This window comes from Pseudomonas sp. AC532 (genome assembly GCF_979258965.1).
This window is the reverse complement of the sequence record NZ_OZ409888.1, coordinates 3,206,047-3,262,456: the sequence shown is the minus strand read 5'-3', so window position 1 is coordinate 3,262,456 and position 56,410 is coordinate 3,206,047. Positions and strand designations below refer to the sequence as shown.

Below are 56,410 nucleotides of genomic sequence, written 5' to 3'. Positions count from 1 at the left end.
CTGCTGATTCTCCTTGAGAGCAGCGGCCGATAACTCATCCGCCAGTCCAAACCCCTTGGCCAAGCGTTGGTATTGCTCGGCTTTCAGGCGCCGCTTATCGCACTCCCGGCCCCAATCAGCGATGCGCCCGCGTAATTGATCTATCCCTGCGCCACCTACTCGCAGGTAGCTCTGACGATGCTGATCGGCCACGCCCTTCTGGATCTCAAGCTGACTCCTGCATTGCTCCTGATCCAGTTCGGCCTGTTTATGCTCTGTCTCAAGCCTGTTGGTTTCAGCCAACCACAGGCGATACCCCTGCTCGGCGAACCAGACTGGGAGGATACTTTCGAGAGCTTGTTTATCCTGCAGCTGTTCTTGCAAGGCCCTATAACGCTCCCAGCCATCGGCGACCGGCTGCAATGAGCGCTGCTGCTTTCTAGCGGTTTCCAGCTCTCGGTGAATGTCAGTTAGATCATCGAAGCTGGTGGCGACCTCCGCAGCCCGCTCGAAGGCGGAGCGGTCATCGAGCACCAACTCTCGAAAGATCTCATCAATACTGTTGAGCTGCTTCAGGCCGGCAGCGCGGTTGAGCAAAGTGAAGGCGTTTTCACCGACCTCGAAGTAATCCCTGAGCCTGGCCAAGAAAGCTTTCTTGCTCGGATAAGGCCAGATACCCGTCCCATCCTTCTCCATCTGACGCAGAGCCCGCATGCCGCCTGAGTGATGCTGACTGAGCCAATACTCGAGCGTCTGCTCGGGGGACTCGCTTAACAGCCACAGCTTTTTCAGATCGGACGCCGAGGAGCTGGTGCCCTCGAACCAGAGCACAGCGCCCAGTCGAACCTGCGCACCGTCACGCTCGAGCGTGGCGGCAATGGCGGTGACAGTCTTACCCTGGCGCGCGATATGCGATTGCTCTACGCCGCCGTCCCCGGGGCCGGTGACGCCGCGCACATAGGACACCAGATCGCGGTCGCTTTCATGCCCGCCCGTGGATGCCAGATTGTAGCGCGGATTGGCGCACAGCAAGGTCATCAGTGCATCCACCAGCGTCGTTTTACCGCTCCCCGTCGGGCCGATCACGGCGGTGCCGGAAGGATCGATCTCAGCACGGTGATAGCCCTGAAAGCCGCCCCAGTTATAGAGTTCGATGCTGCTGAGAATGAACGTCTCGCTGTCACGCCAGAGTAGTGCCTGCTTCACGCCTTGTCCTCCTCATCACCAGCAGCCGACGTAGCCGCACCCTCCACCTGCTCGCGCAGCCAAGCCACGAGTGCCTGCAGGTTCTCCGGGTTGGCCAAGTGAGTAATGATGGGGCGAATGATGACGCGATCATGTGCGTCCAGAGCTGACACCAGGCCATGCCCCTTGAGCTGATCCAGCAGCGTGATGATGCGATTGCGCTCCTTCGCCTCACTGCCCAGTTCGCCCAGGTAAACCTGCAATTGGGGAATCAGCTCATCAACAGCTACCAGCGCTTGACTAGCACCCGTACCGCTTTCCTGTTCGTACGCGATGAAATGCTGTCGCAGAATGGCTATAAGCAGGGACTGCTCCAGATTCAGCCTTTGCCGACGCACGAGGGGATGCGACCAGTCATCCTGCTCGGCCACCTCCCCCTGGCGAACGGTGACGAACACCAGCCCCCGAACCTCGTCGAGCCCCATGGCCAGGTCGAGTGGCTCCAGGATTCTGTCGACCGCCTCGATATTGGCAAGCGCTGAGCGATACAGGTTGGGCTTGTGACTCTCTTCCAGCAGCCCGTACTTGAGCATTTCCTGTACGGCCTCACGTACCCGTTGCGGCGTCCGGCGCTCATCAACCTGTACAGCAGCGCTCATGACAGGCTGTTCATCGTCCACGCCGTCATCCAACGCCATGGGCTCCGTTTCGTCGGCGCCAGAGGCGCCTGCCATTCGATCGAAGATCCCTGCCATGCTCACAACTCCCAGTCGATGTTCTTGAGTGCCTCGTGGTCGAGTCCGGCATAAGGCAGATTGAAGCGCCAGCGTTGCTCATCCTCATCAACCAGCTCCACGAGCTGACGCTCCTCCGTCAGCACCTCGATACCTGCCTCGCGCGCCATCGCCAGCCAGAGCGCAAAGGTTTCCAGGTCGTGAGCAGGTGGAAGCAAAGACGCAAGCTCCCCGAGACTCACAGGGCGACCCTGCTCCACCAGCACAGCCAGGGTGTCATCAATCAGCGCTTGACGATCCAGCCCATCGAAGGCATCCCAGAAGTCATCCTCAATCTGCTCCAACCCCGCAGGCTTCAAACTCAGATCCAGCTCGCCCGTATCATCGTCATCCAGGGTCTTGAAGCGCAGACGCTCGATTGCCGAGACACCAGTAATGGCTACGCCAATTGGTGGTAAACATGCAGGCTTACGGCGTTCTGACTGGCGTTGCCAGTCGACGCTGAGCGCTAGATTGAAGAAGTCGTTGAGTAACTGTCCGACGCGATGATGCTCGGCGGCCAGCCCCGTCTTCATGAAGCCGCGAACATCGCGCTCGCTTCGGGCGCGCGCTTGGAGCACAGCTTGCGACTCCCGAACCAGGCGTAACGCCAGCCAACGCAGTTCACGTTGCTGGGGACGATTCAGCGCCTTTGGCACCGCCGGATGACGAAGGATGGTGCGCAAGCGCTCACGCATGGTTTCCAGCTCAGCGGACTGTCTCAGTTGCTGCTGGAAGCTTTCGAAGACACGCCCTTCCGGTGTGTTGAGTAGGGCGTCTTGCCCATCCAATAACCGATCGACGATCTCTCCACGGTGAGACTGCTCGCTGATGATGGAGTGTCGAAGGGCGCGATCCGCCTCGCGCCAAGAGTCTTCAACTCGTCGAAAGTCCGCGCGCAGACTGGTGGCCAGGTTATACACCTCGCGTACGCCCTCTATCGCCTGCGCTTCATCCAGCACGATGACGTGGCCAGCTTCTACCTGTGCTAGCTCGTGCTGCAAATCCTGGATTCGGCGGCGCAGGCTGGCAATGCGCCCAGTCGGGCTGGGGTTCAAGCCCGTTTCCAGGTTTTCGATCTCGCGCTGGACCACCGAAAGGCGAGATGCTGTGGAAGTCATGATCCGGCTATCCAGCGAGTCGACGAACTGGATGGCGGACTCCAGCGCGTCGGTTGCGTAGATACGACCCTCTCGCTCCACGACAAGGCGCCGCTTGATCCATTCACGCAGTTCACGACCTGCCTGGAGATGCGTTGCATCCGGGTCGATCTCGTAGAGCTCCTGGCTGGCATAAGCAGCCAGCATTTCGGACAGCGCATGTAGCGCATCCTCCATGGGGATCCCATCGTGCGCCCGCTCGAAAAGCGTGCGCAGGCAACCCAATACGAGCGGAGCACGGCGCGAGGCGAGCAAAAGCCACGCGGGGTGCTGGCTGCGGGCGGATACATAGCGTTCTGAACGCTGTTGCGCGCTTTCTTCCATGACGGCCACATCGACAAAAGTTGTCTGAGAGCGAGCTTACCAAGCGAACCCGCTGCCTCATGATACGTATTTGTCCTGATAGATGGGCTCCGTTTAATAGCCCGATAGGTCTGCGGCATTTGAGTAGGGTGAGTGAAAGACAAGCTTGGGGGGATAGTAGACCACTACAGTCAGAGGTTTCGGAGGTAAAACCTCTAGGAGCCTCGGGCTCGCCCCTTCCCAAAAGCCTGCGATCAATCAATCGAAACCGCGATACACCGGTGGGTGTCAACTGCAGCATCGTCTGCATTCCCACTCAGGAGCCTCACTGTGTATAACCCAGCCAGCCACGCAAAAGGCGAACTCTCTCACGGCATCGTCTGGCTCGCTCGGACTGGCTACGCAGCACGCGGGGTGGTGTATCTGATCATCGGCACCTTCGCACTACTTGCGGCCAGGGGTAGCGGCGAAACGGTCGGTACCAAAGGCGCGATCTCGCAACTGCTGGGGCAACCTTTCGGCGAAGCGTTGCTCTGGATCATGGTCGCAGGGCTTATCGCTTACGCCGCATGGCGGATAACCCAGGCCATTACCGACCCGGAAGATCATGGCGCCGATGCCAAGGGGCTCGCAGCGCGCGCAGGCCTTGTTGGTGGTGCCATCAGTTATAGCCTGCTGACCCTGTTTACGCTGGGTCTGCTGGGAAGCTCGCTCGGCGAGTCCTCCAGTGGCGGCGGTGGCAACGGCGATTTTCTATCGGGGATGTTGGGCTGGAAGTATTCGAACTACCTGGTCTACCTGGTCGCATTGGTGCCGCTGGGCGTCGGCATCGCGCACATCATCAAGGGGTGGAAAGCCAAGTTCGAAAAGTACTTTTCTGCGCCGGACCACATCATGCGCTGGGTAACGCCCGTCTCGAAGGTGGGGCTGATCGCCCGAGGTGTCTCGTTTCTGGTGGTATCCGGCATGCTCTTCAGTGGTGGTGCGCGCTACAAGCCCACCGAGCCACCAGGCCTTGAGGACGCGTTGAATGCACTGCAGTCGTTGCCGTATGGCACCTTCTGGCTGGCGCTGATCGGCGCCGGACTGATCGCGTTTGCGCTCTATAGCTTTTCCGAAGCGATCTGGCGGCGCATAGATACCGCGGCGGTCTTTAATTGATGCCCCGTTGCGATGAAAGCCTCGGTTAACAACGGGACATTTTTAATACCTGTGATGATAGAGAATTACTTGGTCAGTTAGAGACAGTGCGATGCAAGCCCACTCCTTTCAATACCATCAACTTTCGACATCTTGAGCATTCACGTCTAGATCCTCCGCCCCTACCAGAAACTTCTGCCGCAATAACGTCTCGCGAGTAATAGCGACCAGCGCATCGATCTGCATATCGGGCATTTCCGTCATGTAGGAGAGGCAGAAACGCGCCGGCGGGATCGGTGGGTCGCAGGGCAGGGTTTTCAACAAGTTGAGGGCGAGCATTTCGCGGATCAGCGGCACGGGCAGGATGCCGATGGCGTGGCCAGCGGAGACCAGTTTGGCCATGAAGGCCAGCGAGTTGCTGGAGTGGAAGGCTTCCGACGGGGCGTTACCGTCCTTGAGCCAGCTCTCGACCACCGAGTACAAGGTCGAGGGCGCGGAGTGGCTGACGATGGGGTGGCCGGCGGCGTGTTCCGGCAGGAAGGGGTCGGCGTCGATGCCCAGTTGCGGGGCGGCTACCCACTGGAAGGTCATCCAGCCAATGAAGATGTCGGTGACGTCCTCGCGGGTGGCGGGGTTGGTGAGCAGCGCCAGGTCGAGCTCGTGGTCGTTGAGCTTGCGGTTGAGCACCGCGCCGACGTCGATGGTGATTTCCAGGGTGATCTCGGGAAAGTGCGCCTTGATCTCGGCGATCACGGCGGTCAGGCCAACCATGGCCGAGCATTCGTCGGCACCCAGGCGCAGCCGGCGGTGCTGCTTCTGCTTGGCGGCGAACTGCTCCAGTTTCACGCTGTTGTTGAGCGCCAGCTCGGCGTGGCGCAGGGCGATATGGCCATCGGCGGTGAGGGTCATGCGCTGCTTGCTGCGGTCGAACAGCTTGACGCTGAGCAGCGACTCCATCTCGCGAATGCGCGAGGAAATGGCCGGCTGGGTGAGGTGGAGATGGCGTGAGGCGGCATGTACACCGCCCAATCGGGCAGTCCAGTAGAAGGCCTCGATCTGCATCAGGGTAATTCGCATGATAAAAATCGTCCCCTCTTTTGTTCGCTGATTTTTATTATCGCCACAAAAACAGGCTTGTTAGGATCGGGCCAACTCTTGCCAAAAACGAATAATTAAACAGCGCATGTATATTATCGAAGCACTTCCCGACGCGATTAATCCAGAAGAACTTTCCGTTCTTGTGCGAGCCGAGCCCGCCACGATTGGGCATTTCATCACCACCGGCATAGTGAGCCCGCAGATCAAGGCGCATTTCGAAAACCTGCGCACCGTCGGCACGGCGGTGACGGTGAAAATGCCCGGCGCCGACGGCGGCATCCTACATTACGCGATGGGTTGCGCGAGGCCGGGTGACTTTCTGGTGGTCGACCGCTGTGGCGAAAGCGTGACCGCTGCCATGGGCGGCGCCATGGCGTATGCCGCCAAGCAGGCAGGCATCGCCGGAATCGTCATCGATGGTTATGTCACCGACCTGGGCGAGATTCGCCAGCACGGGGTGCCGGTCTGGTCGTGGGGCGCCAGCGCCATCACCACGCGGGTCAAGGGCGAGGAAGGCGAGTTCTGTACGGTGGTGCAATGCGGTGGCGTGGTGGTTCGACCGGGAGATGCGGTGATCGCCGACGAGAACGGCATCGTCATCCTGCCACCCGCCCAGGCACTGGCCCTGGCCCGCCGTGCCATCGAGTTCCAGGAGAACGAGAAGCACACCCTGGCGCGCCTGGCCCAGGGTGAGAAGTTTCCCGATGTGGTGGGCTCACGCTCGGTGATCGATGCAGCCATCGGCAAGGCGCGATAACGCCGGCACCAACGCGCCCGGTCAGGCGACAACAATTTCAATACCGACCCGCTGCACCTTTCAGGTTTCTGCCCCGTAGCTCCCCCAAAAGAACAACAGGACTACCATGAAACTGTACTCGCTCCCCAGGGTGATCCTGGCTGCGCTGGGCTGCTCGTTTGGCGCCAGTGCACTTGCGGACGATGCGTCGTCCGTCCATTTCAACGTGGTCGGTGGCGGTAGCCACAACTACACCTTTCGCGCGGTCGAGCGCCCGTTCTGGAGCGAAACCCTGCCCGCCAGCTCGGGCGGCAAGGTCACTGCCCGCCTGATGGGCCTCTCGGAGAGCGGCCTCAAGGGGCCGGAGATGGTTCGCGTACTGCGCGCCGGCGCGGTCGAGATCGGCATGGGCGTGTTCGCCTTCGTGGCGGGCGACGATGCGGCCTTCGAGGGCATCGACCTGCCCGGCATGGCGGCCGACATCGACACCTCACGCAAGATCGCCAATGCCTACAAGCCGGTGCTGGCGGCGCGTATGGCAGAGCGCCACGGCGTCAAGCTGCTGGCCACCGTGCCCTATACCGCGCAGGTGTTTTTCTGCCGCGATGCCGTGAACAACCTGGACGACCTCAAGGGCCGCAAGGTGCGCGTACGTGGCCGCAACATGGCCGACATGGTCGGCGCACTCGGCGCCTCCCCCGTTACCTTGCCGTTCGCCGAAGTGGTCACCGCCATGCAGACCGGCGTCATCGACTGTGCGGTGACCGGCATGGGCTCGGGCAATGCGGCCAAGTGGTACGACGTGGCGGGCCATGTGTACGACCTGCCGGTGGACTGGTCGATCGGCTTCTACGCCATGGGCCTGCAGCGCTGGCAACAGCTTTCCCCTGATGTGCAGCAACTGCTGCAGGCCCAGGCTCAGGTACTGGAGGATGCCCTGTGGACGGAAACCGCCCGAGAGAACCGCTATGCGCTGGCCTGTAACACGGGCGCAACCGACTGCCAGATTCACCGCCCCGCCCACATGCACGCCAACGCCCCCACGCGTGAGGAGCAGACCAGGCTGCGCGCCATGGTGCTGCGTATCGCCAATGACTGGGGCCAGCGTTGCGGCGCCGACTGCGTGCAGCAGTGGAACGCCACGGCGGGCAAGGCGATTGGCGTCAACCTGAAAGACCCCTGAGTACCGCGAAGACCTCGCCCCACAAGGCGCTTGCCGCGCTGATCGCCAACCGTTCGCGGAGAACCTGCTCATGCAACGTACCGACACACCAAGCCTTCGGCTCATCGATCGCATCGCCAGGGTCAGTGCCTGGGCGGGCGGTATCGCGCTGATGGGCTCGGCCTTGATGATCAGCATCGACCTGCTGTTGCGGCGCCTGTTTGGCTTTTCCATGGGCGGCGCCGACGAGATTGCCGGTTATGTGCTGGCCATCGTCAGCGCCTGGGCCTTCCCCATCGCACTGCTCAAACGCTCCCACCTGCGCGTGGACATCCTCTATTCGCGCCTGTCGCTCAAGCCCAAGGTCGGCCTCGACCTGCTGGCACTGGTCGGCATGGCGCTGTTCGTCGGTACGCTGCTGTTCCATGTGGGCGGCGTGCTGTGGGATTCCATCGTCTACCGCTCAATTTCCACCACGCCGCTGCAGGTGCCGCAGTGGATACCCCAATCCCTGTGGTTCGCCGGCTACCTGTTCTTCGCTACCACCATTCTTGTGCTCGGCTACAACAGCCTGATGCAGTTACGCCAGCAGCGCTGGGCCGCGGCCAACGCGCTGATCGGCATCAACTCCGTCGAGGAAGAGATCGAGGAAGAATCGCGCTCCAGTATCAGTGCCCGTTCAACAACGAAGGAGGGTCGCTAGATGCTGGTGTTTACCCTTATCGTGCTGCTCGGTTTACTCGGCCTGAGCGTCGCTGCGGCCGTCAGCGTGGGCCTGCTGGGCATGTCGCTGGCGGAGCTGTTTTCGGCGTTGCCGCTGAGCAATGCCATGGGCGAAATAGCCTGGAGTACTGGCGCCGAATTTCTGCTGGTGGCCATTCCGCTGTACATCCTGATGGGCGAGCTGCTGGTCTGCTCCGGCGTGGCCGGGCGCATGTACGGCGCGGCGGACAAGTGGCTGTCGTGGCTACCCGGCGGGCTGATGAACTCGAACATCGGCGCCTCGGCACTGTTCTCCGCCACCAGCGGTTCCAGCGTGGCCACGGCGGCGACCATCTCGACCATCGCCCTGCCGGAGCAGGAGCGCAAAGGCTACCCGGCGCCGCTGTTCCTCGGTTCGATCGCGGCTGGCGGCACCCTGGGCATTCTGATTCCGCCCTCGATCAACATGATCCTGTTCGCGTTGATCGCCAATCTGTCGGTACCCAAACTCTACCTGGCGGCGACCATTCCCGGCCTGCTGCTGTGCGTGATGTTCGTGGCGATGATCGTGATCACCTGCATGATCTGGCCGAAGCTCGGCGGTACTCGCCAGCACGCCACCTGGGCCGAGCGCCTGGCGAGCATCCCCGACCTGCTACCGCCCCTGGCGATCTTCGTGCTGGTGGTCGGTGCCATCTACAGCGGTTTCGCCACCGCCAGTGAGTCGGCGGCATTGGGCGTGCTGGCCGCGTTCGGTCTCGGCCTGTTCAGGCGCACCTTCACCTGGCAGAACCTCGGCCAGGCATTCGAGTCGACCATGCGCACCAGCGGGATGATCATCTTCATCACCCTGTCGGCGTTCTTCCTCAACTTCGTGCTGTCGGCCATCGGCCTGACGCCCACGCTGGTCAGCTTCATCACCGGCCTGGAGCTGTCGCCGATGGCCACGCTGCTGGCGATCATCCTGTTCTACATCATCCTTGGCTGCTTCATGGACACCCTGGCGATGTTGATTACCACCGCGCCGCTGGTGGTGCCGGTGATAGTTGCACTGGGCTTCGACCCCTTATGGTTTGGCGTGATTCTGATCATCCTTTGCGAGTTGGGTCAGATAACGCCGCCCTTCGGCATGAACTTGTTCGTGGTGCAGAGCATTCGCAACAAAGGCAACTTCATGGACGTAATAATCGGCGTATTGCCCTTCTGCCTTGTGCTGCTGTTATTGATTGCCCTGCTGATTATATTTCCGCAACTTGCTCTTTGGTTACCGACATTTGCGTAGGCAATGTTCGCGCAGATACGCCCGTATTTCACGCCGCAACTACCAGGACGTCTGCAAAAGGATGTGCACCACACCTTAATGGGTTGGACCATCCTCATCGTCGCCAGCGGAGGCCGCGCCGCTGGCGGCTCGCGGCTGGCTGACCATTAGCAACGCCGCGACAGCAGCGCGTTGAATAGTCGCGTTTACCGCCTCCCCGTGGGTGATAAAAAGTGCACACCCGCTCATATCTGCCGTTTTTATCAGGCTAATAAAAACATTGAATCCGACTCTTCGGGTAGTTGCATTGACACCCATAGGCAATGAGAAAAGAATCAAATCACCGCGTATGACTGCATACGACCAATAATAAAAAGGTGATACATGCCCGCCTATTCCTCCACGGCCAACGCTGCCGTATCGGCAACCTACACGAGTGCCGACAATAATTATCAAGCCACTTCCTTACTTCGCTCATCTGCCCACTTGCTGGAGAGCGCACCGTGAAAAATGTTCTGACTATCTACTTCGCTGCACTGAAAGTGCTGATCGTTTCAAGCCTGGTCTGTATCACCCTGCTGATATTCCTCAACGTCGTGCTGCGCTACGGCTTCAATTCGGGGCTGTTCTTCAGCGAGGAAATCTCGCGGCTGGCTTTCGTCTGGCTGGTGTTCGCTGGCGCGCAATTGATGCTCCACGAGAACGGCCATATCGGCGTCGACATGCTCACCAGCCGCGTCTCACCCATGGTCGCCAAATACATGCTGGTGATCACTCAGTTGCTCATGCTCTACGTCACCTGGCTGTTCCTGCTCGGTAGCTGGAAACAGACGCTGATCAACCTGCATGTCGGCGCACCTTCCACAGGCGTGTCCATGGCGCTGTTCTACGGCGCGGGCCTCGTGTTCTCGGTGCTCAGCGCCTTGCTGATCGCCACCCAACTGATCGACAACCTGAGAAAGCCGGCTGGCAGCTACCGCCCGCAACGCAGCGATGAAGAAGCGCACGTGCTGTCCTCCACCGAAACCGGGGTACTCAAGTAATGGCCCTCACCGTATTCGTCGGCGTGCTGATGGCCGCCATCCTGATTGGCGCGCCTATCGCCTATGCCCTGATTCTCTGCGGCGTCGCTCTGATGTGGCTGCTGGGGCTGTTCGATGGCCAGATCATCGCGCAGAACATCATCAACTCCGCCGGCAGCTTTCCCCTGCTGGCGATTCCACTGTTCATCATCGCCGGTGAGGTGATGAACAGCGGCGGGCTGTCCAAGCGCATCATCAACCTGGCCATTGCCATGGTCGGTCACCTGCGCGGTGGCCTGGGCTACGTCGCCATCTTCGCTGGCGTGCTGCTGTCGAGCCTGTCCGGCTCGGCACTCGCCGACGCCGCCTCGCTGACCGCCTTGCTGCTGCCGATGATGGTCATCGCCGGCTACAACAAGAACCGTTCAGGCGGGCTGATCGCTTCGGTCTCGGTGCTCGGTTCGATCATCCCGCCGAGCATCGGCTTCGTGGTGCTCGGCGTGGCGTCCGGGCTGTCGATCACCAAACTGTTCCTTGCCGGCATCTTCCCGGGCCTGCTGATCGCGTCGGCCCTGTGCGTGGCCTGGTGGCTGGTATCGCGCCGCGACACCGATGTACAACTGAGCCCCAAGGCGAGCGGCAAGCAGCGCGCCAAGGCGTTCGTCGACAGCATCTGGGCACTGCTGCTGCCGGTGATCATCGTCGTCGGTCTGCGCTTCGGCGTGGTCACGCCCACCGAAGCCGGTGCCGTGGCCAGCGTGTATGCCCTGCTGGTCTCCGCGCTGGTGTACCGCGAGCTCAACCTGAAGGACCTCAACGCCCTGCTGCTGCGCGCCGGCAAGACCACCGCGGCAGTGATGTTTCTGGTCGCGGCCGCCTCGATCCCGGCGTGGATGATCACCATTGCCGATATCCCCGGGCAAATCATCGACCTCATTCAGCCGGTGATGGACAACCCGAAACTGCTGATCCTGGTGCTGATGGCGCTGATCCTGCTGATCTCCATGGTCATGGACCTGACTCCGACCATCCTGCTGCTGGCACCGATTCTGGTGCCGGTGGTGACGGCGGCCGACATCGACCCGATCTATTTCGGCGTGCTGTTCATGATCAATTGCTCCATCGGCCTGATCACCCCGCCGGTGGGCACGGTGCTCAACGTGGTCTGCGGCATCGGGCGAATGCGCTACGAAGCGCTGCTCAAAGGCACCTTCCCCTTCCTGATCGCCGAAGTGCTGGTGCTTTTCCTTCTCGTGGCCTTTCCGGATCTGGTCATCGTTCCAGCCGGCTGGTTCGCCAAATAACAACAACCAACATCAGGACTCCACCATGAAAAAGCAACTGACCGCACTCGCTGCCCTGCTGCTGGCCAGCAGCCTGAGCTTCGCCGCCGAGTACAACTCGCACACCATCAAATTCGCCGCCACCAGCCCGAAAGGCACTCCGCCTGCCATCGGCATGGAGCTGTTCGCCAAAAAGGTCAGCGAGCGCAGTGGCGGCAAGATCAAGGTACGCACCTTTCCCAATGGCGTGCTGGGCGGTGACGTGCAGGTGCTGTCGTCGCTGCAGGGCGGGGTGATCGAGATGATGACCTGGAACGCCGGGCTGATGCTCAACCACGTTACCGACTTCGGCATCCTCGACTTCCCGTTCCTGTACACCGACACCGCCAAGGTCGATGCAATGCTCGACGGCGAAGTCGGCAAGATGCTCACCGATCAGCTACCCGAGCAAAAATTGGTCGGCCTGGCATTCTGGGAACTGGGGGTGCGCAACCTCACCAACAACAAGCGCCCGGTAGAGAAGCTGGAAGACATCGCCGGCCTGAAGATCCGCGCCCAGCAGTCCCCGCTGTTCCTTGACGTATGGCGAGCGCTCGGCGCCAACCCGACCCCGCTGCCGTTTACCGAAGTGCACACGGCACTGGAAACCGGCACGGTCGACGGCCAGGAAAATCCGGCTGCGCTGATTCTCGCCTCGAAGTTCAACGAGGTGCAGAAGTACATGAGCCTCACCCGCCACAACTACAACCCGCAGATCGTCCTGATCGGCAAGACCTTCTGGGACAGGCTCAACGATGACGAGAAAAAGCTGCTCACCGACGTGGCCATGGAAGTGCGCCTCGAGCAGCGGAAGATTTCTCGCGAAGCGGACAGCAAGGCCATCGCCGAGCTGGAGGCGTCAGGCATGCAGGTCAATAAAGTGTCGGATGCGGAGATCGCCCGCATTCAGGAAACCGTCCGCCCCGTCGTCGACAAATACGCCGCGAAGATCAATCCAGAACTCGTGAAGAAGGTTTACGAGGCCATGGACGTCGCCCAACCCTGAACACCGCAGCATCGCTGCACGAACACGTGCGCCCAATCGCTTGGGCGCACTCTGCCTGTCATAGAGGAAAATCATGAAAATTTCGGTCGCGCAGATCCACCCCGTTCCCGGCAACCCGACCCAGACCATCGCGAAAGTCGCAGAGCTATCACGCCAGACAGCACTCGAAGGTTCGCGCCTGATCGCCTTCCCGGAATGCCTGCTCACCGGCGGCTCCTTCGACAGCCGTGAAGACCTGGAGCGCGGCGCCATCGAGATAGACGCGCTGGCCCCATTGCTGGCCGTCAGCGCCGAGACCGGTATCTACATCATCGCCGGATTCTACGAACGCCGCCCGGATGCCATCTTCAACACCGCCGCGCTGATCGGCCCTGAAGGCATCGTCGGCCTGCACCGCAAACGTCACCTGCCGTTCATGATCGGCGACCGCTTCACCGATACGCCGGAAGAGTGGACGCCACCGGTCTTCGATACCGCGATCGGGCGGATCGGCATGGCCATCTGTTATGAAATCCGCTTCCCGGAAGTGGTGCGCACCCTGGCTCTCGAAGGCGCCGATATCGTCGTGCTGCCGGCCGCCTGGCCAGAGCAGGCGCGCATGTTGCCGGACATCTTCAGCACAGTGCGCGCCGCCGAGAACATCGTCTACTTCGTCGCGCCGAACCGCAACGACATGGACGGCGGCATGCAGTTCATCGGCATGAGCCACATCATCGAACCGTCCGGCAAAACGCTGGTACGGGCTGGCGCAGAGGATGGCGTGTTCACCGTCGAGATCGACATCGAGAAGGCGCGCAACAAATCGCTGATCCGCGAGCCCGGTGTGTTCGAAGTGCACCCGTTCCGTGATCGCCTGCCCGATACCTACCGCATCTGAGGTGACGTGATGACCAGTACACTGAAACAGTTGATGGCCCGCTCGCACACCTACGGCATGAACATCTACAGCACGTCGTCCATGCCCATCGAAGTAGCGGGAAACTGGGGCCTGGATTTCGTGTTCATCGATGCCGAGCACACCTCATTGGGTGTCGACCGCGATATGGAAAAGCTGATCCTCGCGGCCAAGTGCTCCGGCATTCATAGCCTGGTACGCGTGCGCGGCACCCTTGAATGGGATATTCGCAAGGCGCTGGAAATGGGCGCCTCTGGGGTGATCATCCCGCAGGTGCACAATGCCGAGCAGATGCGCACCATCATCCGCTACAGCAAGTTCCCGCCCATGGGCCGCCGTGGCGGTGACAGCTCGGTACGCTCGGCCAACTACGCAGGGCCGAACTTCGACTGGGGCAGTTATACCCAGGCTGAGAACGAGCGTAGCGTGATCGTGCCGATGGCGGAGAGCTACGAGTTCTTCGACAACATCGACGAGATCCTCGACGTCGAAGGCATCGACGCCGTGCACTTCGGCCCGGCCGACTATTCGCTGTCGCGCCAATTGCCAGTCGACTATCGGCTGGGCAATCCCGAAGTGCTACAACGCCTGGAACTGCTGATCGAGAAGTGCCATGCCCGCTCGATCCAGGTCATGGTGCCCTGCTTCCCCGCCGACGGCGAAACCGCCAAGCGCCTGCTCGACATGGGCTGCGACATGCTGCTGATGGGCAGCGACCTGTCCTGGCTCAACCAGGCTGGACGCAGCGTTGCGGCAGTGAAAGAACAATTGCTGTAGTTGAGCACCACGCCAAACAACGAAGCCCGCTATATGCGGGCTTCTTCGTTTTTGTGGGGCGGGGCTTTTTGCAGCCGGCTTGTTGGCAAGCCGGGCTTGAGGGCATCGCCGGCAAGCCGGATCCTAAGCGCGACCTGCAGCCTGTTCGCTACATTCGGTGTACATAGCCGGGAGGTATCTGACTGCCCCAGCAAACTCCAATCCTTGCCCCGGGTTACGCCTCCGGCTAACCCAGACTATAAAGCCTCCACGCTCGCGTAGGGTGGAAGACGCTCCACCCTTCCACCACAAGATCGCCACTGCCCTCACCTGCGCGTGCTGCGTAGCCTGGGTCGAGCGAAGCGACACCCGGTGGTGCCACCAAAGCGTCGCACTTTAGGCTACGAGTCTGTTGCCTGCCCTTCACCCTGGCCGCTGACCTACTTTTTCGCCGCCAAAAAGACGAAACCCCAGATCTCTGTCGAGATCTGGGGTTTCTAGTAGAAGCTTGACGATGACCTACTCTCACATGGGGAGACCCCACACTACCATCGGCGATGCATCGTTTCACTACTGAGTTCGGGATGGGATCAGGTGGTTCCAACGCTCTATGGTCGTCAAGCAATCCGGTTGGGGAGTCGGTTTTTAGGTCGCTTCCCCGAATTGGGTATGTGATATCAGTTGGTGTTGCGTGTTCGTTTTACAAATTTTCGGCATTACTGTCGACTTCTACCGTCTAACAGCCAAATTGTTTGGGTGTTATATGGTCAAGCCTCACGGGCAATTAGTACTGGTTAGCTCAACGCCTCACAACGCTTACACACCCAGCCTATCAACGTCGTAGTCTTCGACGGCCCTTTAGGGAACTCAAGGTTCCAGTGAGATCTCATCTTGAGGCAAGTTTCCCGCTTAGATGCTTTCAGCGGTTATCTTTCCCGAACATAGCTACCCGGCAATGCCACTGGCGTGACAACCGGAACACCAGAGGTTCGTCCACTCCGGTCCTCTCGTACTAGGAGCAGCCCCTCTCAAATCTCAAACGTCCACGGCAGATAGGGACCGAACTGTCTCACGACGTTCTAAACCCAGCTCGCGTACCACTTTAAATGGCGAACAGCCATACCCTTGGGACCGGCTTCAGCCCCAGGATGTGATGAGCCGACATCGAGGTGCCAAACACCGCCGTCGATATGAACTCTTGGGCGGTATCAGCCTGTTATCCCCGGAGTACCTTTTATCCGTTGAGCGATGGCCCTTCCATACAGAACCACCGGATCACTAAGACCTACTTTCGTACCTGCTCGACGTGTCTGTCTCGCAGTCAAGCGCGCTTTTGCCTTTATACTCTACGACCGATTTCCGACCGGTCTGAGCGCACCTTCGTACTCCTCCGTTACTCTTTAGGAGGAGACCGCCCCAGTCAAACTACCCACCATACACTGTCCTCGATCCGGATAACGGACCAGAGTTAGAACCTCAAGGTTGCCAGGGTGGTATTTCAAGGTTGGCTCCATGAGAACTGGCGTCCCCACTTCAAAGCCTCCCACCTATCCTACACAAGCAAGCTCAAAGTCCAGTGCAAAGCTATAGTAAAGGTTCACGGGGTCTTTCCGTCTAGCCGCGGATACACTGCATCTTCACAGCGATTTCAATTTCACTGAGTCTCGGGTGGAGACAGCGCCGCCATCGTTACGCCATTCGTGCAGGTCGGAACTTACCCGACAAGGAATTTCGCTACCTTAGGACCGTTATAGTTACGGCCGCCGTTTACCGGGGCTTCGATCAAGAGCTTCGCGTTAGCTAACCCCATCAATTAACCTTCCGGCACCGGGCAGGCGTCACACCCTATACGTCCACTTTCGTGTTTGCAGAGTGCTGTGTTTTTAATAAACAGTCGCAGCGGCCTGGTATCTTCGACCGGCATGTGCTTACGGGGTAAACCCTTCACACTCACCGGCGCACCTTCTCCCGAAGTTACGGTGCCATTTTGCCTAGTTCCTTCACCCGAGTTCTCTCAAGCGCCTTGGTATTCTCTACCTAACCACCTGTGTCGGTTTGGGGTACGGTTCCTAATTACCTGAAGCTTAGAAGCTTTTCCTGGAAGCATGGCATCAACCACTTCATCGTCCCAAAGGACAACTCGTCATCAGCTCTCGGCCTTAAGATCCCGGATTTACCTAAGATCTCAGCCTACCACCTTAAACACGGACAACCAACGCCGTGCTGGCCTAGCCTTCTCCGTCCCTCCATCGCAGTAATTAGAAGTACGGGAATATTAACCCGTTTCCCATCGACTACGCATTTCTGCCTCGCCTTAGGGGCCGACTCACCCTGCGTCGATTAACGTTGCGCAGGAAACCTTGGTCTTTCGGCGTGGGAGTTTTTCACTCCCATTGTCGTTACTCATGTCAGCATTCGCACTTCTGATACCTCCAGCAAGCTTCTCAACTCACCTTCACAGGCTTACAGAACGCTCCTCTACCGCTCATCCTAAGATGAACCCGTAGCTTCGGTGTATGGTTTGAGCCCCGTTACATCTTCCGCGCAGGCCGACTCGACTAGTGAGCTATTACGCTTTCTTTAAAGGGTGGCTGCTTCTAAGCCAACCTCCTAGCTGTCTAAGCCTTCCCACATCGTTTCCCACTTAACCATAACTTTGGGACCTTAGCTGACGGTCTGGGTTGTTTCCCTTTTCACGACGGACGTTAGCACCCGCCGTGTGTCTCCCGCGCTGACACTTGCTGGTATTCGGAGTTTGCATCGGTTTGGTAAGTCGGGATGACCCCCTAGCCGAAACAGTGCTCTACCCCCAGCAGTGATACACGAGGCGCTACCTAAATAGCTTTCGAGGAGAACCAGCTATCTCCGAGCTTGATTAGCCTTTCACTCCGATCCACAGGTCATCCGCTAACTTTTCAACGGTAGTCGGTTCGGTCCTCCAGTCAGTGTTACCTAACCTTCAACCTGCCCATGGATAGATCGCCCGGTTTCGGGTCTATACCCAGCGACTAAACGCCCTATTAAGACTCGCTTTCGCTACGCCTCCCCTATTCGGTTAAGCTCGCCACTGAATATAAGTCGCTGACCCATTATACAAAAGGTACGCAGTCACAGAACAAGTCTGCTCCCACTGCTTGTACGCATACGGTTTCAGGATCTATTTCACTCCCCTCTCCGGGGTTCTTTTCGCCTTTCCCTCACGGTACTAGTTCACTATCGGTCAGTCAGTAGTATTTAGCCTTGGAGGATGGTCCCCCCATATTCAGACAAAGTTTCTCGTGCTCCGTCCTACTCGATTTCATTGATAAGAGATTTTCGTGTACGGGGCTATCACCCACTACGGCGGCACTTTCCAGAGCCTTCCACTAATCTCAAATCAACTTAAGGGCTAGTCCCCGTTCGCTCGCCACTACTAAGGGAATCTCGGTTGATTTCTTTTCCTCAGGGTACTTAGATGTTTCAGTTCCCCTGGTTCGCCTCATGCACCTATGTATTCAGTGCATGATACCCAGCTTATGCTAGGTGGGTTCCCCCATTCAGAGATCTCTGGATCACAGTCTGTTTGCCGACTCCCCAAAGCTTATCGCAGGCTACAACGTCTTTCATCGCCTCTGACTGCCAAGGCATCCACCGTATGCGCTTCTTCACTTGACCATATAACCCCAAGCAATCTGGTTACTGTCTATAACGTGAAGACGACATTCGCCGAAAATTTGCACTTGAGAACAACGCAAATTTTACCTTGACCAAATTAATTACCAGTGAAAGTAATCAATCAGTCACTTCTATCACATACCCAAATTTTTAAAGAACGATTTTTCGACTGGTCAAAGACCAGAAATCAACACTCATCTGCCTAAACAGGAATGCTCATTTCTGAACTCTATACGCATCAACATCTGTAAGTGGTGGAGCCAAGCGGGATCGAACCGCTGACCTCCTGCGTGCAAGGCAGGCGCTCTCCCAGCTGAGCTATGGCCCCAAATACTTTCAAGGCCTGCACCCTCAACAATTGGTGGGTCTGGGCAGATTCGAACTGCCGACCTCACCCTTATCAGGGGTGCGCTCTAACCAACTGAGCTACAGACCCAATCGTCTTTCGCAATGAATCAAGCAATTCGTGTGGGTGCTTATGAATAAGCTGGGATCTTTCGATTAAGGAGGTGATCCAGCCGCAGGTTCCCCTACGGCTACCTTGTTACGACTTCACCCCAGTCATGAATCACACCGTGGTAACCGTCCTCCCGAAGGTTAGACTAGCTACTTCTGGTGCAACCCACTCCCATGGTGTGACGGGCGGTGTGTACAAGGCCCGGGAACGTATTCACCGTGACGTTCTGATTCACGATTACTAGCGATTCCGACTTCACGCAGTCGAGTTGCAGACTGCGATCCGGACTACGATCGGTTTTATGGGATTAGCTCCACCTCGCGGCTTGGCGACCCTTTGTACCGACCATTGTAGCACGTGTGTAGCCCTGGCCGTAAGGGCCATGATGACTTGACGTCATCCCCACCTTCCTCCGGTTTGTCACCGGCAGTCTCCTTAGAGTTCCCACCATAACGTGCTGGTAACTAAGGACAAGGGTTGCGCTCGTTACGGGACTTAACCCAACATCTCACGACACGAGCTGACGACAGCCATGCAGCACCTGTGTCTGAGTTCCCGAAGGCACCAATCCATCTCTGGAAAGTTCTCAGCATGTCAAGGCCAGGTAAGGTTCTTCGCGTTGCTTCGAATTAAACCACATGCTCCACCGCTTGTGCGGGCCCCCGTCAATTCATTTGAGTTTTAACCTTGCGGCCGTACTCCCCAGGCGGTCAACTTAATGCGTTAGCTGCGCCACTAAGTTCTCAAGGAACCCAACGGCTAGTTGACATCGTTTACGGCGTGGACTACCAGGGTATCTAATCCTGTTTGCTCCCCACGCTTTCGCACCTCAGTGTCAGTATCAGTCCAGGTGGTCGCCTTCGCCACTGGTGTTCCTTCCTATATCTACGCATTTCACCGCTACACAGGAAATTCCACCACCCTCTACCGTACTCTAGCTTGCCAGTTTTGGATGCAGTTCCCAGGTTGAGCCCGGGGCTTTCACATCCAACTTAACAAACCACCTACGCGCGCTTTACGCCCAGTAATTCCGATTAACGCTTGCACCCTCTGTATTACCGCGGCTGCTGGCACAGAGTTAGCCGGTGCTTATTCTGTCGGTAACGTCAAAATTGCAGAGTATTAATCTACAACCCTTCCTCCCAACTTAAAGTGCTTTACAATCCGAAGACCTTCTTCACACACGCGGCATGGCTGGATCAGGCTTTCGCCCATTGTCCAATATTCCCCACTGCTGCCTCCCGTAGGAGTCTGGACCGTGTCTCAGTTCCAGTGTGACTGATCATCCTCTCAGACCAGTTACGGATCGTCGCCTTGGTGAGCCATTACCTCACCAACTAGCTAATCCGACCTAGGCTCATCTATTAGCGCAAGGCCCGAAGGTCCCCTGCTTTCTCCCGTAGGACGTATGCGGTATTAGCGTTCCTTTCGAAACGTTGTCCCCCACTAATAGGCAGATTCCTAGGCATTACTCACCCGTCCGCCGCTGAATCAGGGAGCAAGCTCCCGTCATCCGCTCGACTTGCATGTGTTAGGCCTGCCGCCAGCGTTCAATCTGAGCCATGATCAAACTCTTCAGTTCAATACTGCATGGGTTTTGAGAAAACCCTAAACTTGGCTCAGCAATCGCAAACCTCTTTATTGCTAAAGAGTTAACTCTCGAATTAACGAGTGTTTACTTGTGATGCTGATAATCTTGCGATCCTCAGTCTTAACCCACAAGCACCCACACGAATTGCTTGATTCAGTTGTTAAAGAACGTTTGGTTAAGTCTTTCGTCTCAACCGAGGCGCGCATCTTACAGCAGCCTCATTTCCTGTCAAGCTGTTTTTGAAGAACTTTTTCTTTCTTCTCAACACCTTGCAGCACCCTACCAGATCATCTTCTCTCCAGCGGGAGGCGCATTCTACAGCGTTACAAACCGCTGTCAACCACCTCTTCAACCGCTTTCGATCCAACCTGATCGAGCCACCAACAGAGCACTCCAACCACCCTGTCGATGCCGGCGCATTCTACTCGAATTCGCCGTCCGTGCAACCCTTATTTTCCTCTAACTTCTTGTTTTGCAAGGAGTTTTCAGATCAGGCCGCGCCGGAAGTGGTGCGCATTATAGGCCGCCACAATTTCAGGTCAACCGTTAATTTCACCTAAGTGTAATAAAGCGGCTTTTTGGGTACCGTCTATATATAAGCAGCCTCTGCTGACAGCTATTTCAGCCCCAGGCGTTTCGCCAAGCGCTGCAGATTGGCGCGGTCCACATCCAACTCACGGGCTACCTCGGCCCAGCGGCCGGAATGGCGAGTCAATGCTGTCTCTATAAGGCGCCGCTGGTAATCATCCACCGCATCGCGCAGGCCCCTGCCTGCCGATGGCAGTTCGGCACCTGAGGCCAACGCACAGTTTTCTTCTTTATACGTAGCCGGAGAAGGCTGCAGATCCAGCGCGCCGCTATCGATGGTCAGAATCTGCGGACGCTCAGCGCTGGCTGACAGAGCCTTGATCGCTGCGCGGCCAATCAAGTGTTCCAGCTCTCGGACATTACCCGGCCAATCATGCTGCAACAGGGCTTGCTGAGCATCGGCAGCAAGACGCAGGCTGCGTAGCCCCAACCGCGCCCGATTGTCTTCGAGGAAGTAGCCGGCGAGCAGCAGCACATCGCGACCGCGCTCGCGCAGCGCCGGGACTTTCAGTGGATAGACGCTAAGGCGGTGATACAAATCCGCCCGGAAGCGCCCGGCACGCACTTCCTCGGCAAGGTCACGGTTGGTGGCAGCCAATACGCGCACATCGACACGATGCTCGCGGTCCGAGCCCACGCGCTGCAGCTGCCCACTCTGTAGCACACGCAGGAGCTTGGACTGGACTGCCAGCGGCAACTCGCCCACCTCGTCGAGAAACAGGGTGGCGCCATCGGCCACCTCGAACTTGCCGCGCCGCTCGCTTACAGCCCCCGAGAAGGCGCCGCGTACGTGACCGAACAGCTCGCTCTCCACCAGCGTGTCCGGCAGCGCCGCGCAGTTGATGCTGACCATTGGCCGCGTGGCCCGTGATGACGCCGCGTGCAGCGCTTCCGCAACCAGCTCCTTGCCTACGCCGGTCTCACCACTGATGAGCACGGTCAGATCACTGCCGCCGACCAGCTCGATCTCCTGCAGCAGCGCCTTGTGCCTCGGGCTCTGGCCGATCATCTCCCGCGGGCGCACGGCGTCCGCCGCTTGTTTATAGAGCTCGGCTCGTCGCTGTTCGTCTTCCACACGCCCCATCAGCAGGCTGATTCGCTCGCTGGCCGCGACCGTCGCAGCAGCAAGGCTGGCGAAAGCTTCCAGCATGCCAAGGTCAACCCGGCCGAAGCTGCTCGACTGCAGCGAGTCCAGGGTCAACAGCCCCCAGAGTTGCTCCTTTATATACAGCGGGCAACCCAGGCAGTCGTGCACCTCTAAATGACCGTGTTGCCCTTCGAGCAAACCGTCATAGGGATCAGGCAGCTCGCAGTCGGCGGCAAAGCGGGTAGGCCCACGATGTTGCAGCAGCTCATGTAGGCGCGGGTGCTCATTCACCTTGAAGCGTCGCCCCATGGTGTCGGGGCTAAGCCCTTCTACAGACAACGGCACCAGTACATCACCATCGAGCCTGAGCAGCGCGACGGCATCACAGGGGAACAGCTGGCGCAGCGCGGCCAGCAGTCGTCGATAGCGCTCGCCCTCCGGCAGGTCACGAGACAGGTCATCGACCAGCGGGAGCAAAGCGGCCAGCAGGGGATTCGAAGTCATTAAGACACCAAGAGAGTCATATCGACACAGCCAAGCAGAGGTCAAAACGACTCATAGCATAGGCAAGCCCAGTGTTCCAGCGGCCTGCAGAGTTGGCACGGTATCTGTAATGAGCAAAGCAGAAACATTTCATGCCTCGCGACAGGAACCCTGACCATGCTGACCAGCCAACAACGCACCATCATCAAAGCCACTGTCCCTTTACTGGAAACCGGCGGCGAAACCCTGACCCGACACTTCTACGCCATGATGCTCGAGGAATACCCGGAGGTACGCGTGTTGTTCAACCAGGCTCACCAGGCCAGCGGCGAACAGCAACGTGCACTCGCCAATGGCGTATTGATGTATGCGCGACACATCGATCAGCTCGAAGCCTTGGGCCCGCTGGTGGGGCGCATCGTCAACAAGCACGTGTCGCTGCAGATTCTGCCGGAGCACTACCCCATCGTTGGCAGCTGCCTGCTACGCGCCATCCGCGAAGTGCTCGGCGCAGAGATCGCCACCGACGAAGTGATCGAAGCCTGGGGCGCCGCGTATGGGCAGCTGGCAGAGATCCTTATTGGTGCCGAGGAAAGCGCTTACCGTGAACACGAACAGGCGCAGGGCGGCTGGCGGGGTTCGCGAGATTTCAAGGTGACCGCGAAAACGGTTGAGAGCGAGGAAATCACCTCGTTCCACCTGGCGCCTGTCGATGGCGGTGCGGTACTGATTCAGCAACCCGGTCAGTACATTGGCCTGCGCATGCTCATCGATGGTCAGGAGCAGCGCCGCAATTACTCGCTTTCCGCGCTCGGCAATGGCCGTGAGTACCGCATCAGCGTCAAGCGTGAGGCGGGCGGCAAGGTTTCCAACTACCTGCACGACCATGTCCTGATCGGCGACACCCTGGAGCTGTTCCCGCCGGCCGGCGACTTCGTGCTGCGTCAGTCGGATAAACCCCTGGCCTTGATCACCGCAGGCGTGGGCATCACTCCAGCCCTGACGATGGTCGAAGCCGCCCGCGAAAGTGGTCGGCCAATCCACTTCATTCACTACGCCCGCCATGGCGGCGTGCACGCTTTCAAGCAGTGGATCGAAGCGCAGTGCCGCGATTATCCGCAGATCAGCTACCGGGTTTGCTACAGCGCGCCGCGCGAGGGCGATCAGCCAAATGCCCAAGGAATGATCAGCCGCGAGCAGCTGGCCGAGTGGCTACCCGAGCAGCGCGATCTGGATGCCTATTTTCTGGGTCCCAAGCCGTTCATGGCTCAGGTGAAGCGCCACTTGCAGGAACTGGGGGTGCCGAGCGACCAGTGCCACTACGAGTTCTTCGGCCCGGCTGCCGAACTGGATGCCTGAAGCGTTCCGTGAACGCCCCGACCATGGTCGGGGCAAACCTGAAGAATCAAATCACGCCCTGGCTGCGCAGCATCGCGATCTGGCTGGTATCCAACCCCAGCACGTCGCTCAGTACTCGCTCGGTGTGCTCGCCTAACAGCGGCGGTGCCTGGCGGTATTCGACGGGGCTGGCCGAGAGCCGCAGCGGACTGGCGACCTGTGGCGTACTGCCAGCGAGTGGGTGCGGCAGGTCGATCCGCAAGCCGCGGGCGATGACCTGCGGGTCGGCGAATACCTGTTCAAGATCGTTGACCGGCCCACACGGCACGCCAGCGGCTTCCAGCACGCTGACCCATTCTGCAGTGGTACGGAACACGGTGACCTGACGGATCAGCGGAATCAGCTCGGCGCGGTGGGCGACGCGCTGACCATTGCTGGAGAAGCGCGGGTCGCTGCCCCACTCCACGTGCCCGGCCACTTCGCAGAACTTGCGAAACTGGCTGTCGTTGCCAACCGTGAGGATCAGGTCGCCATCGGCAGTCGGAAATGCCTGATACGGCACGATATTGGGGTGCGCATTGCCCAGGCGCTGCGGCGACACGCCGGTGGTGAGGTAATTCATCGCCTGGTTCGCCAGGCACGCCACCTGTACATCGAGCAGCGCCATGTCGATGTGCTGGCCTTCGCCGGACTTTTCACGGTGGGCCAGCGCCGCCAGTACGGCAACCGTGGCGTACAGGCCGGTAAGGATATCGGTCAGGGCGACGCCGACCTTGACCGGGCCGCCGCCCTCTCCACTTTCAGGATGCCCGGTGAGGCTCATCAGGCCGCCGAGCCCCTGGATCATGAAGTCGTAGCCGGCCCGTTTGGCGTACGGGCCGCTCTGACCGAAACCGGTGATGGAGCAATAGATCAGCCGCGGGTTGATCGCCTTGAGGCTGGCGTAATCCAGCCCGTAGGCAGCCAGCCCACCCACCTTGAAGTTCTCGATGAGGATGTCCGACTTGCTCGCCAATTCGCGCACCAGGCGCTGACCTTCCGCCTGGGTGAAGTCGAGGGTCAGCGATTGCTTGTTGCGGTTGGCCGAGAGGAAATAGGCGGCCTCGCTGGTATCGCGTCCCTCGTCGTCACGCAGGTAGGGCGGGCCCCAGTGGCGGGTATCGTCGCCAACCCGCGGGCGTTCGACCTTGATCACCTCCGCGCCGAGGTCGGCCAGGTTCTGCCCGCACCAGGGGCCAGCGAGTACGCGGGACAAGTCGAGCACGCGGAGATGGGACAGGGCACCGGACATATGCAAAGCAGCCTCGTGAGACGGTGACGCGAGGCGTCACGGGCGGCGTTCCCATGCCAAGCATGGGAACGATCAACAGTCAGAAGAACGCTTGAATGCCAGTCTGCGCGCGCCCGAGAATCAGCGCGTGCACGTCATGGGTGCCTTCGTAGGTGTTGACCACCTCCAGGTTGACCAGGTGGCGCGCCACGCCGAACTCGTCGCTGATGCCGTTACCGCCGAGCATGTCGCGTGCCATGCGCGCGACATCCAGCGCCTTGCCGCAGCTGTTGCGCTTCATGATCGAGGTGATTTCCACCGCCGCCGTGCCCTCGTCTTTCATTCTTCCCAGGCGCAGGCAGCCTTGCAGCGCCAGGGTGATCTCGGTCTGCATGTCGGCCAGCTTCTTCTGGATCAACTGGTTGGCGGCAAGCGGGCGGCCGAACTGCTGACGGTCCAGGGTGTACTGGCGTGCGGTGTGCCAGCAGGCTTCCGCTGCACCCAGCGCACCCCAGCTGATGCCGTAGCGAGCCGAATTCAGGCAGGTGAACGGGCCGCGCAGACCGCGTACGTCCGGGAAGGCGTTCTCTTCGGGGCAGAACACGTTGTCCATGACGATTTCACCGGTGATCGAGGCACGCAGGCCGACCTTGCCGTGAATCGCCGGGGCAGACAGGCCTTCCCAGCCTTTTTCCAGCACGAAGCCGCGAATCTCGCCAGCGTCATCCTTGGCCCAGACCACGAAGACATCCGCGATGGGCGAGTTGGTGATCCACATCTTGCTGCCACTCAGGCGATAGCCGCCGTCGACCTTCTTCGCCCGGGTGATCATCGCGCCGGGATCCGAGCCATGGTTGGGCTCGGTAAGGCCGAAGCAGCCGACGTATTCACCGGAGGCCAGCTTGGGCAGGTATTTCTGTTTGGTGGCTTCATTGCCGAACTCGAAGATCGGCACCATCACCAGCGACGACTGCACGCTCATCATCGAGCGGTAGCCGGAATCGATACGCTCCACTTCACGGGCAATCAGTCCGTAGCACACATAGTTGAGGCCGCTGCCACCGTAGGCTTCGGGGATGGTCGCGCCGAGCAGGCCGGTGTCGCCCATCTCGCGGAAGATCGCTGGATCGGTCTGTTCATGGCGGAAGGCTTCGAGCACCCGCGGCGCCAGCTTGTCGGCGGCGAACTGCTCGGCGCTGTCGCGCACCATGCGTTCTTCCTCGGTGAGCTGCTGATCAAGCAGCAGCGGGTCGATCCAGTTGAAGCTTGCCTTGGCGGCCATCGCGAAATCCTCGGGAAGTAACTCGTTGGGCTCAGCCTAAGAGCCTAGCGCGCTCCCGGCAAACGACTAATCCGCATGCTGTTGTGCGAAATACTCACTCCAAGGTAGCCTGAACTACCAATAAGCGCGTTAATCAGTGAGGCCTTCGCACATATGCGTCGCAAGATCCCCAGCACTGCGGCGCTGATCGCCTTCGAAGCCTCGGCCCGCCACCAAAGCTTTACCCGCGCAGCAGAAGAGTTGGCACTGACCCAGGGCGCGGTCTGTCGGCAGATCGCCGGGCTGGAGGAATTCCTGGGTGTAGCCCTGTTTCGCCGTTCCCGTCGCGGTGTGCTGCTCACCGAAGCGGGCACCGCCTATGCGGCCAGGGTCGCGGTCCAGCTCGATGCGGTTGAGCGCGACACCCTGGCACTGATGGGCGCCCAGGGTGCCATGAGCCTGGAGTTGGCCGTAGTGCCGACCTTCGCCACCCAATGGCTGCTGCCGCGGCTGAAGGATTTCCAGCGCTTGCGCCCGGAGGTCACCGTACACCTGACCAATCGCACCCGGCCGTTCCTGTTCGCCGACACCGGCTTCGACGCGGCGATCTACTTTGGCGACGGTGACTGGTCGGGTACCGATGTGCACTTCCTGATGCACGAGCACTTGATGCCCGTGTGCAGCCCTGCCCTGCTCGGCGGCCAGCCCGCCAGTGCCGAACGCATCGCCGAACTGCCGCTGCTGCAGCAGAGCACCCGCCCTTATGCCTGGCGCCAGTGGTTCGCGGCACAGGGCCTGAGCATTGGCCGCGACATGACCGGCCCGCGCCTGGAGCTGTTCTCCATGCTCGCCCAGGCGGCACGGCACGAGATGGGCGTGGCGTTGATCCCGCCGTTCCTGATCCAGCGCGAGCTGGCCGACGGCAGCCTGGTGATCGCCCTCGACAAGCCGGTGCCCGATGGCGGCCGGGCCTATTACCTGACCGTACCGGAGCGCAAGGTCGAGTCGGCGGCGCTCAAAGCCTTCCGCGACTGGCTGTTGGTTGAAGCCCGGCACTATGCGGCTTTGGTCTGAGCTGCGGTGGTGGCTGCGCAAGGCGGTAGCGTCGTTCGATCAGGTGGGTTCATGCCCGCCGACTGCTCACCTGATCGCCCGCGACGGGTGCATCTGTCACGCCTGATCGGTGGAGGCCTCATGCCTGAGCAAATGCAGTATCCTGCCCATCGTTCCAGACGACTTTCAGAGCTGCCTTGTCTCTAATCACCTCCAGCAAGAACCTCCTGCTCCGGATCATCGCGCTGATGCAGCGCCACCCGGGCGTCATCGCCATTTTCGGCTTTGCCTCCGGGGTCGCCAGTTTCGTGCTGGTCGACCGCCAGGCCGGGCTGGCCAAGGTGCTGGCCCTGGTATTGCTGGTCAGCTGGCTGTGGCTGATTCTGGAAAACGTGCTGCGCGAACGCATTGCCACGCGCTTCGGGTTCGAGCTGCCGCGGCCGTTGCTGCGGTATGCCACCCAGATGATCCACCAGGAAAGCCTATTCTTCGTCCTGCCGTTTTTCTTCATCACCACCACCTGGAACAGTAGCCAGGCCCTGTTCAGCGGGTTGCTGGCGGCCGCCGCACTGGTGTCGATCACGGATCCGCTGTACTACAAATGGCTGGCACCGCGGCGCTGGATCTTCCTCGCTTATCACACCCTGGCACTGTTCGCGGTGATGCTCACGGCGCTGCCGATCATCTTCAAGCTCAACACCACCCAGAGCTACCAGTATTCGCTGGCGGCCGCGGTGCTGCTGTCGTTCCCCAGCCTGTTCAGCATCATCACCGTGCGCAAATGGTGGCGCGGCCTGTTGCTGGTTGGCCTGACCCTGGCCATCGGCGCCTTTGGCTGGGTGACCCGCACCTGGGTGCCGCCGGCCACCCTATGGCTGACCGAAGTGGCGATCACCACCGAGTTCGACAACGAGAATCGCTCGCCCGGCGAAGGCATCGACCAACTGAGCGCCAGCCAGCTGCGCAGCACCGGCCTCTACGCCTACACGGCGATCAATGCACCGCGCGGCCTCGATGAACGCATCTATCACGTCTGGGAACACAACGGCCAGGAGCTGGAGCGCATCGCGCTGGATATCCACGGCGGGCGTGAAAAAGGCTACCGCGCCTGGACGCACAAGAAGAATTTCCCACAGGACGTGGAAGGTAACTGGCAGATCCAGGTGCTTACCGACGCAGGGCAGATGATCGGCGTACTGCGCTTCGAGGTCACCGCGGATGCCGGCGCGCCCGCAACCCCGTCAGCCAGCCAGGAAGAGGCCCCGGAGGATACGAAAGAAGAGGCCGCCGAGCCTTCTGCCGCCCCCCAAGAAAAGCCGCAGCAGCCGGCCGGCTCGCCGCCTGAACCGGCCGAGCAGGCCACGCCGAGCACCGAGCCTGATGCGGGGCCAGCGCAGCAGCCCGCCAGCCCGGCGGGCAGCTAACCACGTCGCTCAGCCAAAGAACCAGTAGCAGACCGAAATGGCGGCGATTACACCGGCCAGCTCAGCCAGTAGTGCGCAACCCACGGCATGCCGCGCACGCTGGATACCTACCGCACCGAAATATACTGCCAGCACGTAGAAAGTGGTCTCAGTGCTACCTTGAATGACCGCTGCCGCCAGCGCCGGGAAGCTGTCGACACCGTGGGTCTCCATGGTCTCGATCAGCATCGCGCGCGCCGCGCTGCCGGAGAATGGCTTGACCATGGCGGTGGGCAGCGCGTCGACGAAGCGGGTGTCCCAGCCGCCCCAGGCAACCACCCAGCGAATGCCGTCGAGTGCCAGCTCCAGCGCCCCGGATGCACGCAGCACACCCACCGCGCAGAGCATCGCCACCAGGTACGGCAGCAAGCTCTTGGCGACGTCGAAGCCTTCTTTAGCGCCCTCGATGAACTGTTCGTACACCTGCACCTTGCGCAGCGCACCGATGACCACGAAGGCCGTGATGATCCCGAACAGGGTGAGATTGCCGAGCAACGAGGACAGCGCCGCCAGCGCCGTGGCCGACATGCCGGCGAGCAGCGCCATGAAACCGCCGAGCAGCAACGCACCGGGGATCATGTAGGCCAGCACCACCGGGTCCCAGAGGCGCAGGCGCTGCATGATGGCCACGGAGAGCAGGCCGACCAGCGTGGAGGCGCTGGTGGCCAGCAGGATCGGCAGGAACACCAGCGTCGGGTCAGGCGCACCTTGCTGGGCGCGGTACATGAAGATGGTCACCGGCAGCAGGGTCAGCGACGAGGCATTGAGGACCAGAAAGAGGATCTGCGCGTTGCTTGCCGTGGTGCTGCTGGGGTTGAGATCCTGCAGGGCACGCATGGCCTTGAGCCCGATGGGCGTGGCGGCATTGTCCAGGCCCAGGCCATTGGCGGCGAAGTTCATGGTGATCAACCCAAGCGCGGGATGCCCACGTGGCACCTCCGGCATCAGGCGGGCAAACAGGGGGCCGAGCAGGCGCGCCATTGCATCCACAAGACCGGCTTTTTCCGCGATGCGCAGCAGCCCGAGCCACAGGGTCAGCGTGCCGAACAGCAGTACCATCACTTCGACTGACAGCTTCGCCATGGCGAACAGGCTTTCTACCATCGCGCCGAACACCGCCGGATCATCGGCCAGCAGCCAGCGACTGAGCCCCGCTACCGCCGCTACCACGAAAAAGCTCAGCCACAAGCCATTGAGCATAAGTCACCCCCTAAGTACAGAGCGGCTGATGATAGCGCGGCTGAACCGGGAAAGTGGAAGCGAGGGGAGTTTGAAAACAACAGGTGGCTGGCCGGGAGCCAGACAGAACAACGGCGCCAGAAGGCGCCGTCAGCAGCATCAGTACCAGTTGGGATCTTTCTTCAACTGTTCCTGAAGCAGTTGCTTGATCCCGTCGTCCGGCTCGCCGAGCCAGCGTAGATCAGCATGCTTGCTGGGGGTCTTGTCCTCGGGTAGCCCTTCGGGCAACTGCACCCAGAGTGCATAGGCATCGTCCTTGTCCCAACTGAAGGCGACATACAGGCGCTGATTGAAACAATTGGATGTTTCACACAAGCGCCCGACGAGATATTGGTCGCCATCTTCTTCCAGGGTCTTCATGGGCGTGGCCACACCGCTGAGGTTGATCACCCATTCGGGCAACCGCTCCTCGTCATGGATCAGCTCCTGCCACGCTTCACGGTAATCGGGATTGCTCCCGAGCAGCTCGTTCAGGCGGAATTCACCATCCATGTCGGCGGCCAAGGCCGCCGCGCTACCACCCAACATCAGGGCGGCAACGAGCGTCTTGAATCGATTCATCTTCATGATTCGCCTAGCCCCGAGGGCGACGGCCCATGATGAACGAAACGATGAACATGACCAGGAACACGACGAAAAGGATTTTCGCGATACCTGTGGCAGTGCCTGCGATACCACCGAAGCCCAGAACAGCAGCGACAATGGCGATGATCAGAAAGGTAATGGCCCAACTCAGCATGGCGTTTCTCCTTGGTTTTTTTGAGGTGTTGCGGATGAATCACTTGGAAATCAGTAGAAGATTCAGAATACCCAACGGGTCTGCTTGACCGGTGCCTCGACGGCCTCGGCACGGACCCAGTCGCCGGTGCTGTCAGCGCTGACCGTCTGCAGGGAAGCAGCCGCGCCGCCAGTCGCTGCGTGCTGCGAGTGAAGCTGCTGGACTTGACTGACGCCGTGCGCAGCGGTCACTTTCGCCTCGGGTGCCTTCAGCGACACGCCCAACAACAGGATCAGCACAGCGGCGACTGCCAGGGCCAGTATCTCGATGTGGGCGCGGTGAAGGTTCATCTGAATCTCCTCAAGTCTGGTGTCGAACGCCGTAGCGATCTTTCATGGTGGGGAGAATTGCAGCCTGCGTGCCAGTTTTCAGTAAAATTAAAGTCATTAAAAATCAGTGACTTACAAAACAAAAACAAGTGCCATCATTGGCAACCTGCACGATCCGGTTACAACTCTCGGGCGTTCTGCACGACACCAAAGGGCGGCACTTCCCTGTGCCCTCGGCCTCACATCGCGTTCTTGAGGTCGCGCATGCGCTCGTGGCACGCGCGCACCTTGGGCATTTCCACAGCCAGCAGCGCGCGTACATCCGGCTCAGCGCTTTCCAGAGCATCCTCGAAGGACTCGAGAATGCGGTCTTCGGCATCTTCCAGCTGCGCCACATAGGTGGCCTCTTCATCGCTCGAGAGCGTGGCCCGAGCATCGGCATACGCCTGGCGCAACTTGCCCGTCACCGTACCGCTCGACGTGGGTTCATCGTGGTTCGCCGCAATTTTCACGGCCAGCGCCTGGATGATCTGGTTCTTGGCCTGCGCCATGTCGCGGAACAAGGCCTGTAACCGCACATCCTTGACCTCGTCGTGGGCGTGCTCGTAAAAACGCTGGCCGTCACGCAGGATGGCGATGAGTTCATTCAGTTGCTCGGTCTTGCTGGTCATGGCGGTACTCCATTTCTATGAAGCAGCGCCCGAGTGGCGCTGCAGAACCGGCGGCCAAGGCGGCCGCCTTCCTTACTGCTGATCAGCTGGCGATGCGCAGCGCGTCGGCATCGACCCCGCGCACGCCGCGGATATTGCGTGCCGTTTCCACGGCCAGACGTTTCTCGGCATTGCTCAGCACGGTACCGCTGAGGCTCACGAAACCGTCGCGGGTATCGACCTTGATATTCAGGCTGTCGAGGTTGCGGCTATAGAGGAAGCTGGACGTCACCTTGCGGGTGATCCACGAATCGCTTATCGAGGCGGCGGCATCACTGGCGGCATTCTGAGCCTCCACCGCGGCACTGTCGGCGGTATTGATGCTGAGGTGGTTGTGCACCTCGCGCACCCCTTCGGTATGGGTTACGAGGTTACCGGCCAGCTCCTTGGCGACGGGCGTACCGGCATTGCCGCTGAGACTGACCACGCCGTTTTCGGCACGCACCTGGATATCGAGCCCCTCGGTGTTGCTGTTCCACAGCAGTTTGGACTTAACCGTGGCAGCCAGGGTGGCGTCGTCGAAGCGTTGTGCCAGGGTCTTGTCGGTGGGAATTCGCGGCTGCTCCTCGGCTAGCGGGACCTGCAGATGCGGATCGACTTCGATGAGGTTGTTCACCTCACCCACGCCGTCGATGATTTTCGCCAGCTCGGCGGCCAGTTCGCGCTCGGCGACATTTTCCACGGCGCCTGTCAGCGTTACCTTGCCAGCGTCTACCGCCACCTCGATCTCGAACGGATTGAGGTGGCGGTTGAGGGCAAAGGCGGTGTCGATCGCGCCTTGCTGCCGGGCATCGCTCAATTGCCGGGTAATATCGTCTTCTGCCGCCTGGGCAATGGGTGCCAGGCTGACGAGGGTGGCGATGGCCACGGCCAATGCGGATTGTCTCAACAACATGTAGCGACTCCTCCTGTGGCTCTAAAACTCCGCCTCACAGCGGAAAGAGCCCTGTCGCAAGCGTTGTGCCAGCACCAAAAAAAATAAAAACCAACTAAAATCAGCCGTTTAACTCCAACGCATGGCAGCCAGCCGCTTGCACGATGCAAGATGGAGTCATACTGGCCGTGCAACTTGCACGAAGATTTCTGGACTAATCTCTGCCATTCACCCCCACGGAGCACGAAATGGAAGCAACGGGTCAGAGCGGGCGCATTCTATTGGTCGACGACGAAGCGGCTATCTTGCGTACCTTCCGCTATTGCCTGGAGGACGAGGGCTACCAGGTCACCACCGCCAACAGCGCCGCGCAAACCGAGTCGCTGCTGCAACGGCAGGTGTTCGACATGTGCTTTCTCGACCTGCGCCTGGGGGACGAAAACGGCCTCGACGTGCTTGCGCAAATGCGCATCCTGGCGCCCTGGATGCGCGTGGTGATCGTCACCGCGCATTCGGCCATCGACAGCGCCGTGGATGCGATGCAGGCCGGCGCCGCCGACTACCTGGTCAAACCGTGCAGCCCGGATCAACTGCGCCTGGCAGCAGCCAAACAACTGGAGGTGCGCCAACTTTCCGCCCGCCTGGAAGCGCTGGAAGGGGAAGTGCGCAAGCCGAGCGACGGCATCGATTCGCACAGCCCGGCGATGATGGCGATTCTGGAAACCGCGCGGCAAGTCGCGGCTACCGACGCCAACATCCTGATCCTCGGCGAGTCGGGCACCGGCAAGGGTGAGCTGGCAAGGGCCATCCATGGCTGGAGCCGTCGGGCCAAGAAATCCTGCGTGACCATCAACTGCCCGTCGCTGACTGCCGAGCTGATGGAAAGCGAGTTGTTCGGCCACAGCCGCGGCGCCTTCACGGGCGCTAGCGAAAGTACCCTTGGCCGGGTCAACCAGGCCGATGGCGGCACTCTTTTTCTCGACGAGATCGGCGATTTTCCCCTGACACTGCAGCCAAAATTGCTGCGTTTCATCCAGGACAAGGAATACGAGCGGGTCGGTGATCCGGTGACCCGTCACGCTGATGTACGCATCCTCGCGGCCACCAACCGCGACCTGGCCGAAATGGTCAAGGAAGGGCATTTCCGTGAGGATCTGCTGTACCGTCTGAACGTCATCACCCTCAATCTGCCGCCCCTGCGTGAGCGCGCAGACGACATCCTGACCCTGGCGGACCGCTTCCTGGCGCGATTCGTCAAAGACTACGCGCGCCCGGCTAGGGGCTTCAGTGAAGAGGCGCTCAAGGCCCTGCTCGATTACCAGTGGCCCGGCAATATCCGCGAGCTGCGCAACGTCATCGAACGCGCCAGCATCATCTGCCCCGGCGAGTGGGTGGATGTCGCACACCTGGGCATGAGCGCGCCAACCACCAGCAGCGCCCCGCGTGTAGGGGCCGACCTCAGCCTGGAAGAGCTGGAGAAGGCACATATTTCGGCAGTCCTGGCCAACAGCGACACCCTCGACCAAGCGGCCAAGACGCTGGGCATCGACGCCTCGACGCTGTACCGCAAGCGTAAGCAGCTCGGCTTGTGAAACTGCGCAGCAAGCTGTTTCTCAGCACCAGCGCCCTGCTCACGGTCGCCCTCCTTGGGTTGATCCTGGGCATTTTCAGCGTGCTGCAGTTGACCCAGTCGCAAAGCCGTACGCTGGCGCACAACCTTGACGTCATCAGTGACAGCCTCGACCTGCGCCAGGAGCTGGGCAAGCAGTTGTTCCTGATGCTCGGCGAGGACTTCAACGAGGATACGGTGCAGAGCCTGAAGGTGTCCGATCAGCGTATCCGTGAATGGATCCGTGATGGTCTGCACAACAGCGTGACCGAGACTGATCGCCAGGCAATCCTCGAGATCCAGGCGGCATACCAGAAATTCGGCAGCCTGCTCGACGACCCCATGACCGTACGCCACCAGCTGCTGACCAACGATGATTTCGCCAAGACCATCGAGACCGTGCGCGACCGCCTCAATGCCCTGCAAGTGAGCTATGTGAAGGCCGTGCAGGAGTCCGAGGTTCACGCCCGCGAGCGTGCCTGGCTGATCGCCGGGCTACTGGGGCTGGTAGGCCTCGCCGTACTGGTGATCGGCTTCATCACTGCACACACCATCGCCAAGCGAGTGGGCCAGCCCATCGACGCGCTGGCTCGCGCCGCCGACCAGATCGGCCGGGGCGATTTCCAGGTCACGCTGCCCATTACCCCGGTAGCCGAATTGTCCGCCCTAAGCCGTCGTTTCGGGCTCATGGCCGAGAGCCTGCGCCAGCTCAAGAGCAGCAATATCGAAGCGTTGATGGCTGAGCAGCATCGCCTCCAGGCGGTACTGGACAGCATCGACGATGGCTTGCTGATTTTCGGCCGGGACGGCCTGCTTGAGCATTTCAATCCGGTTGCCCAGCGTCAGCTAGGCTGGCACGACCAACCATTGGGCCAGAGCCCCAGCGAGGCCCTGGCGCGGCCTGAGCTCGATGATCAGCTGCAGCATGTATTGCAGGGCCATAGCCTTGAGCAGCGGCTGGCGGATCTACAGGTCGAGGCGAACGGAGAGACCCGTCTGCTCAACTACAGCCTTACGCCGGTCAGCCAGAGCCAGGGGCACATCCTCGGTGCGGTCATGGTCCTGCACGACGTCACCGAACAACGTGCCTTCGAACGTGCTCGCAACGAGTTCGTACTACGCGCCTCCCACGAACTGCGCACGCCGGTCACCGGGATGCACATGGCGTTCGGGCTGCTACGTGAGCGCAGCACGTTTGCCGAGCAATCGCGCGAAGCCGATCTGGTGCGCATCGTAGATGAGGAAATGGAACGGCTGGTGCACCTGATCGAGGACCTGCTGAATTTCTCCCGCTACCAGAGCGGCGTGCAGAAGCTCGAACTGGCGCCCTGCGACATTCCCGACCTGCTCGAGCAGGCGGTCAACCGGCACGCCGGCAAAGCCCGAGCGCGGCAGGTCGACCTGATGCTCGAGACCGGCGAGGCGCTTCCGCGTATTCATCTCGACCGCGCACAGATCGACCGCGTGCTCGACCACCTGATCGACAATGCCCTGCGCCACAGCCCGGAAGCCGGAACCATCCGCCTGTTGGCCCAGCGCCAGGATGATCGCCTGCTAATCAGCGTGGAAGATCAGGGTGAGGGCATCGCCTACGGCCAGCAGGCCAGGCTGTTCGAACCGTTCGTACAGATCGGTCGCAAGAAAGGCGGCGCCGGATTGGGGCTGGCGCTGTGCAAGGAAATCATCCAGCTGCATGGCGGCCGAATCGGCGCAGAGTCCCAGCCTGGCCTGGGCGCGCGCTTTCATATGGCGCTGCCCCTGTAACCCAGCCAGGCCCGGGCACCCGTTCAGGTGGTGCCTGGGCCCGTTACCACACCCTCAGGATTTGGCCATGCGGTTGAGCACCAGCAGCAGTGCTGCCGTTTCCGCATCCGGCTGACCATCGTAGAGGGCTTGCCGGTATTTCATCTGGAAGGCGCGAATCACGTTGCGCGTGGCCTCGTCGAGCACCCCACTGGTCGGCGCCTCATAGCCCTGCTCGGCCAACTGCCGCTGAAACCACTCGATGCTCGGCGGGGCGACGCTGAACGCAGCCTGCTCACGGGCGACCGCGGCTGCATCCGGCCAGGGCATCAGGCCGGCATCGGCCAGCTGTTTCCAGGGAAACAGCGGGCCCGGATCGACCTTGCGCTGCGGCGCGATATCGCTATGCCCGATGATGCTGCCTGGCGGCAGCTGATGACGTTGCATGATGTCCCTGAGCAGTATGATCAGCGTGTCGATCTGCTGCTGGGCATAGGGCTGCCAGTAACGGCCCCTGGGCGTGTCGAAATAGCCCTGATTGATCAGTTCGATACCGATGGTGGTGCCGTTGAGCCAGGTGCGCCCTTGCCACTCGCTGACGCCCGCGTGCCAGGCACGACGGTTTTCGTCCACCAGTTGATAAATGGTCGGCGGCACGGCATTGATCAGGTAATGCGCGCTGACTTCTTCCTTGGTCAACAGCTCCAGAGAGCGCGGCAGGTCGGCCGAGGTGTAGTGCAGCACGATGTACTGCACGCGGCTGCTCTGGCCACTGGCGGTGTAGCTGTGGTCGATGCGCGGGCCGCTGCTGCAGGCGGTCAGCAGGAGGGTGAACAAGGCAAGGCTGAAGAATTTCATGGCTGGATATGCAATACACTTTGGAGATTGTCCAGCAGCATGTCGACGCTGAGCATGATCAACAGCATGCCCATCAGTCGCTCCACTGCTATCAGCCCGCGAGGGCCAAGGAACCGCTGCAGCGTCGATGCCTGCAGCAGGATGAAGGCGGTGGCGGCCCAAGCCAGCAACACCGCCACGTAAAGCTCCCAGAGTTGGCCCTCGTGGGTGTTGCGCAAGGTCATCAGCACGGCCAGGGCGGAGGGCCCGGCTACGGCGGGGGTGGCCAGCGGAACCAGCATCGGCTCGCCATCCGGCACATCACCCAGCAACCCCTGCGGGCTGGGGAAAATCAGCCGCATGGCAATGACGAACAGGATGATACCTCCGGCAATCGCGGTTGCCTCGCGTGACAGGCCCAGCCCGCTGAGCACTTTGTCACCAAAGGTAAGAAACAGCATCAGCAGGCCCAGTGCGAACAGCAGCTCGCGGGCGGCGACCCGGAAGCGGCGCTCGGGGGCGACGTTCTTCAACGCAGCGATGTAGATGGCGATGTTGCCGAACGGGTCGGTGACCAGAAAGATCAGAATGGCGATGCTGACGATGTCCATGCACTAGGGCTCCTGGGAACAGCCGCACAGTCTAGTGGCTGCGACTGCCCGCGTCAGTCGGCAATGCGCCGTCGTCAGCCATTGAATGCCGCCGGACGGCGCTGAACTTGTCGTACCTCACTGCGATCCATATGCGGTCAACCATGAGGGAACATGCCATGCGCGCGCTGCTTTGGTTCAAACAGGACCTACGCCTCGATGATCACCCCGCCCTGCAGGCAGCCCTGAGCGCCAACCACCTGTTGCCGCTGTACGTGCTCGACCCGGCCATGTTGCAACTCGACGAGTTCGGCAGCCGGCGCATCGGTGTGCACCGTGCGCGGTTCCTGCTGGAAAGCCTGGCGGCGCTCGACAGCGCTCTGCGCCAGCGCGGCTCCAGGCTGCTGGTGGTGACCGGCAAGCCGGAAGAGGTGGTCGTGCAGATGGTCGAACAGTTCGACCTGCAGCAGGTGCTGACCCTCGACGAGATCGCCCCTCAGGAGCTGGCCGTGCTGAGCCGTGTGCGCGACAGCCTGGGCGGCGTGCCGCTGCGCACCGCACAGGGCAACGGCCTGTTCAGTAAAGCCGAACTGCCCTGCCCGCTCGCCCAGTTGCCAGCCGTGTACAGCCAGTTCAGGGCGCTGATCGAAACACGCCAGTACGTGTTCCAGCCCCAGCCGGCGCCGGAGCTGCTGCCGCCGCTGCCAGACGGTGCCGATGCGGCGGCGTTCGGCTTGCCAACCCAGTCGCAGTTCGGTCTGGGCGATGCCGCGAGTATCGCGCCCAGCGCGTTCCCCTTCTCGGGCGGTGAAATTGCCGCCCAGGCACGCCTGCGTGACTACCTCTGGGACAGCCAGGGCGTGCGCAACTACAAAGAAACCCGCAACGGCATGATCGGCAGCGAGTATTCCTCCAAGTTCTCGCCCTGGCTGGCCAATGGCAGCCTGTCGCCGCGACGCACGGCTGCGGAGCTGCGCCGCCATGAAGCACTCTACGGTGCCAACGAGTCCACCTACTGGCTATGGCTGGAGCTGCTGTGGCGCGAATTCTTCCGCTGCACGCTGCAACGCCACGGTCAGGCGCTGTTCGAAGCGGGCGGACTGAAGGCGACCGAGCGCGCGCCGCGGCAGGTCGACGAGCGCTTCGAGCACTGGACCCAGGGGCGCACTGGCATGCCATTGGTGGACGCCAACATGCGCGAGCTGATCGCCACCGGATTCATGTCCAACCGTGGTCGACAGGTGGTAGCCAGTTATCTGGTCAGCGACCTGCAGCAGGACTGGCGCCATGGCGCTGCCTGGTTCGAGGAGCACCTGATCGACTATGACCCCGCCAGCAACTGGGGCAATTGGGCCTACCTCGCCGGCGTGGGCAGCGATCCCCGCCTCAAGCGCATGTTCAACGCGCTCAAGCAGGCTCGCCAGTACGACCCGCAGGGCGAGTACGTCAGCCTGTGGATTCCGGAACTGCGCAGCCTGCCCGAGCACCTGCGGCATACGCCGTTTCTCTTGCCGCACCTGCAACTGGAGGCGATCAATTACCCGCGCCTGGAGCAGATTCCGGACTCCTGGCAGCCGCACCTGCACAACGTGGCCTAGCAGAAGTCAGGCAGCGAAAAGGCCGAGCGCTCATGCGACTCGGCCTTTTTTACGCAGCCGCTGCAACCCGATGTGGCTCAGCCGCCAGGGGTGAAATGCTTCTGGGTGGTACCACGGGCGATCAGCCGCGACAGGTAGTCGAGCTTCTGCGGGTCACGGTCGACGAAACGCAACACGACCTGCAGCCACTCGCTGTCCGGTTTGGGTTCGAACGCCGCCACGCTGTGCAGGTAACCGTTGAGGCGCGCCACTTCCGACGACTCGCCCTGTTCCAGGTCGAGCACCACGCTTTCCAGCACCTGGGGAATAAGGTCACCACGCTTGACCACCAACAGCGCCTCCTTGAGGCTCAAGGCCTTGACCACGCACGCCATGGTGCCACCCGGCAGGCGCAACTGCCCCTGGCTGCGGCCCATCGGCGTGCTGGGTGCCGCTTTGCTCGCCGGTGGGCTGGCGCTGAATGCGGCGGCTGGCTGCACGGCGGCGGCGGGACGCACCACATCGGTCTTGCCGCCCGTCAGGGCAGCCAGAGAATCATTGGCGAAGGCGCCGCTGCCGAGCATTTTCGGCGGCGCAGCGGACATCAGCGCAGCCAGCTTGCCGGCGCGCTGCAGGGCTTTCTTGACCTTGGTGATCAGCTGCTCGTTGGAAAACGGTTTGCCGATGAAGTCCGAGACGCCAGCCTGAATGGCCTGCACGACGTTCTCCTTGTCGCCACGGCTGGTGACCATGATGAACGGCACGCCTTTCAGCGACTCCTGCTCGCGGCACCACTGCAGCAGCTCAAGACCGGACATCTCCGGCATTTCCCAATCACAGAGGATCAGGTCGATCGGACTACGCCCGAGCACCTGCTGGGCCTTGCGCCCATTGACCGCCTCCTCGATCTGAATGCCGGGAAGGTGGTCTCGTAGCCCCTTCTTCACCAGATCGCGGATAAAGGTGGCGTCGTCCACCACCAGCACACTGACTTTGCTCATCGACCACTCCCTCGAATGCTCATTAGCATAGTCGGGAGCACCAGCCTAAGGCCAACACTAAAGCGTAACGCGTCGGCGCCACGCGCAGGAGGGCAGGCGGCAGCGGCCGTCCAACCTTGCGCGGCACGCCGCGGCGACCGGCATCACTCCTTGGCGCCGCCCTGCACTTCTTCCTGCATGCGGGTCAGGCCGATGTGCTTGACGTCGGTACCGCGCACCAGATAGATCACCAGTTCGGCAATGTTGCGCGCGTGGTCGCCGATACGCTCGAGCGAGCGCAGGGCCCAAATCACGTTGAGCACGCGGGAGATCGAGCGCGGGTCTTCCATCATGTAGGTGACCAGTTCACGCAAGGCCGTCTTGTATTCGCGGTCGACGGTCTTGTCGTATTGCGCCACCGACAGCGCCAGGTCGGCGTCGAAACGGGCGAAAGCGTCGAGCGCCTGCTGGACCATCTTGCGTACCTGGTCGCCGATGTGGCGAACCTCGACGTAGCCGCGCGGCGATTCGCCTTCCTCGGTCAGCAGAATGGCACGCTTGGCGATCTTGGTGGCTTCGTCGCCGATGCGCTCCAGGTCGATCACCGACTTGGAAATGCTGATGATCAGGCGCAGATCCGATGCCGCCGGCTGGCGACGGGCGAGAATGCGTACGCACTCCTCGTCGATGTTGCGCTCCATCTGGTTGATCTGGTCATCGATCTCGCGGACCTGCTCGGCCAGGCCGGAATCGGCCTCGATCAGCGACGTGACCGCATCGTTGACCTGCTTCTCGACCAGGCCCCCCATGGCCAGAAGGTGGCTGCGCACTTCTTCCAGCTCGGCGTTGAACTGCTGGGAAATGTGGTGGGTCAGGCTGTCTTTGTTGATCATCTTGTCTCGCTCCGCGAAAGCTACGGCTTGAGTGGCCATGGTGCGCACAGCCTGGACGGCCCCGCACCCTCCTCGTTTGTCTTGGCACTAGGCCGGAAAATGTTGCTGGCGATGGGTGCGCTGGCGGTACGACTACGCCCCGCGCGCCCGAAACGTCAGTGCCCTGGCCTCAGCCGTAACGGCCGGTGATGTAGTCTTCGGTCTGCTTCCTGGCCGGGTTGGTGAACAGCGCATCGGTGTCACCGAACTCGATCAGCTTGCCCATGTACATGAAGGCCGTGTAGTCGGACACTCGCGCGGCCTGCTGCATGTTGTGGGTCACGATGACGATGGTGTACTTGGATTTCAGCTCGTAGATCAGCTCCTCGACCTTCAGGGTGGAGATCGGGTCGAGTGCCGAGCAGGGTTCGTCGAGCAACAGCACTTCGGGCTGTACCGCGACGGTGCGGGCGATCACCAGACGCTGCTGCTGGCCACCGGACAGGCCCAGCGCGGACTCGTGCAGACGGTCCTTGACCTCGTCCCACAGCGCCGCGCTCTTCAGGCCCCATTCCACGGCTTCGTCGAGCACGCGCTTCTGGTTGATGCCCTGGATGCGCAGGCCGTAGACCACGTTCTCGTAGATGCTCTTGGGGAACGGGTTGGGCTTCTGGAACACCATACCGACGCGGCGACGCAGCTCGGCAACATCCTCGCCCTTGCGGTAGATGTTGCGGCCGTCGATGTTGATCTCGCCTTCCACGCGGCAGCCGTCGACCAGATCGTTCATCCGGTTGAAGGTGCGCAGCAGGGTCGACTTGCCGCAGCCAGACGGGCCGATGAAGGCGGTCACGCGCTGCTTGGGAATGTTCATGTTGACGTCGAACAGCGCCTGCTTGTCGCCGTAGTACAGGTTCAGGCCCGGTACTTCGATGGCCACGGTTTCGTTGGCCAGGTTCAGGCTCTGCTTGTCACGGCCCAGGGCCGAGATGTCGATGCCGTGAGATGCGGTTTCGTGTTGCATGAGTAATCTCCTTCGGGGCTACAGGCTTCAAGCTGCAGTGCCGGCCGGCTTTCACCTGGCCTTGCGCTACGGCCTGCAGCCGCCTTAATGATCCAGGGCCTTGTACTTCTCGCGCAGACGATTGCGCAGGTAGACGGCCGTCAGGTTGAGCGTCGCGATCACAATTACCAGCAGCAACGCGGTGGCGTAAACCAGCGGGCGCGCCGCCTCGACGTTCGGGCTCTGGAAGCCGACGTCATAAATATGGAAGCCCAGGTGCATGATCTTCTGGTCGAGGTGCAGGTAAGGGTAGTTGCCATCCACCGGCAGACTCGGCGCCAGCTTGACCACACCGACCAGCATCAACGGTGCCACCTCACCAGCGGCACGCGCCACGGCCAGGATCAGGCCGGTCATCATCGCCGGGCTGGCCATTGGCAACACCACCCGCCAGAGGGTTTCGACCTTGGTAGCGCCGAGCGCCAGCGAACCCTCGCGCAGTGCGCGAGGGATACGCGCCAGGCCTTCCTCGGTGGCGACGATCACCACCGGCACGGCGAGCAGTGCCAGGGTCAGCGACGCCCACAGCAAGCCTGGCGTGCCGAAGGTCGGCGCCGGGGCAGATTCGGGGAAGAACAGGCGGTCGATGGAACCACCCAGCACGTAAACGAAGAAGCCCAGGCCGAACACGCCGTAGACGATCGCCGGGACGCCGGCCAGGTTGTTCACCGCAATTCGTATGACCCGCGTCAGCGGCCCCTGCTTGGCGTACTCGCGCAGATAGATCGCCGCCACCACGCCGAACGGCGTGACGATGACGGCCATGATCAGGGTCATCATGACGGTGCCGAAAATGGCCGGGAAGATGCCGCCTTCGGTATTCGCCTCACGCGGGTCTTCGCTGACGAACTCCCACAGCTTGCTGCCGTAGAAGCTGAACTTGTCGACGTTCGACATGGCGTTCGGCCGGAACGCACGTACCACGTGGCCGAGGCTGATTTCCTGCTCGCGGCCGTCGGCCGAGCGCACGGTCATGCTGTCGCGGTTGAACTGCTGGTGGCGGGCGTTGAGCTCGGTTTCCAGCACCTTGTATTCGGCATCCCAGCGGGCACGCTCGGCAGCCAGGTCGGCCTGGGCGGCCTCGGTCAGTTGGCCATCGAGTTCCAGGCGACGGGTCTGCAGGCGGATACGCTCGAGGCCCGCATTGATGCGGCCAATGTCACGTTTCTCCAGGCGCACGATCTCGCTGTGCACTTCGTCGACGCGCTCGAGCCGTTTCTGCAGTTCGGCCCACGCCGACTCCCCCTCTGCGACCAGACGCCCCTCTTCCTTGACGTTGATCAGGTAACCGTAAAAGTTACCCCATTCACGGCGTTCGAAAACGCTCAGGGTTTCCGGTTTGTGCTGGTCGGTGAGCCATTCGCCGACCACCCAGGAGAAATCTGCACCGTAAAGGTCGCGGTTGCCGACCTTGATCAGCTCGCGAGTCATGAACTCGCCGCCCTCGACGTTGACCGGCAGCCCCGCAGAAGCCAGGCGGGCACGAGGAATCTCTTCCTTCTGCACCACCTCGCCCGCCATGATCTTGGATTCCTGGCCAGGGATCTGGTAGGTGGCCTCGATGATATCGGCCGGCCAGAAGTGGCCCAGGCCGCGTACGGCGATCACCGCCAGAAGGCCGATCACCATGATCATGGCAATGGACACCGCCCCGGCGTTCATCCAGATCCACGGCGAACCGCTCTTGCACCAGTTTTTGAAGGTGTTCTGTTTCACGGACATTGTCTTCCAGTCCTCAGAGCGATGCGTACTTGACGCGCAGGCGCTGACGCACCAGCTCGGCCAGCGTATTCATGACGAAGGTGAACGACAGCAGCACCAGCGCGGAAAGGAACAGCACTCGATAATGAGTACTGCCAACCGCCGACTCGGGCATTTCCACCGCCACGTTGGCTGCCAGGGTGCGCAGGCCTTCGAAGATGTTCATGTCCATGATCGGCGTGTTGCCGGTGGCCATCAGTACGATCATGGTCTCGCCGACGGCGCGGCCCATGCCGATCATCACCGCCGAGAAGATGCCCGGGCTGGCGGTCAGGATCACTACACGGGTCAGGGTCTGCCAGGGTGTGGCACCGAGAGCCAGGGAGCCGAACGTCAGGCTCTTGGGCACGCTGAACACGGCATCTTCGGCGATCGAGTAGATGTTCGGGATTACCGCGAAACCCATGGCCAGGCCGACCACCAGTGCGTTGCGCTGGTCGAACGGAATACCCAGGTCGTTGCTCAGCCAGGCGCGCATGTTGCCGTCGAACAGCCAGTTTTCCAGGTGGCCACTCATGCTCAGCGACACGCCACCAACCAGCAGGATCACCGGAATCAGCAGCGCTGCTTCCCAGCCATCCGGCACACGCAGGCGCAGCGACTCGGGCAGGCGGCTCCACAGGAAGCCGGCAAGCAGAATGCCTATCGGTGTGAATATCAACAGGCTGAAAATACCAGGCAGGTGCCCCTCCACGTAGGGCGCCAGGAACAGGCCGGCGAAGAAGCCGAGGATCACCGTGGGCAATGCCTCCATCAGCTCGATGACCGGCTTGACCTTGCCACGCATGGCCGGCGCCATGAAGTAGGCGGTGTAGATCGCGGCGGCGATGGCCAGCGGCGCCGCCAGCAGCATGGCGTAAAAGGCGGCCTTGAGGGTACCGAAGGCCAGGGGCGCCAGGCTCAGCTTGGGTTCTGCATCGGTGCTGGCCGAGGTCGACTGCCAGACATAGGCCGGCTCGTCATAGTTCTCGTACCAGACCTTGCCCCACAACGAACTCCAGGAAATCTCCGGGTGCGGGTTGTCGATCAGTACCCGCTCGATCTTGCCGTTGGCTTCGATCAGGGCGCGGTTGGCGCGCGGCGACAGCGCCGCGGTATCGAAACCTTCGGCAACCGGCTCGACCAGCAGGGTGCGGTGTGCGGTGCTGTGGAAGATGCCCAGGTTGCCCTCGGCGTCCAGGGCGATGAAGCCCTTGCGGCGCTCTTCCGAAATGATCTGGGTGATCGGGCTGTCGGCCATCTTGAATTCGCGGACCGGCTTGAGCGACGACTTGCCGTCTTCGTCACGGACCATGAACCACTGCTGAATGACGCCAGTGCTGTCGCCCGTCAGCATCGAGATACCGCCGAGCAGCGAACTGGCGTGGGTGATCTCGCGAGTGCCATCGTTGAGCAGTTTGTAGCGACCGTTGAGGGTCTTGCTGCGCAGGTCGAAGACATCGGCGGTAGCGCGGCCATTGATCACGAACAGCCAGTGCTGCCGCGGATCGATGATCAGCTCCTTGATCGGCTCGGCGATTTGCGGCAGCGCCAGGCGATCCTCGCTGCTGGTGACCTCGCCGGTCATGAGGTTTTCTTCGCGGCTCAGGCTCAGCACCTGCAGCTCACTGCCCACCGAACCGGCGAGCAACAAGGTGCCACCGTTCAAGCTGATGCCCATGTGCTCCAGCGGGCGGCCCTGAGGGTCGATGGTCAGCGGGGTTTCGCCGAAGGGGTAGACGATCGACGGGGTGATGGTCTTCACGTCATCGGGGTACGACAGGCGGTAGGTGTGTTCGAACACCAGCGCCTGGCCATTGGACAGACCCAGTGCGATGCGGTGACTGCCCGGCTGGTCCTGGCCGACGGATACCACTTCGCTGCCCGCAGGCAGCGGCAGGTCGACGCTGGTCAGGGCTTCCATGCTCTGGGCATCGAAGAACTGGATCTTGCCGTCGCGCGCCAGGCGCATGCCCACTTCGTTCTGCTCTTCCAGCGACATCAGCAGCGGGGCGCCGGCATCGGCCAGCCACGCCGGCTGTACGGCCTCGCGCTTCTCGAGATCGGCGCCCTGAAACATCGGCAGCACGACATAGGCGAGGTAGAAGAAGATCAGCGTGATGGCGCCAAGCACCGCCAGGCCGCCGATCGACACGCACCAGCGTGCCAGGCGGTCCTTGAAGGCGCGTATGCGGCGCTTGCGTTGCAGAGCGGGAGTGTTGAAATCCAGCCCGAGAGAATTTGGAGAGGCGGTCATGGGTTCACTTGCCAAGTCATTCATAGTGGAGAGCGTCTCTGCGCGGCCATGAGCGCGCCGTATTTTTCGTCTGTTTCACGAGCCCGGCCAATCTAGCCTGCTTGTGTGACAGAAAAGTTACAACACGGTGACGCAGCGAAGCCCACCTCTCGCAGAGAGGCGGGCTTCGCCGTTGCCCTAAAGGAGGTGGGTTACAGACCCAGTTCCTTGCGGGTTTTCTCGATGACCTTCAGCGGCAGCGGGATGTAGCCATCCTTCACCACTACCTCCTGGCCCTGCTTGGAGAGGATCAGCTTGAGGAACTCGGCATCCAGCGGGCTCAGCGGCTTGTTAGGCGCCTTGTTCACGTACAGGTAGAAGAAGCGAGCCAGCGGGTATTTGCCCGACAGTGCATTGTTCTCGTTGGCTTCTTCGACTTCGCCCTGCTTGTTCACCAGAGGAACGGCGCGCACGCTGGCGGTGCGGTAGCCGATGCCCGAGTAACCGATGGCGTTGACGGTGCTGGAGATCGACTGCACCACGGAAGCCGAACCTGGCTGCTCGTTGACGTTGGACTTGAAGTCACCTTTGCACAGGGCTTCTTCCTTGAAGTAGCCGTAGGTGCCGGATACCGAGTTGCGACCGAACAGCTGGATCGGCTTGGACGCCCACTCACCGCTCAGGCCCAGCTCACCCCAGGTTTTCACGTCCTTGGGTTCGCCGCACAGACGGGTGCTGGAGAAAATCGCGTCGACCTGCTGCATGGTCAGTTGCTTGATCGGGTTGTCCTTGTGGACGAAAACGGCCAGGGCATCGATGGCGACCGGAACGGCAGTCGGCTTGTAGCCGTACTTCTGTTCGAAGGCCTGGATCTCGCTGTCCTTCATGGGACGCGACATCGGCCCCAGGTTAGCGGTGCCTTCAGTCAGCGCGGGTGGTGCGGTGGAGGAGCCGGCAGCCTGAATCTGGATGTTCACGTTCGGGTAGGACTGCTTGTAGTTCTCGGCCCACAGGGTCATCAGGTTGGCGAGGGAGTCGGAACCGACACTGGACAGGTTGCCCGACACGCCGGAAATACGCTCATAGGTCGGCAGAGCCGGATCGACAGCGGCAACCGCACTGGCAGTGGCAACGCCCGCTGCAACAAATGTCATGGCCGCCATCAAACGCTTCAGTTTCATGCCTTGCTCCTAGCAGATTGGTAATCAATGAAAGGTCGACGTGCCGTGGTCGTAGCGCCCGGTCAATCGCCTTCACTTGATTGGGTCGTGTTAGTTGGAACCGGGCCCAGTATCAGCAGCCGATATGACCACTCTATGTCTGCAATATGACAGTTAGATGACGCAGCCAGGAAGGCGCTGGCAGGGGGCGTGCGCTGCAGCGAGGTCGCCGTGCGGCCACCCAGCCGGTATACTTTCCCGGCCCCCGATGCACCGGGGCCCACCACCGCGCCGCGAGCCGTGAACAGATGAAAGACTTCGAACAGGAAGACCCGATACCTCAAGGCGATCTGGCACTGCAGATCACCGCGCTGCCGCGCGAAACCAATGGTTTCGGCGACATCTACGGCGGCTGGCTGGTCTCGCAGATGGACCTGGCGGGCACGGCCATGGCGAGCAAGGTCGCTGCCGGCCGCGTCGCCACCGTGGCCATCGATCGCATGGCCTTCCTGGTGCCGGTGGCCGTCGGGGCACAGCTGTCCTTTTATACGCAGGCGCTGGAGATCGGCCGCAGCTCGATCCAGATGCTGGTCGAAGTATGGAGCGACGACCCACTCTCGAGCGAATGGCGCAAGGTCACCGAAGCGGTGTTCGTGTTCGTCGCCATCGATGGCAGTGGCCGCACCCGGTCGGTGCCACCGCGGCGCTAACCCCCACGCACTCCCTGCTTGCGCGGAGCAACGGCTGCGCTAGCGGTCCTGGCCAAGCAGCTCCGCCACCCTCGAGCGGTCAGCGGCGAAGCTGTTTTCAGCCTGCTTGCGCGCGGCCTGATGGCGCTCGATGTCTTTTCTCAGGCGTACCTGCTCGTCACGCTGGGCTGCGATCTGGGCGAGCAGTTGCTCGGGCACCTGCCGCCCGGCACGCTCCTGATCGGCAGCCTGTTTCTGCAGGTTGGCCTGCTGCAGGCGTACCGACTGCAGATTGCCGTTGGCAACCCCGATCAGCCCATCCAGCTCGGCCAGCTTGCGCGCTCGCGCACGGTCGACGTCCGCGGGACTGCTGTACAGGCGTAACAACTGGACGTCGGATTTGGCCCGCTCGCGATCGGCCAGCAGTTTCTTCATCTCTTCAGGCGTAGGCGCCGGCGGCACAACACGCACCACGCGCCCCTGTTCGTTGAGCACCTCGTAGCCCTTGCCGATGAACTCGCTGGGCACGCCCTGCCGGTCGATCACCGTGATGCCCTGGGCGTTGGTATAGCGGTACAGCTCGCTGGCGCTCGCCCATAGCGGCAGCAGCAGGCCAAGCCAGAGGGTGCTACGCAGGAAGGGCGATTGGGGCATGGGAGACGCTCTCTAGGCTTGCCAGGGTCAGATGCCGTATTCGGCCCGGTATGCCTCGACAGCAGGCAGGTACTGTTTGAGTTCAGCATCATCGGCCAGATATTCCAGCACCTGCTGCAGCGACACGATGCTCACCACCGGAATGCCGAAATCGCGTTGCACTTCCTGAATGGCCGACAACTCGCCCTGGCCACGTTCCTGACGATCCAGCGCGATCAGCACCCCGGCTGCCTGGGCGTTCTGCGCCTTGATGATCTGCATCACTTCGCGGATCGCCGTGCCGGCGGTGATCACGTCATCGATGATCAGCACTCGACCAGTGAGCGGTGCACCAACCAGGGTGCCGCCTTCGCCATGATCCTTGGCTTCCTTGCGGTTGAAGCACCAGGGCAGGTCGCGGTCATGGTGTTCGGCGAGCGCCACAGCGGTACTGGCCGCCAGCGGAATGCCCTTGTAGGCGGGGCCGAACAGCACGTCGAAGTCAATGCCGCTGTCGACCACAGCCGCCGCGTAGAAACGCCCCAGGCGAGCCAATGCCAGGCCGCTGGCGAATAGCCCGGCGTTGAAGAAGTATGGACTGACACGCCCAGACTTGAGGGTGAACTGGCCGAAGCGGAGGACGCCTCGCTCGATGGCAAAACGAATGAAATCGCGCTGATACGTTTGCATGAATGACCCCGAGGCGCCACTGGATGTGGCTTGGAATTACTAAATGGCGTCTAGCTCAGGTATCATACACGCACGTGTTTTTGGGGGCCATTTATGCGGATCATCAGTGTGAACGTGAATGGTATTCATGCTGCAGTCGAGCGCGGTTTGCTCAGTTGGCTGCAAGCACAGAATGCCGACGTGATCTGCCTGCAGGATACCCGTGCCTCCGCCTTTGAGCTGGACGACCAAGCCCTCCAACTGGATGGCTATTTCCTCTATGCCTGCGATGCAGAAGTACCAAGCCAAGGTGGCGTGGCACTCTATTCGCGGTTGCAACCCAAGGCGGTAATCAGCGGACTCGGCTTTGAAACGGCCGATCGCTACGGGCGCTACCTGCAGGCAGATTTCGACAAAGTGAGCATCGCCACGCTGCTGCTGCCTTCGGGCATGGGCGGCGACGAGAACCTGAATCAGAAATTCAAGTTCATGGACGACTTCTCCAAGTACCTGGACAAGCAGCGTCGCAAGCGCCGCGACTACATCTATTGCGGCTCGCTGTACGTCGCCCACCAGAAACTGGATGTGAAGAACTGGCGCGACTGCCAGCAATCACCCGGCTTCATGGCGCCCGAGCGCGCCTGGATGGACGAGATCACCGGCACCATGGGTTACGTCGATGCCGTGCGCGAGGTCAACCGCGAGGCTGACCAGTTCAGTTGGTGGCCGGACAACGAACAGGCCGAGATGCTCAACCTGGGCTATCGCTTCGATTACCAACTGCTCACCCCGGGCATGCGGCGCAGCGTGCGCACCGCACGCCTGCCGCGGCAGCCGCGCTTCTCCCAGCACGCGCCGCTGATCGTCGACTACGATTGGACGCTGACCGTCTGATCGAGCTCGCCGGCACGCAAACGCCCCGACCTGTCTGGGGCGTTTTCATGTGGGCAGCCTGTCGTCATTGAGGCTGTATCGGGAAAATCCCCGACAACTGTGGCGTGTCCGTCGCCGCCATTCACGCTAGCCTGCACGTCCGCAACCCAACGCGTGAGGCTACACATGACACCCAAGGACATCCTGCTGGCAGCCGTGGTGATCGTTGCCTGGGGCGTCAATTTCGTGGTGATCAAGGTCGGCCTGGACGGTGTACCACCAATGCTGCTCGGTGCCCTGCGTTTCATGCTGGCCGCCTTTCCCGCCATTTTATTCATCCGCCGCCCGGATATGCCGCTGCGTTGGCTGCTCGCCTACGGCATGACGATTTCCCTGGGGCAGTTCGCCTTTCTGTTCTCGGCAATGTACGTCGGTATGCCCGCCGGCCTGGCTTCACTGGTACTGCAGGCGCAGGCCTTCTTCACCCTGGGGTTCGCGGCACTGTTCATTGGCGAAACAGTGCGCCGCAGCAGCCTGATCGGCCTGGTGATAGCGGCTGCCGGCTTGCTGCTGATCGGCAGTGAAAGCGGGCGCGCCTTCACCCTCGCCGGCTTCGTGCTGACGCTTTGTGCAGCGGCGATGTGGGGCCTGGGCAACGTGGTCACCAAGCGCATCGGCAAGGTCAACCTGGTCAGCCTGGTGGTCTGGGGTAGCCTGATACCCCCACTGCCCTTCCTGGCCCTGTCACTGGCATTGGAGGGGCCAGCCCAGATCGAGACGGCGCTGAGGGGCATTACGCTCAACTCACTGCTGGCCATCGCTTACCTGGCCTTCATCGCCACGCTGCTCGGCTACGGCTTGTGGAGCCGATTGCTGTCACGCTATCCGGCCAGCCAAGTGGCACCCTTCTCGCTTTTGGTGCCGGTGATTGGCCTCAGTTCGGCATGGCTGTTCCTGGGCGAAGCGCTGAGCATCGTTCAATGGATTGGCGCGGCCATCGTCATGCTCGGCTTGCTGATCAACGTTTTCGGCGCTCGCCTGCTGCGACAATTGCGCGGCGCTACCGCCTGATCGACGGCCACCCGGACACGTAGCCTGGGTAGAGCGCAGCGAAACCCGGGGAGCAGTTTTCGCTAAAGCCGCGGAACATAGCCGAGATTGCCCTCTGCACATCGCTGCGCTCAGCGACAGGCTACGAAAGTGTGCCCGGGCGCCGCTCAGTCGACCCGCTCGAACTTCAGGTCCCACACCCCATGCCCGAGGCGCTCACCGCGGCGCTCGAACTTGGTCACCGGGCGTTCAGCCGGGCGCTCGACGCAGCGTCCGTCGGCGGCAAGGTTGCGATACCCCGGCGCCGCGTTCATCACCTCCAGCATGTACTCGGCGTAGGGCTCCCAGTCGGTGGCCATGTGCAGCACGCCGCCGACCTTGAGCTTCTGGCGCACCAGCTCGGCAAACGCCGGCTGGACGATGCGACGCTTGTGATGACGCGCCTTGTGCCACGGGTCCGGGAAATACAGCAACACACGATCCAGGCTGGCATCGGCTACGCACTGGCGCAGCACTTCCAGGGCATCGCAGCTGTATACGCGGATGTTGCTGAGGTTCTGGGTCATCACCCCATTGAGCAACGCGCCGACCCCAGGCTTGTGCACTTCCACGCCGATGAAATCCTGTTCGGGCGCAGCTGCCGCCATCTCCAGGGTGGAATGGCCCATGCCGAAACCAATTTCGAAGGTGCGCGGCGCCTGGCGACCGAACACCGCGTCGAAATCCCGGGCACCATCGGCCAGTTCCAGGCCGAACTTCGGCCAGCCCTGATCGAGACCGCGCTGCTGGCCTTCGGTCATCCGGCCGGCGCGCATCACGAAGCTCTTGATTGCACGCATATGCCGTGGGGTTTCGTCGGCGGTGGTTTGTTCGATATCGCTCATGGGGCACTCGGAACACTGAATGGGAAAGAGAAACGGGGACCGCTCGTCCCCGTCAGGCGCCTGTGCAGCAGGGCCTCAGCGGATCATGCCGTCGAGCGGCGACGACGCGCTGGCATAGAGCTTCTTCGGCATGCGACCGGCCAGGTAGGCAAGGCGGCCAGCCTCGATGGCGTACTTCATCGCCTGGGCCATCAGCACCGGGTGCTGGGCGTGGGCGATGGCGCTGTTCATCAACACCGCTTCGCAGCCCAGCTCCATGGCGATGGTGGCGTCGGACGCAGTACCCACACCAGCATCCACCAGCACCGGAACGCTGGCCTCTTCAAGGATGATGCGCAGGTTGTAGGGGTTGCAGATGCCCAGCCCGGTGCCGATCAGCCCGGCCAGCGGCATCACCGCGATGCAGCCCATCTCGGCCAGCTGCCGGGCGATGATCGGGTCGTCGCTGGTGTAGACCATCACGTCGAAACCTTCCTTGACCAGCACTTCGGCGGCCTTGAGGGTCTCGATCACATTGGGGAACAGGGTCTTCTGGTCGGCCAGCACTTCCAGCTTGACCAGCTTGTGGCCATCGAGCAGCTCACGGGCCAGGCGACAGGTGCGCACGGCCTCGACGGCGTCGTAGCAACCCGCGGTGTTCGGCAGGATGGTGTAGCGCTCGGGCGAAATCACGTCGAGCAGGTTGGGCTCGCCCGGGTTCTGGCCGATGTTGGTACGCCGCACGGCCACGGTGACGATCTCGGCGCCCGAGGCTTCGATGGCCGCACGGGTCTCGTCGAGATCCTTGTATTTACCGGTGCCGACCAGTAGGCGCGACTGATAGGTACGGCCGGCCAGGGTGAAGGGCTTATCGCTGACAGCGTGGCTCATGGGCATTCCTCTGCACAGGGAAGTTGGGTGGGCGCGGCGCTAGGCTCAGCCGCCGCCGATGGCGTGTACCACTTCGAGGCGATCGCCTTCGGCCAGCACGGTAGCGGCGTACTCGCTGCGCGGGACGATATCGAGGTTGCGCTCGACCGCCACCCGGCGACCGGCCAGTTGCAGACGCTCGATCAGGTCAGCGACGCTGGCGCCTTCGGGCAGCTCGAGGGGTTCACCGTTCAACTGGATATGCATGGCGACACGTCACAACAGGAGAAAGGGCCGGCATTCTAGCCCGATCACCGGCGATGACCAAGGCACAGGCCGGCCATTCGTCTCAGGTCATGCGCCAGGCAAGCAGCCCCAGGCAGGCCCAGCCGGCCAGAAACGCCAGGCCGCCGAACGGCGTGACGATACCCAGCTTGCTGACGCCGCTAAGGGTAAGCAGATACAGGCTGCCAGAGAACAGCAGGATGCCCAGGGCGAAAAAGCTACCCGCCAGGTTGACCAGGCGGCCTGGCACCAGCAGGGCGAGAATGGCCACCCCCAGCAGCGCCAGCGCATGGATTAGCTGATAGTGGGTGCCGGTCTGGAACACCGCCAGGTACTCGGCGCTGAGCCTGTTCTTCAGGCCGTGGGCCGCGAACGCCCCCAGCGCCACACCGGAAAAGCCGGCGAAGGCCGACAGCAGCAACCATAGACGGACCATCGTGGGGCACCAATCGCAGACATGAGATGCATCAGTCTACGCCGACGACTGCGCCGCTGCGCGCAGCCGATTGCCGCAGCGCGGTGCAGCATTGCCCGCAAAGGCGCGTGGCACCGTATAATGCCCGGCCAACCCGGCCTGGCTCACCGCGCATGCTCCGCTCCATTCGCCGCCTCCTGCTGAAGCTGCTGTTCTGGTTCATCGCCGGCTCGTTCCTGCTGGTGCTCGCCCTGCGCTGGGTTCCACCGCCGGGCACGGCGCTGATGGTCGAGCGCAAGATCGAATCCTGGATCGACGCAAAGCCCATCGACCTGCAGCGCAGCTGGCGCTCCTGGGAGCAGTTGCCCGACGACCTGAAGATCGCCGTGATCGCCAGCGAAGACCAGAAGTTTGCCCAGCACTGGGGCTTCGATGTCGACGCGATCAAGGCGGCGCTGTCGCACAACCAGCAGGGCGGCTCGGTGCGTGGCGCCAGCACCCTGAGCCAGCAGGTGGCCAAGAACCTGTTCCTGTGGTCCGGTCGCAGCTGGCTGCGCAAGGGTATCGAAGTGTGGTTCACCGCGCTGATCGAGCTGCTGTGGCCCAAGGAGCGCATCCTCGAGGTGTACCTCAACAGCGCCGAATGGGCCGATGGCGTATTCGGCGCAGAAGCCGCTGCACGCCACCATTTCAACATCGGCGCCTCTTACCTCTCCGCACGCCAGGCCAGCCTGCTGGCGGCGGTGCTGCCCAATCCGCGGCAGTACGATGCCGGCCGGCCGAGCGGCTACATCACCCAGCGCGCCAACTGGGTTCGCCGGCAGATGCGCCAGCTCGGCGGCAGCCATTACCTCGATCAATTGCAGGCGCCCCGGCCGGGCTGGTGGGCGAAGTAGCCAGGGAAACAACGCGGTTTGATGTGGCAGCGGGCCATGCCCGCGAACTCCACACTTCTGAGTGGAAGCCCCTTTCGCGGGCATGGCCCGCTCCCACAATTTCACAACAGTTCACATCCGCGGGCTCTAAGTCACCCAAACGAAAACGCCCCGAACAGAGCCGGGGCGTTTCTGGTGCTGCGTAGCGGAATCAGGCCGCGATGGAACCCTTGAGCTTGTTCATCGCGTTCTTTTCCAGCTGACGAATACGCTCTGCCGAGACGTTGTACTTGGCCGCCAGCTCGTGCAGCGTGGCCTTTTCCTCGGCCAGCCAGCGCTGCTGCAGGATATCGCGGCTGCGCTCATCCAAACCTTCAAGCGCCTCGTGCAGGTTGGCGCTGGAGGTATCGCTCCAGTCCTCATCCTCCATCTGCCTGGCTGGATCATAGCGGTGATCTTCAAGGTACTGGGCAGGGGACTGGAAGGCGCTGTCGTCATCCGCGTCGGCGGCGGGGTCGAAAGCCATGTCATGGCCGGTCAGGCGGCTTTCCATCTCGCGCACTTCACGCGCCTCGACGCCCAGGCTCTCGGCCACGGCATTGACCTCGTCGTTGTTCAACCAGGCCAGACGCTTCTTCTGGCTGCGCAGGTTGAAGAACAGCTTGCGCTGGGCCTTGGTGGTCGCGACCTTGACGATGCGCCAGTTGCGCAGAATGAACTCGTGGATCTCGGCGCGAATCCAGTGCACGGCGAACGACACCAGGCGCACACCCATTTCAGGGTTGAAGCGTTTGACCGCCTTCATCAGGCCGACGTTGCCTTCCTGAATCAGGTCAGCCTGAGCCAGGCCATAACCGGAATAGCTGCGCGCGATGTGCACGACGAAACGCAGGTGAGCGAGAACCATCTGGCGGGCAGCCTCGAGGTCCTGCTTGTAGAAGAGATTAGCGGCCAGCTCGCGCTCCTGCTCAGGCGTCAGCAGCGGAATGCTGTTGACCGCATGCACGTATGCTTCCAGGTTGGCGCCTGGAACAAGAGCATGAACAGGTTGCAAGGAAGTGGACATTTGAATCCTCCGATTCACGAAACGTACGCAGTGTAGCACCGCGCTTTATGACCGGAAGCCACCATCCTGGTTCCCCGATCAATAGTCAATATCAACCAAATCAATAAGTTGGCGAAGCGTCAAACCAGCGCTTCAGCGCGGAGCAAGCTCCCTTAAATGCCTTGCTACCGCGAGCCACGCACCGATATACCCCAACAGCACGGCTCCCAGCAAGAGCGAGAAGCCGTCGCCGGATGGCACACCGGCCAGCGCGAAATCACTGCCATACAATCCGGACAGACGCACCACGGCATCGTTCAACCAGTTCAACCCAAAGGCCAGTACCAGCCAGGACAACACCCCGGCGCCGAGGCCGTACAGCGCGCCCATATAAAGGAAAGGGCGTCGCACGTAGCTGTCAGTGCCGCCGACCAGCTTGATCACTTCGATCTCGGTACGGCGGTTCTCGATGTGCAGACGGATGGTGTTACCGATGACCAGCAGCAGCGCCATGATCAGCAAGACGGTCAGGCCGAAGACGAAGCGATCCCCCAGCTTGAGGATTGCGCTGAGGCGCTCGACCCAGACCAGATCCAGCTGCGCCTGCTGCACGTTGGGCAGTTCGTCGAGACGCAGGCGCAAGGCCTCCAGCGTTGCCTTGTCGACTTCCTTCGGCGTGACCAGCACCGCGCCCGGCAGCGGGTTGTCCGGCAGCTCCTTGAGCGCTTCGCCCAGGCCGGACTGCTGCTGGAATTCTTCCAGGGCCTTTTCCCGGCTGATCCACTCGGCTTCGGCCACGTCACCCATGCCGGCGATCTCTTCGCGCAGGGCCTGGCCCTGGCTATCGCTGGCATCGATGGTCAGGAACACCGAAATCTGCGCCGCGCGCTCCCAAGTACCGCCAAGACGCTCGACGTTGCCGAGCAGCAGCGACAGGCCCATCGGCAGGCTCAATGCCACGGCCATCACCAGGCAGGTGAAGAAGCTGCCGATCGGCTGCTTGCCGAGGCGGCGCAAACTGTCGACCAGGCTGGCACGGTGGCTTTCCAGCCAGGCACGGGTCAGGGTGCGGAAATCCGGTTCATTATCCGGCCCCTGGGGCTCGGCATTCTTCGGCGCCG

General features: G+C 61.3%; 50 protein-coding genes, 2 tRNA genes and 3 rRNA genes (2 of these 55 running past the window's edge). 20 read left to right on the top strand and 35 right to left on the bottom strand.

The genetic code is table 11. The annotated features are described in order from the left end of the window. The 3 genes in view from ACZ0AV_RS15325 to ACZ0AV_RS15315 are tightly spaced (at most 2 nt apart) and all read right to left on the bottom strand, a layout consistent with a single transcriptional unit that may run on beyond the window. Window positions 1–1,185: the 5' portion of an ATP-binding protein gene (locus ACZ0AV_RS15325; RefSeq protein ID WP_499151818.1), read on the bottom strand. The gene continues 2,121 nt to the left of window position 1, outside the view; the window shows 1,185 of its 3,306 coding nt (coding positions 1–1,185); it begins with the start codon at window positions 1,183–1,185; its stop codon lies beyond the left edge, outside the window. After that, window positions 1,182–1,919, bottom strand: a complete 738-nt coding sequence (locus tag ACZ0AV_RS15320; protein ID WP_499151817.1) for a DUF4194 domain-containing protein — start codon at window positions 1,917–1,919, stop codon at window positions 1,182–1,184. Before ACZ0AV_RS15320 ends, ACZ0AV_RS15325 begins: the two co-directional genes overlap by 4 nt. Window positions 1,920–1,921: 2 nt before the next feature. After that, a complete protein-coding gene (locus ACZ0AV_RS15315; RefSeq protein ID WP_499151816.1) occupies window positions 1,922–3,421 on the bottom strand; it encodes a DUF3375 domain-containing protein in 1,500 nt (499 codons plus the stop codon). A gap of 309 nt (window positions 3,422–3,730) precedes the next feature. Between ACZ0AV_RS15315 and ACZ0AV_RS15310 the strand changes: the two genes are divergently transcribed. After that, window positions 3,731–4,561 (top strand): DUF1206 domain-containing protein, encoded by an 831-nt coding sequence (locus tag ACZ0AV_RS15310; protein WP_499151815.1) that lies wholly within the window; start codon window positions 3,731–3,733, stop codon window positions 4,559–4,561. A 117-nt stretch (window positions 4,562–4,678) separates the two neighbouring features. Here ACZ0AV_RS15310 and ACZ0AV_RS15305 read toward each other — a convergent pair whose 3' ends face one another. Continuing rightward, the gene (locus ACZ0AV_RS15305) at window positions 4,679–5,617 is read right to left on the bottom strand and encodes a LysR family transcriptional regulator (RefSeq protein ID WP_499151814.1); all 939 of its coding nucleotides are present in this window, start codon (window positions 5,615–5,617) and stop codon (window positions 4,679–4,681) included. A gap of 106 nt (window positions 5,618–5,723) precedes the next feature. Here ACZ0AV_RS15305 and ACZ0AV_RS15300 point away from each other — a divergent pair, with 106 nt between their 5' ends. The 4 genes from ACZ0AV_RS15300 to ACZ0AV_RS15285 all read left to right on the top strand — a co-directional run bounded on the left by ACZ0AV_RS15300 (window position 5,724) and on the right by ACZ0AV_RS15285 (window position 9,520). Further along, window positions 5,724–6,395: an RraA family protein gene (locus tag ACZ0AV_RS15300; RefSeq protein WP_499151813.1), complete on the top strand. Its 672-nt coding sequence runs from the start codon at window positions 5,724–5,726 to the stop codon at window positions 6,393–6,395. A gap of 106 nt (window positions 6,396–6,501) precedes the next feature. Next, a complete protein-coding gene (locus tag ACZ0AV_RS15295; RefSeq protein ID WP_499151812.1) occupies window positions 6,502–7,557 on the top strand; it encodes a TRAP transporter substrate-binding protein in 1,056 nt (351 codons plus the stop codon). A 70-nt stretch (window positions 7,558–7,627) separates the two neighbouring features. Beyond that, window positions 7,628–8,239 (top strand): TRAP transporter small permease subunit, encoded by a 612-nt coding sequence (locus tag ACZ0AV_RS15290; RefSeq protein ID WP_499151811.1) that lies wholly within the window; start codon window positions 7,628–7,630, stop codon window positions 8,237–8,239. Then, window positions 8,240–9,520, top strand: a complete 1,281-nt coding sequence (locus ACZ0AV_RS15285; protein WP_499151810.1) for a TRAP transporter large permease — start codon at window positions 8,240–8,242, stop codon at window positions 9,518–9,520. 75 nt (window positions 9,521–9,595) lie between these two features. Here ACZ0AV_RS15285 and ACZ0AV_RS15280 read toward each other — a convergent pair whose 3' ends face one another. Further along, window positions 9,596–9,955, bottom strand: coding sequence for a hypothetical protein (locus tag ACZ0AV_RS15280; protein WP_499151809.1), 360 nt, complete (start codon window positions 9,953–9,955; stop codon window positions 9,596–9,598). A 47-nt stretch (window positions 9,956–10,002) separates the two neighbouring features. On the opposite strand from ACZ0AV_RS15280, the gene ACZ0AV_RS15275 reads away from it, so the two are divergent. From ACZ0AV_RS15275 to ACZ0AV_RS15255, 5 genes are all read left to right on the top strand, one after another. Next, on the top strand, window positions 10,003–10,542 hold the full coding sequence (locus ACZ0AV_RS15275; RefSeq protein WP_499151808.1) for a TRAP transporter small permease: 540 nt from the start codon (window positions 10,003–10,005) through the stop codon (window positions 10,540–10,542). Continuing rightward, complete coding sequence (locus tag ACZ0AV_RS15270) at window positions 10,542–11,825, top strand: TRAP transporter large permease (protein ID WP_499151807.1); 1,284 nt, start codon at window positions 10,542–10,544, stop codon at window positions 11,823–11,825. The genes ACZ0AV_RS15275 and ACZ0AV_RS15270 overlap by 1 nt, the downstream gene beginning before the upstream one ends. Before the next feature lie 25 nt (window positions 11,826–11,850). After that, window positions 11,851–12,849, top strand: coding sequence for a TRAP transporter substrate-binding protein (locus tag ACZ0AV_RS15265; protein ID WP_499151806.1), 999 nt, complete (start codon window positions 11,851–11,853; stop codon window positions 12,847–12,849). Between the two features lie 73 nt (window positions 12,850–12,922). Continuing rightward, window positions 12,923–13,726, top strand: a complete 804-nt coding sequence (locus ACZ0AV_RS15260) for a carbon-nitrogen hydrolase family protein (RefSeq protein ID WP_499151805.1) — start codon at window positions 12,923–12,925, stop codon at window positions 13,724–13,726. Window positions 13,727–13,735: 9 nt separating this feature from the next. Beyond that, entirely contained in the window at window positions 13,736–14,521 is a 786-nt protein-coding gene (locus tag ACZ0AV_RS15255) for an HpcH/HpaI aldolase family protein (RefSeq protein WP_499151804.1), read from the top strand. Window positions 14,522–15,006: 485 nt separating this feature from the next. On the opposite strand, the gene rrf is transcribed toward ACZ0AV_RS15255, so the two are convergent. The 6 genes from rrf to norR all read right to left on the bottom strand — a co-directional run bounded on the left by rrf (window position 15,007) and on the right by norR (window position 22,381). After that, a 5S ribosomal RNA gene (gene rrf, locus ACZ0AV_RS15250) occupies window positions 15,007–15,122 on the bottom strand. A gap of 141 nt (window positions 15,123–15,263) precedes the next feature. Beyond that, a 23S ribosomal RNA gene (locus ACZ0AV_RS15245) occupies window positions 15,264–18,154 on the bottom strand. A gap of 252 nt (window positions 18,155–18,406) precedes the next feature. Continuing rightward, window positions 18,407–18,482, bottom strand: a tRNA-Ala gene (locus tag ACZ0AV_RS15240). Between the two features lie 31 nt (window positions 18,483–18,513). Beyond that, a tRNA-Ile gene (locus tag ACZ0AV_RS15235) sits at window positions 18,514–18,590 on the bottom strand. A 66-nt stretch (window positions 18,591–18,656) separates the two neighbouring features. After that, window positions 18,657–20,193, bottom strand: a 16S ribosomal RNA gene (locus ACZ0AV_RS15230). The 16S, 23S and 5S rRNA genes sit together here with 2 tRNA genes alongside, the layout of an rRNA operon. A gap of 625 nt (window positions 20,194–20,818) precedes the next feature. Beyond that, on the bottom strand, window positions 20,819–22,381 hold the full coding sequence (norR, locus tag ACZ0AV_RS15225) for a nitric oxide reductase transcriptional regulator NorR (protein ID WP_499151803.1): 1,563 nt from the start codon (window positions 22,379–22,381) through the stop codon (window positions 20,819–20,821). A gap of 156 nt (window positions 22,382–22,537) precedes the next feature. On the opposite strand from norR, the gene hmpA reads away from it, so the two are divergent. Then, window positions 22,538–23,719 (top strand): NO-inducible flavohemoprotein, encoded by a 1,182-nt coding sequence (gene hmpA / locus ACZ0AV_RS15220; protein ID WP_499151802.1) that lies wholly within the window; start codon window positions 22,538–22,540, stop codon window positions 23,717–23,719. Window positions 23,720–23,765: 46 nt separating this feature from the next. Here hmpA and ACZ0AV_RS15215 read toward each other — a convergent pair whose 3' ends face one another. Beyond that, entirely contained in the window at window positions 23,766–24,989 is a 1,224-nt protein-coding gene (locus ACZ0AV_RS15215; protein WP_499151801.1) for a CaiB/BaiF CoA transferase family protein, read from the bottom strand. 79 nt (window positions 24,990–25,068) lie between these two features. Then, window positions 25,069–26,250: an acyl-CoA dehydrogenase gene (locus ACZ0AV_RS15210; RefSeq protein ID WP_499151800.1), complete on the bottom strand. Its 1,182-nt coding sequence runs from the start codon at window positions 26,248–26,250 to the stop codon at window positions 25,069–25,071. A gap of 153 nt (window positions 26,251–26,403) precedes the next feature. Between ACZ0AV_RS15210 and ACZ0AV_RS15205 the strand changes: the two genes are divergently transcribed. Together ACZ0AV_RS15205 and ACZ0AV_RS15200 are read left to right on the top strand one after the other, a co-directional pair. Next, a complete protein-coding gene (locus ACZ0AV_RS15205; protein ID WP_499151799.1) occupies window positions 26,404–27,303 on the top strand; it encodes a LysR family transcriptional regulator in 900 nt (299 codons plus the stop codon). Between the two features lie 227 nt (window positions 27,304–27,530). Next, window positions 27,531–28,706, top strand: a complete 1,176-nt coding sequence (locus tag ACZ0AV_RS15200) for a DUF5924 family protein (protein WP_499153373.1) — start codon at window positions 27,531–27,533, stop codon at window positions 28,704–28,706. Between the two features lie 9 nt (window positions 28,707–28,715). On the opposite strand, the gene ACZ0AV_RS15195 is transcribed toward ACZ0AV_RS15200, so the two are convergent. The 6 genes from ACZ0AV_RS15195 to ACZ0AV_RS15170 all read right to left on the bottom strand — a co-directional run bounded on the left by ACZ0AV_RS15195 (window position 28,716) and on the right by ACZ0AV_RS15170 (window position 32,636). Further along, a complete protein-coding gene (locus ACZ0AV_RS15195; RefSeq protein WP_499151798.1) occupies window positions 28,716–29,945 on the bottom strand; it encodes a nucleoside recognition domain-containing protein in 1,230 nt (409 codons plus the stop codon). A 138-nt stretch (window positions 29,946–30,083) separates the two neighbouring features. After that, window positions 30,084–30,545, bottom strand: a complete 462-nt coding sequence (locus tag ACZ0AV_RS15190; protein ID WP_499151797.1) for an inhibitor of vertebrate lysozyme family protein — start codon at window positions 30,543–30,545, stop codon at window positions 30,084–30,086. A 13-nt stretch (window positions 30,546–30,558) separates the two neighbouring features. Continuing rightward, on the bottom strand, window positions 30,559–30,723 hold the full coding sequence (locus tag ACZ0AV_RS15185) for a DUF1328 domain-containing protein (RefSeq protein WP_013789335.1): 165 nt from the start codon (window positions 30,721–30,723) through the stop codon (window positions 30,559–30,561). Between the two features lie 62 nt (window positions 30,724–30,785). Continuing rightward, window positions 30,786–31,052, bottom strand: a complete 267-nt coding sequence (locus ACZ0AV_RS15180) for a hypothetical protein (protein WP_499151796.1) — start codon at window positions 31,050–31,052, stop codon at window positions 30,786–30,788. Between the two features lie 218 nt (window positions 31,053–31,270). Next, window positions 31,271–31,702 (bottom strand): ferritin-like domain-containing protein, encoded by a 432-nt coding sequence (locus ACZ0AV_RS15175; protein WP_499151795.1) that lies wholly within the window; start codon window positions 31,700–31,702, stop codon window positions 31,271–31,273. An 82-nt stretch (window positions 31,703–31,784) separates the two neighbouring features. Further along, the gene (locus tag ACZ0AV_RS15170) at window positions 31,785–32,636 is read right to left on the bottom strand and encodes a BON domain-containing protein (RefSeq protein ID WP_499151794.1); all 852 of its coding nucleotides are present in this window, start codon (window positions 32,634–32,636) and stop codon (window positions 31,785–31,787) included. Between the two features lie 227 nt (window positions 32,637–32,863). Between ACZ0AV_RS15170 and algB the strand changes: the two genes are divergently transcribed. Continuing rightward, window positions 32,864–34,207, top strand: a complete 1,344-nt coding sequence (gene algB / locus ACZ0AV_RS15165) for a sigma-54-dependent response regulator transcription factor AlgB (protein WP_499151793.1) — start codon at window positions 32,864–32,866, stop codon at window positions 34,205–34,207. Further along, window positions 34,204–35,988, top strand: a complete 1,785-nt coding sequence (locus tag ACZ0AV_RS15160) for a KinB sensor domain-containing domain (protein WP_499151792.1) — start codon at window positions 34,204–34,206, stop codon at window positions 35,986–35,988. Before algB ends, ACZ0AV_RS15160 begins: the two co-directional genes overlap by 4 nt. Before the next feature lie 54 nt (window positions 35,989–36,042). Here ACZ0AV_RS15160 and ACZ0AV_RS15155 read toward each other — a convergent pair whose 3' ends face one another. Together ACZ0AV_RS15155 and ACZ0AV_RS15150 are read right to left on the bottom strand one after the other, a co-directional pair. Then, on the bottom strand, window positions 36,043–36,825 hold the full coding sequence (locus tag ACZ0AV_RS15155) for an N-acetylmuramoyl-L-alanine amidase (protein ID WP_499151791.1): 783 nt from the start codon (window positions 36,823–36,825) through the stop codon (window positions 36,043–36,045). Further along, window positions 36,822–37,415 (bottom strand): MarC family protein, encoded by a 594-nt coding sequence (locus ACZ0AV_RS15150; RefSeq protein ID WP_499151790.1) that lies wholly within the window; start codon window positions 37,413–37,415, stop codon window positions 36,822–36,824. The genes ACZ0AV_RS15155 and ACZ0AV_RS15150 overlap by 4 nt, the downstream gene beginning before the upstream one ends. A 158-nt stretch (window positions 37,416–37,573) precedes the next feature. Here ACZ0AV_RS15150 and ACZ0AV_RS15145 point away from each other — a divergent pair, with 158 nt between their 5' ends. Further along, the gene (locus tag ACZ0AV_RS15145) at window positions 37,574–38,992 is read left to right on the top strand and encodes a DASH family cryptochrome (protein WP_499151789.1); all 1,419 of its coding nucleotides are present in this window, start codon (window positions 37,574–37,576) and stop codon (window positions 38,990–38,992) included. 77 nt (window positions 38,993–39,069) lie between these two features. On the opposite strand, the gene ACZ0AV_RS15140 is transcribed toward ACZ0AV_RS15145, so the two are convergent. The 6 genes from ACZ0AV_RS15140 to ACZ0AV_RS15115 all read right to left on the bottom strand — a co-directional run bounded on the left by ACZ0AV_RS15140 (window position 39,070) and on the right by ACZ0AV_RS15115 (window position 47,043). Continuing rightward, the gene (locus tag ACZ0AV_RS15140) at window positions 39,070–39,972 is read right to left on the bottom strand and encodes a response regulator (protein ID WP_499151788.1); all 903 of its coding nucleotides are present in this window, start codon (window positions 39,970–39,972) and stop codon (window positions 39,070–39,072) included. Window positions 39,973–40,115: 143 nt separating this feature from the next. Beyond that, window positions 40,116–40,844, bottom strand: a complete 729-nt coding sequence (phoU, locus tag ACZ0AV_RS15135; protein WP_499151787.1) for a phosphate signaling complex protein PhoU — start codon at window positions 40,842–40,844, stop codon at window positions 40,116–40,118. 169 nt (window positions 40,845–41,013) lie between these two features. Continuing rightward, window positions 41,014–41,847, bottom strand: a complete 834-nt coding sequence (gene pstB, locus ACZ0AV_RS15130) for a phosphate ABC transporter ATP-binding protein PstB (protein WP_499151786.1) — start codon at window positions 41,845–41,847, stop codon at window positions 41,014–41,016. Window positions 41,848–41,931: 84 nt separating this feature from the next. Continuing rightward, complete coding sequence (pstA, locus tag ACZ0AV_RS15125) at window positions 41,932–43,608, bottom strand: phosphate ABC transporter permease PstA (RefSeq protein WP_499151785.1); 1,677 nt, start codon at window positions 43,606–43,608, stop codon at window positions 41,932–41,934. Window positions 43,609–43,621: 13 nt separating this feature from the next. Continuing rightward, window positions 43,622–45,907, bottom strand: coding sequence for an ABC transporter permease subunit (locus tag ACZ0AV_RS15120; protein WP_499151784.1), 2,286 nt, complete (start codon window positions 45,905–45,907; stop codon window positions 43,622–43,624). Window positions 45,908–46,074: 167 nt separating this feature from the next. Further along, a complete protein-coding gene (locus ACZ0AV_RS15115) occupies window positions 46,075–47,043 on the bottom strand; it encodes a PstS family phosphate ABC transporter substrate-binding protein (protein ID WP_499151783.1) in 969 nt (322 codons plus the stop codon). 287 nt (window positions 47,044–47,330) lie between these two features. Here ACZ0AV_RS15115 and ACZ0AV_RS15110 point away from each other — a divergent pair, with 287 nt between their 5' ends. Beyond that, the gene (locus tag ACZ0AV_RS15110) at window positions 47,331–47,732 is read left to right on the top strand and encodes an acyl-CoA thioesterase (RefSeq protein ID WP_042555961.1); all 402 of its coding nucleotides are present in this window, start codon (window positions 47,331–47,333) and stop codon (window positions 47,730–47,732) included. 39 nt (window positions 47,733–47,771) lie between these two features. Here ACZ0AV_RS15110 and ACZ0AV_RS15105 read toward each other — a convergent pair whose 3' ends face one another. Together ACZ0AV_RS15105 and pyrE are read right to left on the bottom strand one after the other, a co-directional pair. Next, entirely contained in the window at window positions 47,772–48,365 is a 594-nt protein-coding gene (locus tag ACZ0AV_RS15105) for a DUF4124 domain-containing protein (RefSeq protein ID WP_499151782.1), read from the bottom strand. A gap of 27 nt (window positions 48,366–48,392) precedes the next feature. Next, the gene (gene pyrE, locus ACZ0AV_RS15100) at window positions 48,393–49,034 is read right to left on the bottom strand and encodes an orotate phosphoribosyltransferase (RefSeq protein WP_499151781.1); all 642 of its coding nucleotides are present in this window, start codon (window positions 49,032–49,034) and stop codon (window positions 48,393–48,395) included. Between the two features lie 93 nt (window positions 49,035–49,127). On the opposite strand from pyrE, the gene crc reads away from it, so the two are divergent. Together crc and ACZ0AV_RS15090 are read left to right on the top strand one after the other, a co-directional pair. After that, entirely contained in the window at window positions 49,128–49,907 is a 780-nt protein-coding gene (gene crc, locus ACZ0AV_RS15095; RefSeq protein ID WP_042555958.1) for a catabolite repression control protein Crc, read from the top strand. A 165-nt stretch (window positions 49,908–50,072) separates the two neighbouring features. Continuing rightward, window positions 50,073–50,957 carry an EamA family transporter gene (locus tag ACZ0AV_RS15090; protein ID WP_499151780.1) on the top strand — a complete coding sequence of 295 codons (885 nt, stop codon included), beginning with the start codon at window positions 50,073–50,075 and terminating at the stop codon, window positions 50,955–50,957. 146 nt (window positions 50,958–51,103) lie between these two features. Here ACZ0AV_RS15090 and trmB read toward each other — a convergent pair whose 3' ends face one another. The 4 genes from trmB to ACZ0AV_RS15070 all read right to left on the bottom strand — a co-directional run bounded on the left by trmB (window position 51,104) and on the right by ACZ0AV_RS15070 (window position 53,390). Continuing rightward, window positions 51,104–51,775 (bottom strand): tRNA (guanosine(46)-N7)-methyltransferase TrmB, encoded by a 672-nt coding sequence (trmB, locus tag ACZ0AV_RS15085; RefSeq protein WP_499153372.1) that lies wholly within the window; start codon window positions 51,773–51,775, stop codon window positions 51,104–51,106. A 120-nt stretch (window positions 51,776–51,895) separates the two neighbouring features. Then, a complete protein-coding gene (locus ACZ0AV_RS15080; RefSeq protein WP_499151779.1) occupies window positions 51,896–52,690 on the bottom strand; it encodes a thiazole synthase in 795 nt (264 codons plus the stop codon). 45 nt (window positions 52,691–52,735) lie between these two features. Then, a complete protein-coding gene (gene thiS / locus ACZ0AV_RS15075) occupies window positions 52,736–52,936 on the bottom strand; it encodes a sulfur carrier protein ThiS (protein WP_499151778.1) in 201 nt (66 codons plus the stop codon). Between the two features lie 82 nt (window positions 52,937–53,018). Next, a complete protein-coding gene (locus ACZ0AV_RS15070) occupies window positions 53,019–53,390 on the bottom strand; it encodes a DUF423 domain-containing protein (RefSeq protein ID WP_499151777.1) in 372 nt (123 codons plus the stop codon). Between the two features lie 152 nt (window positions 53,391–53,542). Between ACZ0AV_RS15070 and mtgA the strand changes: the two genes are divergently transcribed. Then, a complete protein-coding gene (gene mtgA / locus ACZ0AV_RS15065) occupies window positions 53,543–54,265 on the top strand; it encodes a monofunctional biosynthetic peptidoglycan transglycosylase (RefSeq protein WP_499151776.1) in 723 nt (240 codons plus the stop codon). 190 nt (window positions 54,266–54,455) lie between these two features. Here the strand turns inward: mtgA and rpoH are convergent, their stop codons facing one another. Continuing rightward, complete coding sequence (rpoH, locus tag ACZ0AV_RS15060; RefSeq protein WP_499151775.1) at window positions 54,456–55,310, bottom strand: RNA polymerase sigma factor RpoH; 855 nt, start codon at window positions 55,308–55,310, stop codon at window positions 54,456–54,458. Between the two features lie 132 nt (window positions 55,311–55,442). Then, window positions 55,443–56,410, bottom strand: the 3' portion of a protein-coding gene (ftsX, locus tag ACZ0AV_RS15055) for a permease-like cell division protein FtsX (protein WP_499151774.1). It continues 49 nt past the right edge of the window; the window shows 968 of its 1,017 coding nt (coding positions 50–1,017); the start codon falls outside the window, past its right edge — the gene reads right to left on this strand; the stop codon is at window positions 55,443–55,445.

Bases quoted from the DNA above. Each gene is read 5' to 3' on its own strand.
- thiS (WP_499151778.1), bottom strand. From the start codon at position 52,936: ATGCATATCCAGTTGAACGGTGAACCCCTCGAGCTGCCCGAAGGCGCC.
- ACZ0AV_RS15185 (WP_013789335.1), bottom strand. From the start codon at position 30,723: ATGCTGAGTTGGGCCATTACCTTTCTGATCATCGCCATTGTCGCTGCT.
- ACZ0AV_RS15120 (WP_499151784.1), bottom strand. From the start codon at position 45,907: ATGAATGACTTGGCAAGTGAACCCATGACCGCCTCTCCAAATTCTCTC.
- pstB (WP_499151786.1), bottom strand. From the start codon at position 41,847: ATGCAACACGAAACCGCATCTCACGGCATCGACATCTCGGCCCTGGGC.
- ACZ0AV_RS15210 (WP_499151800.1), bottom strand. From the start codon at position 26,250: ATGGCCGCCAAGGCAAGCTTCAACTGGATCGACCCGCTGCTGCTTGAT.
- ACZ0AV_RS15140 (WP_499151788.1), bottom strand. From the start codon at position 39,972: ATGAGCAAAGTCAGTGTGCTGGTGGTGGACGACGCCACCTTTATCCGC.
- ACZ0AV_RS15090 (WP_499151780.1), top strand. From the start codon at position 50,073: ATGACACCCAAGGACATCCTGCTGGCAGCCGTGGTGATCGTTGCCTGG.
- ACZ0AV_RS15290 (WP_499151811.1), top strand. From the start codon at position 7,628: ATGCAACGTACCGACACACCAAGCCTTCGGCTCATCGATCGCATCGCC.
- ACZ0AV_RS15070 (WP_499151777.1), bottom strand. From the start codon at position 53,390: ATGGTCCGTCTATGGTTGCTGCTGTCGGCCTTCGCCGGCTTTTCCGGT.
- pyrE (WP_499151781.1), bottom strand. From the start codon at position 49,034: ATGCAAACGTATCAGCGCGATTTCATTCGTTTTGCCATCGAGCGAGGC.
- pstA (WP_499151785.1), bottom strand. From the start codon at position 43,608: ATGTCCGTGAAACAGAACACCTTCAAAAACTGGTGCAAGAGCGGTTCG.
- ACZ0AV_RS15170 (WP_499151794.1), bottom strand. From the start codon at position 32,636: ATGTTGTTGAGACAATCCGCATTGGCCGTGGCCATCGCCACCCTCGTC.
- ACZ0AV_RS15195 (WP_499151798.1), bottom strand. From the start codon at position 29,945: ATGCTCAATGGCTTGTGGCTGAGCTTTTTCGTGGTAGCGGCGGTAGCG.
- ACZ0AV_RS15200 (WP_499153373.1), top strand. From the start codon at position 27,531: ATGCAGCGCCACCCGGGCGTCATCGCCATTTTCGGCTTTGCCTCCGGG.
- trmB (WP_499153372.1), bottom strand. From the start codon at position 51,775: ATGCGTGCAATCAAGAGCTTCGTGATGCGCGCCGGCCGGATGACCGAA.
- ACZ0AV_RS15150 (WP_499151790.1), bottom strand. From the start codon at position 37,415: ATGGACATCGTCAGCATCGCCATTCTGATCTTTCTGGTCACCGACCCG.
- ACZ0AV_RS15145 (WP_499151789.1), top strand. From the start codon at position 37,574: ATGCGCGCGCTGCTTTGGTTCAAACAGGACCTACGCCTCGATGATCAC.
- ACZ0AV_RS15110 (WP_042555961.1), top strand. From the start codon at position 47,331: ATGAAAGACTTCGAACAGGAAGACCCGATACCTCAAGGCGATCTGGCA.
- ACZ0AV_RS15300 (WP_499151813.1), top strand. From the start codon at position 5,724: ATGTATATTATCGAAGCACTTCCCGACGCGATTAATCCAGAAGAACTT.
- ACZ0AV_RS15190 (WP_499151797.1), bottom strand. From the start codon at position 30,545: ATGAATCGATTCAAGACGCTCGTTGCCGCCCTGATGTTGGGTGGTAGC.
- rpoH (WP_499151775.1), bottom strand. From the start codon at position 55,310: ATGTCCACTTCCTTGCAACCTGTTCATGCTCTTGTTCCAGGCGCCAAC.
- ACZ0AV_RS15320 (WP_499151817.1), bottom strand. From the start codon at position 1,919: ATGGCAGGGATCTTCGATCGAATGGCAGGCGCCTCTGGCGCCGACGAA.
- ACZ0AV_RS15315 (WP_499151816.1), bottom strand. From the start codon at position 3,421: ATGGAAGAAAGCGCGCAACAGCGTTCAGAACGCTATGTATCCGCCCGC.
- mtgA (WP_499151776.1), top strand. From the start codon at position 53,543: ATGCTCCGCTCCATTCGCCGCCTCCTGCTGAAGCTGCTGTTCTGGTTC.
- crc (WP_042555958.1), top strand. From the start codon at position 49,128: ATGCGGATCATCAGTGTGAACGTGAATGGTATTCATGCTGCAGTCGAG.
- ACZ0AV_RS15215 (WP_499151801.1), bottom strand. From the start codon at position 24,989: ATGTCCGGTGCCCTGTCCCATCTCCGCGTGCTCGACTTGTCCCGCGTA.
- ACZ0AV_RS15080 (WP_499151779.1), bottom strand. From the start codon at position 52,690: ATGAGCCACGCTGTCAGCGATAAGCCCTTCACCCTGGCCGGCCGTACC.
- phoU (WP_499151787.1), bottom strand. From the start codon at position 40,844: ATGATCAACAAAGACAGCCTGACCCACCACATTTCCCAGCAGTTCAAC.
- ACZ0AV_RS15105 (WP_499151782.1), bottom strand. From the start codon at position 48,365: ATGCCCCAATCGCCCTTCCTGCGTAGCACCCTCTGGCTTGGCCTGCTG.
- ACZ0AV_RS15180 (WP_499151796.1), bottom strand. From the start codon at position 31,052: ATGAACCTTCACCGCGCCCACATCGAGATACTGGCCCTGGCAGTCGCC.
- algB (WP_499151793.1), top strand. From the start codon at position 32,864: ATGGAAGCAACGGGTCAGAGCGGGCGCATTCTATTGGTCGACGACGAA.
- ACZ0AV_RS15265 (WP_499151806.1), top strand. From the start codon at position 11,851: ATGAAAAAGCAACTGACCGCACTCGCTGCCCTGCTGCTGGCCAGCAGC.
- ACZ0AV_RS15255 (WP_499151804.1), top strand. From the start codon at position 13,736: ATGACCAGTACACTGAAACAGTTGATGGCCCGCTCGCACACCTACGGC.
- ACZ0AV_RS15285 (WP_499151810.1), top strand. From the start codon at position 8,240: ATGCTGGTGTTTACCCTTATCGTGCTGCTCGGTTTACTCGGCCTGAGC.
- norR (WP_499151803.1), bottom strand. From the start codon at position 22,381: ATGACTTCGAATCCCCTGCTGGCCGCTTTGCTCCCGCTGGTCGATGAC.
- ACZ0AV_RS15260 (WP_499151805.1), top strand. From the start codon at position 12,923: ATGAAAATTTCGGTCGCGCAGATCCACCCCGTTCCCGGCAACCCGACC.
- ACZ0AV_RS15305 (WP_499151814.1), bottom strand. From the start codon at position 5,617: ATGCGAATTACCCTGATGCAGATCGAGGCCTTCTACTGGACTGCCCGA.
- ACZ0AV_RS15115 (WP_499151783.1), bottom strand. From the start codon at position 47,043: ATGAAACTGAAGCGTTTGATGGCGGCCATGACATTTGTTGCAGCGGGC.
- ACZ0AV_RS15155 (WP_499151791.1), bottom strand. From the start codon at position 36,825: ATGAAATTCTTCAGCCTTGCCTTGTTCACCCTCCTGCTGACCGCCTGC.
- ACZ0AV_RS15295 (WP_499151812.1), top strand. From the start codon at position 6,502: ATGAAACTGTACTCGCTCCCCAGGGTGATCCTGGCTGCGCTGGGCTGC.
- ACZ0AV_RS15270 (WP_499151807.1), top strand. From the start codon at position 10,542: ATGGCCCTCACCGTATTCGTCGGCGTGCTGATGGCCGCCATCCTGATT.
- hmpA (WP_499151802.1), top strand. From the start codon at position 22,538: ATGCTGACCAGCCAACAACGCACCATCATCAAAGCCACTGTCCCTTTA.
- ACZ0AV_RS15175 (WP_499151795.1), bottom strand. From the start codon at position 31,702: ATGACCAGCAAGACCGAGCAACTGAATGAACTCATCGCCATCCTGCGT.
- ACZ0AV_RS15205 (WP_499151799.1), top strand. From the start codon at position 26,404: ATGCGTCGCAAGATCCCCAGCACTGCGGCGCTGATCGCCTTCGAAGCC.